Source organism: Streptomyces sp. NPDC031210 (assembly GCF_055570395.1).
Window position 1 is genome coordinate 1 of the sequence record NZ_JBVIHH010000027.1, and the last position, 57,671, is coordinate 57,671.

At 68.9% G+C, this 57,671-nt stretch carries 48 protein-coding genes, 2 tRNA genes and 1 pseudogene (1 of these 51 running past the window's edge); 32 read left to right on the forward strand and 19 right to left on the reverse strand.

Going from position 1 to position 57,671, the window contains the following annotated elements:
* Window positions 1–188 precede the first annotated feature (188 nt).
* Window positions 189–620: a hypothetical protein gene (locus ACZ45Z_RS31830; RefSeq protein WP_468369909.1), complete on the forward strand. Its 432-nt coding sequence runs from the start codon at window positions 189–191 to the stop codon at window positions 618–620.
* An 80-nt stretch (window positions 621–700) separates the two neighbouring features.
* Here the strand turns inward: ACZ45Z_RS31830 and dnaB are convergent, their stop codons facing one another.
* Window positions 701–2,179 (reverse strand): replicative DNA helicase, encoded by a 1,479-nt coding sequence (dnaB, locus tag ACZ45Z_RS31835; protein ID WP_468369912.1) that lies wholly within the window; start codon window positions 2,177–2,179, stop codon window positions 701–703.
* A gap of 458 nt (window positions 2,180–2,637) precedes the next feature.
* Between dnaB and ACZ45Z_RS31840 the strand changes: the two genes are divergently transcribed.
* Both ACZ45Z_RS31840 and ACZ45Z_RS31845 read left to right on the forward strand, forming a co-directional pair.
* Entirely contained in the window at window positions 2,638–3,975 is a 1,338-nt protein-coding gene (locus ACZ45Z_RS31840; RefSeq protein WP_468369914.1) for an MATE family efflux transporter, read from the forward strand.
* 39 nt (window positions 3,976–4,014) lie between these two features.
* The gene (locus ACZ45Z_RS31845) at window positions 4,015–4,887 is read left to right on the forward strand and encodes a trypsin-like serine peptidase (protein ID WP_468369917.1); all 873 of its coding nucleotides are present in this window, start codon (window positions 4,015–4,017) and stop codon (window positions 4,885–4,887) included.
* 85 nt (window positions 4,888–4,972) lie between these two features.
* On the opposite strand, the gene rplI is transcribed toward ACZ45Z_RS31845, so the two are convergent.
* From rplI to rpsF, 4 genes are all read right to left on the reverse strand, one after another.
* Window positions 4,973–5,419 (reverse strand): 50S ribosomal protein L9, encoded by a 447-nt coding sequence (gene rplI / locus ACZ45Z_RS31850; protein ID WP_468369919.1) that lies wholly within the window; start codon window positions 5,417–5,419, stop codon window positions 4,973–4,975.
* A gap of 18 nt (window positions 5,420–5,437) precedes the next feature.
* Window positions 5,438–5,674, reverse strand: coding sequence for a 30S ribosomal protein S18 (gene rpsR, locus ACZ45Z_RS31855; protein WP_003978893.1), 237 nt, complete (start codon window positions 5,672–5,674; stop codon window positions 5,438–5,440).
* Between the two features lie 111 nt (window positions 5,675–5,785).
* Window positions 5,786–6,382: a single-stranded DNA-binding protein gene (locus ACZ45Z_RS31860; RefSeq protein WP_468369923.1), complete on the reverse strand. Its 597-nt coding sequence runs from the start codon at window positions 6,380–6,382 to the stop codon at window positions 5,786–5,788.
* 82 nt (window positions 6,383–6,464) lie between these two features.
* A complete protein-coding gene (rpsF, locus tag ACZ45Z_RS31865; RefSeq protein ID WP_003978891.1) occupies window positions 6,465–6,755 on the reverse strand; it encodes a 30S ribosomal protein S6 in 291 nt (96 codons plus the stop codon).
* Window positions 6,756–6,985: 230 nt separating this feature from the next.
* Between rpsF and ACZ45Z_RS31870 the strand changes: the two genes are divergently transcribed.
* From ACZ45Z_RS31870 to ACZ45Z_RS31880, 3 genes are all read left to right on the forward strand, one after another.
* Window positions 6,986–7,303 (forward strand): hypothetical protein, encoded by a 318-nt coding sequence (locus ACZ45Z_RS31870; RefSeq protein ID WP_468369926.1) that lies wholly within the window; start codon window positions 6,986–6,988, stop codon window positions 7,301–7,303.
* A gap of 128 nt (window positions 7,304–7,431) precedes the next feature.
* On the forward strand, window positions 7,432–8,550 hold the full coding sequence (locus ACZ45Z_RS31875; protein ID WP_468369929.1) for a lipid II:glycine glycyltransferase FemX: 1,119 nt from the start codon (window positions 7,432–7,434) through the stop codon (window positions 8,548–8,550).
* Window positions 8,551–8,636: 86 nt separating this feature from the next.
* Window positions 8,637–9,668: an alanine racemase gene (locus tag ACZ45Z_RS31880; protein ID WP_468369931.1), complete on the forward strand. Its 1,032-nt coding sequence runs from the start codon at window positions 8,637–8,639 to the stop codon at window positions 9,666–9,668.
* 93 nt (window positions 9,669–9,761) lie between these two features.
* Here the strand turns inward: ACZ45Z_RS31880 and ACZ45Z_RS31885 are convergent, their stop codons facing one another.
* Entirely contained in the window at window positions 9,762–11,243 is a 1,482-nt protein-coding gene (locus tag ACZ45Z_RS31885) for a glycosyltransferase family 87 protein (protein WP_468369934.1), read from the reverse strand.
* 130 nt (window positions 11,244–11,373) lie between these two features.
* Window positions 11,374–14,031: a transglycosylase domain-containing protein gene (locus tag ACZ45Z_RS31890; RefSeq protein ID WP_468369936.1), complete on the reverse strand. Its 2,658-nt coding sequence runs from the start codon at window positions 14,029–14,031 to the stop codon at window positions 11,374–11,376.
* Between the two features lie 361 nt (window positions 14,032–14,392).
* Here ACZ45Z_RS31890 and ACZ45Z_RS31895 point away from each other — a divergent pair, with 361 nt between their 5' ends.
* The 4 genes from ACZ45Z_RS31895 to ACZ45Z_RS31910 all read left to right on the forward strand — a co-directional run bounded on the left by ACZ45Z_RS31895 (window position 14,393) and on the right by ACZ45Z_RS31910 (window position 18,217).
* Window positions 14,393–15,073, forward strand: a complete 681-nt coding sequence (locus tag ACZ45Z_RS31895; RefSeq protein ID WP_468369938.1) for a PadR family transcriptional regulator — start codon at window positions 14,393–14,395, stop codon at window positions 15,071–15,073.
* Between the two features lie 46 nt (window positions 15,074–15,119).
* Window positions 15,120–16,202, forward strand: coding sequence for an inositol-3-phosphate synthase (locus tag ACZ45Z_RS31900; RefSeq protein WP_468369941.1), 1,083 nt, complete (start codon window positions 15,120–15,122; stop codon window positions 16,200–16,202).
* 79 nt (window positions 16,203–16,281) lie between these two features.
* Window positions 16,282–17,556, forward strand: a complete 1,275-nt coding sequence (locus tag ACZ45Z_RS31905) for an MFS transporter (RefSeq protein WP_468369944.1) — start codon at window positions 16,282–16,284, stop codon at window positions 17,554–17,556.
* Between the two features lie 313 nt (window positions 17,557–17,869).
* Window positions 17,870–18,217, forward strand: coding sequence for an LppU/SCO3897 family protein (locus ACZ45Z_RS31910; RefSeq protein WP_468369946.1), 348 nt, complete (start codon window positions 17,870–17,872; stop codon window positions 18,215–18,217).
* Between the two features lie 110 nt (window positions 18,218–18,327).
* Here the strand turns inward: ACZ45Z_RS31910 and ACZ45Z_RS31915 are convergent, their stop codons facing one another.
* Window positions 18,328–19,803, reverse strand: coding sequence for a CCA tRNA nucleotidyltransferase (locus tag ACZ45Z_RS31915; protein WP_468369949.1), 1,476 nt, complete (start codon window positions 19,801–19,803; stop codon window positions 18,328–18,330).
* A 180-nt stretch (window positions 19,804–19,983) separates the two neighbouring features.
* On the opposite strand from ACZ45Z_RS31915, the gene ACZ45Z_RS31920 reads away from it, so the two are divergent.
* The 7 genes from ACZ45Z_RS31920 (at window position 19,984) to trxA (ending at window position 29,709) form a co-directional block, all read left to right on the forward strand.
* The gene (locus ACZ45Z_RS31920) at window positions 19,984–22,308 is read left to right on the forward strand and encodes a DUF6049 family protein (protein ID WP_468369952.1); all 2,325 of its coding nucleotides are present in this window, start codon (window positions 19,984–19,986) and stop codon (window positions 22,306–22,308) included.
* 46 nt (window positions 22,309–22,354) lie between these two features.
* The gene (gene murJ, locus ACZ45Z_RS31925; RefSeq protein ID WP_468369955.1) at window positions 22,355–24,562 is read left to right on the forward strand and encodes a murein biosynthesis integral membrane protein MurJ; all 2,208 of its coding nucleotides are present in this window, start codon (window positions 22,355–22,357) and stop codon (window positions 24,560–24,562) included.
* A 107-nt stretch (window positions 24,563–24,669) separates the two neighbouring features.
* Window positions 24,670–26,382: a protein kinase family protein gene (locus ACZ45Z_RS31930; protein WP_468369958.1), complete on the forward strand. Its 1,713-nt coding sequence runs from the start codon at window positions 24,670–24,672 to the stop codon at window positions 26,380–26,382.
* 233 nt (window positions 26,383–26,615) lie between these two features.
* Window positions 26,616–27,314 carry an RNA polymerase sigma factor SigM gene (gene sigM, locus ACZ45Z_RS31935; protein WP_468369960.1) on the forward strand — a complete coding sequence of 233 codons (699 nt, stop codon included), beginning with the start codon at window positions 26,616–26,618 and terminating at the stop codon, window positions 27,312–27,314.
* Window positions 27,311–28,246: an anti-sigma factor family protein gene (locus ACZ45Z_RS31940; protein ID WP_468369963.1), complete on the forward strand. Its 936-nt coding sequence runs from the start codon at window positions 27,311–27,313 to the stop codon at window positions 28,244–28,246. The genes sigM and ACZ45Z_RS31940 overlap by 4 nt, the downstream gene beginning before the upstream one ends.
* A gap of 116 nt (window positions 28,247–28,362) precedes the next feature.
* A complete protein-coding gene (gene trxB, locus ACZ45Z_RS31945; protein WP_468369966.1) occupies window positions 28,363–29,334 on the forward strand; it encodes a thioredoxin-disulfide reductase in 972 nt (323 codons plus the stop codon).
* Between the two features lie 48 nt (window positions 29,335–29,382).
* Window positions 29,383–29,709, forward strand: a complete 327-nt coding sequence (gene trxA, locus ACZ45Z_RS31950; protein WP_468369968.1) for a thioredoxin — start codon at window positions 29,383–29,385, stop codon at window positions 29,707–29,709.
* A gap of 77 nt (window positions 29,710–29,786) precedes the next feature.
* Here the strand turns inward: trxA and ACZ45Z_RS31955 are convergent, their stop codons facing one another.
* The 9 genes and pseudogenes from ACZ45Z_RS31955 to rpmH all read right to left on the reverse strand — a co-directional run bounded on the left by ACZ45Z_RS31955 (window position 29,787) and on the right by rpmH (window position 36,628).
* On the reverse strand, window positions 29,787–30,404 hold the full coding sequence (locus ACZ45Z_RS31955) for a GNAT family N-acetyltransferase (protein ID WP_468369970.1): 618 nt from the start codon (window positions 30,402–30,404) through the stop codon (window positions 29,787–29,789).
* Window positions 30,405–30,711: 307 nt separating this feature from the next.
* Window positions 30,712–31,812, reverse strand: coding sequence for a ParB/RepB/Spo0J family partition protein (locus ACZ45Z_RS31960; protein ID WP_468369973.1), 1,101 nt, complete (start codon window positions 31,810–31,812; stop codon window positions 30,712–30,714).
* Window positions 31,809–32,879 (reverse strand): ParA family protein, encoded by a 1,071-nt coding sequence (locus tag ACZ45Z_RS31965; protein ID WP_468369975.1) that lies wholly within the window; start codon window positions 32,877–32,879, stop codon window positions 31,809–31,811. The genes ACZ45Z_RS31960 and ACZ45Z_RS31965 overlap by 4 nt, the downstream gene beginning before the upstream one ends.
* Window positions 32,880–33,184: 305 nt before the next feature.
* Window positions 33,185–33,910, reverse strand: coding sequence for a 16S rRNA (guanine(527)-N(7))-methyltransferase RsmG (rsmG, locus tag ACZ45Z_RS31970; RefSeq protein ID WP_468369977.1), 726 nt, complete (start codon window positions 33,908–33,910; stop codon window positions 33,185–33,187).
* Window positions 33,911–34,044: 134 nt separating this feature from the next.
* Window positions 34,045–34,551, reverse strand: coding sequence for a Jag family protein (locus ACZ45Z_RS31975; protein ID WP_468369979.1), 507 nt, complete (start codon window positions 34,549–34,551; stop codon window positions 34,045–34,047).
* A gap of 13 nt (window positions 34,552–34,564) precedes the next feature.
* On the reverse strand, window positions 34,565–35,716 hold the full coding sequence (gene yidC / locus ACZ45Z_RS31980) for a membrane protein insertase YidC (protein ID WP_468369981.1): 1,152 nt from the start codon (window positions 35,714–35,716) through the stop codon (window positions 34,565–34,567).
* 3 nt (window positions 35,717–35,719) lie between these two features.
* Entirely contained in the window at window positions 35,720–36,037 is a 318-nt protein-coding gene (gene yidD, locus ACZ45Z_RS31985) for a membrane protein insertion efficiency factor YidD (RefSeq protein WP_468369984.1), read from the reverse strand.
* A 62-nt stretch (window positions 36,038–36,099) separates the two neighbouring features.
* Window positions 36,100–36,468: pseudogene (gene rnpA / locus ACZ45Z_RS31990) on the reverse strand (ribonuclease P protein component); the annotation flags it as partial.
* A gap of 22 nt (window positions 36,469–36,490) precedes the next feature.
* Entirely contained in the window at window positions 36,491–36,628 is a 138-nt protein-coding gene (gene rpmH, locus ACZ45Z_RS31995; RefSeq protein ID WP_030354375.1) for a 50S ribosomal protein L34, read from the reverse strand.
* Between the two features lie 376 nt (window positions 36,629–37,004).
* On the opposite strand from rpmH, the gene dnaA reads away from it, so the two are divergent.
* The 12 genes from dnaA to ACZ45Z_RS32055 all read left to right on the forward strand — a co-directional run bounded on the left by dnaA (window position 37,005) and on the right by ACZ45Z_RS32055 (window position 53,590).
* Window positions 37,005–38,933 carry a chromosomal replication initiator protein DnaA gene (gene dnaA / locus ACZ45Z_RS32000; RefSeq protein ID WP_468369987.1) on the forward strand — a complete coding sequence of 643 codons (1,929 nt, stop codon included), beginning with the start codon at window positions 37,005–37,007 and terminating at the stop codon, window positions 38,931–38,933.
* A gap of 896 nt (window positions 38,934–39,829) precedes the next feature.
* The gene (gene dnaN, locus ACZ45Z_RS32005; RefSeq protein WP_468369989.1) at window positions 39,830–40,960 is read left to right on the forward strand and encodes a DNA polymerase III subunit beta; all 1,131 of its coding nucleotides are present in this window, start codon (window positions 39,830–39,832) and stop codon (window positions 40,958–40,960) included.
* Between the two features lie 181 nt (window positions 40,961–41,141).
* Window positions 41,142–42,020 carry a phosphogluconate dehydrogenase (NAD(+)-dependent, decarboxylating) gene (gene gnd, locus ACZ45Z_RS32010; protein WP_468369992.1) on the forward strand — a complete coding sequence of 293 codons (879 nt, stop codon included), beginning with the start codon at window positions 41,142–41,144 and terminating at the stop codon, window positions 42,018–42,020.
* 92 nt (window positions 42,021–42,112) lie between these two features.
* Window positions 42,113–43,267 (forward strand): DNA replication/repair protein RecF, encoded by a 1,155-nt coding sequence (gene recF / locus ACZ45Z_RS32015; protein WP_468369995.1) that lies wholly within the window; start codon window positions 42,113–42,115, stop codon window positions 43,265–43,267.
* A 41-nt stretch (window positions 43,268–43,308) separates the two neighbouring features.
* Window positions 43,309–43,830: a DciA family protein gene (locus ACZ45Z_RS32020; RefSeq protein WP_468370043.1), complete on the forward strand. Its 522-nt coding sequence runs from the start codon at window positions 43,309–43,311 to the stop codon at window positions 43,828–43,830.
* 308 nt (window positions 43,831–44,138) lie between these two features.
* A complete protein-coding gene (gene gyrB, locus ACZ45Z_RS32025) occupies window positions 44,139–46,193 on the forward strand; it encodes a DNA topoisomerase (ATP-hydrolyzing) subunit B (RefSeq protein ID WP_468369998.1) in 2,055 nt (684 codons plus the stop codon).
* 50 nt (window positions 46,194–46,243) lie between these two features.
* On the forward strand, window positions 46,244–48,865 hold the full coding sequence (gyrA, locus tag ACZ45Z_RS32030; protein ID WP_468370001.1) for a DNA gyrase subunit A: 2,622 nt from the start codon (window positions 46,244–46,246) through the stop codon (window positions 48,863–48,865).
* A 15-nt stretch (window positions 48,866–48,880) separates the two neighbouring features.
* Window positions 48,881–49,540 carry a DUF3566 domain-containing protein gene (locus tag ACZ45Z_RS32035; protein WP_468370003.1) on the forward strand — a complete coding sequence of 220 codons (660 nt, stop codon included), beginning with the start codon at window positions 48,881–48,883 and terminating at the stop codon, window positions 49,538–49,540.
* Window positions 49,541–49,628: 88 nt separating this feature from the next.
* Window positions 49,629–49,702 (forward strand) — tRNA-Ile (locus tag ACZ45Z_RS32040).
* A 189-nt stretch (window positions 49,703–49,891) separates the two neighbouring features.
* Window positions 49,892–50,026, forward strand: a complete 135-nt coding sequence (locus tag ACZ45Z_RS32045; RefSeq protein ID WP_003958712.1) for a DLW-39 family protein — start codon at window positions 49,892–49,894, stop codon at window positions 50,024–50,026.
* Between the two features lie 247 nt (window positions 50,027–50,273).
* Window positions 50,274–52,190 (forward strand): vWA domain-containing protein, encoded by a 1,917-nt coding sequence (locus tag ACZ45Z_RS32050; protein WP_468370006.1) that lies wholly within the window; start codon window positions 50,274–50,276, stop codon window positions 52,188–52,190.
* Complete coding sequence (locus ACZ45Z_RS32055; protein WP_468370009.1) at window positions 52,184–53,590, forward strand: hypothetical protein; 1,407 nt, start codon at window positions 52,184–52,186, stop codon at window positions 53,588–53,590. The genes ACZ45Z_RS32050 and ACZ45Z_RS32055 overlap by 7 nt, the downstream gene beginning before the upstream one ends.
* 176 nt (window positions 53,591–53,766) lie before the next feature.
* On the opposite strand, the gene ACZ45Z_RS32060 is transcribed toward ACZ45Z_RS32055, so the two are convergent.
* Both ACZ45Z_RS32060 and ACZ45Z_RS32065 read right to left on the reverse strand, forming a co-directional pair.
* Window positions 53,767–55,200, reverse strand: coding sequence for a serine/threonine-protein kinase (locus tag ACZ45Z_RS32060; RefSeq protein ID WP_468370012.1), 1,434 nt, complete (start codon window positions 55,198–55,200; stop codon window positions 53,767–53,769).
* A 41-nt stretch (window positions 55,201–55,241) separates the two neighbouring features.
* Window positions 55,242–55,790: a helix-turn-helix domain-containing protein gene (locus tag ACZ45Z_RS32065; RefSeq protein ID WP_468370013.1), complete on the reverse strand. Its 549-nt coding sequence runs from the start codon at window positions 55,788–55,790 to the stop codon at window positions 55,242–55,244.
* A 128-nt stretch (window positions 55,791–55,918) separates the two neighbouring features.
* On the opposite strand from ACZ45Z_RS32065, the gene ACZ45Z_RS32070 reads away from it, so the two are divergent.
* The 3 genes from ACZ45Z_RS32070 to ACZ45Z_RS32080 form a co-directional block, all read left to right on the forward strand.
* Window positions 55,919–55,991: transfer RNA gene (locus ACZ45Z_RS32070), tRNA-Ala, on the forward strand.
* Between the two features lie 447 nt (window positions 55,992–56,438).
* Window positions 56,439–56,636, forward strand: a complete 198-nt coding sequence (locus ACZ45Z_RS32075) for a tautomerase family protein (RefSeq protein ID WP_468370016.1) — start codon at window positions 56,439–56,441, stop codon at window positions 56,634–56,636.
* Between the two features lie 127 nt (window positions 56,637–56,763).
* Window positions 56,764–57,671: the 5' portion of an FAD-dependent oxidoreductase gene (locus tag ACZ45Z_RS32080; protein WP_468370019.1), read on the forward strand. It continues 529 nt past the right edge of the window; 908 of the gene's 1,437 nt are visible here — the first part of the coding sequence; the start codon lies at window positions 56,764–56,766; the stop codon falls past the right edge of the window.

A 57,671-nucleotide genomic window follows, 5' to 3' on the forward strand; every position in this document is an offset into this window, starting at 1 on the left:
GCCCCCCCCCCCCCCCCCCCCCCCCCCCCCCCCCCCCCCGCTCCCCCCCCCCCCCCCCCCCCCCCCCCCCCCCCCCCCCCCCCCCCCCCCCCCCCCCGGGACCCATTGTTCGACCCTCATCAGGGCGTGAGCGCGGGCCGGTTCGCCGCGCAGGGCGCCCGAGCATCGATCACAAAGGAACGCAGCACATGTTCAGTCGGAAGAAGACCGCAGTCGTCTCGGCGCTCCTGGGCGGCCTCGCCATGACCTGCGCCGGTGCCACGCAGGCGTACGCCGGAGACACCTCGAGCCACTGCACCCGCAGCGCCCAGGGCACCGTCACCTGTGTCCACAAGAGCCAGACCGTCTACACCAGTAAGGACGGCAAACACGTCGTCAAGCAGACACAGGACTGCTCGTCGACCTCCCAGCACATCGTGGTGTTGCCCAGAATCAGCCTGCTGAACAATGCCGCCCCTCAGACCACGAGAATCGGGCCTGAGATGGACTGCTCAAACAAGGTGGCGCCCACCAAAGCCGCAGCCGTCAAGGAGCGCAGCCGCAACATCGAGGTGCACCTGCCCGCCGCCCGCATCAACGCCGAAGGGGGCTTGCTCCAACTGTTGGCCCCGCGGTCATGATCCGCACATCTCTCCCACGGCCGGGCCCGGTTACGGGTGACCGGCGCGTCCGGACGCCTTAGGACGACCGGTCGTTCCGCTCACGTCTGCGCCATATCCACAAACCGCGAGTAATGACCCTGGAATGCCACGGTGATCGTCGCGGTCGGGCCATTACGGTGCTTCGCCACGATCAGGTCCGCTTCGCCGGCGCGCGGGGATTCCTTTTCGTAGGCGTCCTCGCGGTGCAACAGGATCACCATGTCGGCGTCCTGCTCGATCGAACCGGATTCACGGAGGTCGGAGACCATCGGCTTCTTGTCCGTGCGCTGCTCGGGGCCACGGTTGAGCTGGGAGAGCGCGATGACCGGCAATTCCAGTTCCTTCGCCAGCAGCTTGAGGTTTCGGGACATGTCCGAGACCTCCTGCTGGCGGCTTTCGGCGCGCTTGGAGCCGCCGGACTGCATGAGCTGGAGATAGTCGATGACCACCAGCTTCAGTTCGTTGCGCTGCTTGAGCCGGCGGCACTTCGCGCGGATTTCCATCATCGACAGGTTCGGCGAATCGTCGATGTACAGCGGCGCGGCCGATACGTCGGGCATCCGGCGCGCCAGCCGCGTCCAGTCCTCGTCCGTCATGCTGCCGGAGCGCATGTGGTGCAGCGCCACCCGGGCCTCGGCGGACAGCAGTCGCATCGCGATCTCGTTGCGGCCCATTTCGAGCGAGAAGATGACGCTCGGCAGATTGCTCTTGATCGAGCAGGCGCGTGCGAAGTCCAGCGCGAGCGTCGACTTACCCATGGCGGGACGGGCGGCGATCACGATCATCTGGCCCGGATGCAGGCCGTTCGTCAGGGAGTCGAGGTCCGTGAAGCCGGTGGGCACACCGGTCATCTGCCCCTGGCGGGAGCCGATCGCCTCGATCTCGTCGAGGGCGCCCTCCATGATGTCGCCGAGCGGCAGGTAGTCCTCACTGGTCCGCTGCTCGGTGACGGCATAGATCTCCGCCTGGGCGCTGTTGACGATCTCGTCGACATCGCCGTCCGCCGCGTATCCCATCTGCGTGATGCGCGTGCCGGCCTCCACGAGCCGGCGCAGCACGGCCCGCTCGTGGACGATCTCGGCGTAGTACTCGGCGTTCGCGGCCGTCGGCACGGTCTGGACGAGGGTGTGCAGATACGAGGCGCCGCCCACCCGCGCGATCTCGCCGCGTTTGGTCAGCTCCGCCGCGACGGTGATCGGGTCGGCCGGCTCGCCCTTGGCGTAGAGGTCGAGGATCGCCTGGAAGACGAGCTCGTGGGCGGGGCGGTAGAAGTCGTCGCCCTTGAGGACCTCGACGACGTCGGCGATGGCGTCCTTGGACAGCAGCATGCCGCCGAGCACGGACTGCTCGGCGTCCAGGTCCTGCGGGGGGACGCGCTCGAAGCTGCCGGCCCAGGAGCCCCCGTCGTCGTCGCCGCGGTCCTGGCGGTCGCCGCGGCCGCGTCCCTTGCCGTCGCCGCGTCGGGAGCGGGCGGCCGGCAGCCGGTCGCTCGGACCGGAGTCCGCCCAGGGGTCTTCCACGGGCTCGGGAATGCTCACCCCGGCACCTCCTCCCGTCCGCGACGCGGACCTTGCTGTGCTTCTCTTTCTTACGGCACAGCTCTGACAATCGAGACGCCCGACTCCGGCTACGACGCATTGAGTTCGGACGATTTCTCGGGCCGGAACAGGCGGCGGGTGCCGGACCACGGTAGGCCCGCGAGCACCGTCCGCCAATCTGGTTATCCACAGGCTGTGTGGATGACGGGCCTCTAGCTGTGGAGAAGTCGCCGGATCCTGTGCACGGCCCGGGGGAAACTTCTGTGGACAAGCCCACACTCGGACCATCACCGCCCGCCTGACCTGCACCTTTCTCGTCCATAGGCTGTGGGGGAGAAAAACTTTCGGAACCTGCCCAAGATCCCGACAAACGGCGCGGAGAAGGCGCCTCCGCGCAGCGGAAAGTAAGGACCACAGACCGCTTGCATCTATTACCTGTGGAAGATTAGATTGAGTTCATGACACAGGCTCCCGCGACGCCACGGCGCACCGACCGCCGCCACGACCGCGAGATCATCGCCCTCGCCCTGCCCGCCTTCGGCTCACTGGTCGCGGAGCCCCTCTTCGTCATGGTCGACAGCGCCGTCATCGGCCACCTCGGCACCCCGCAGCTCGCCGGCCTCGGCGTCGCCGCCGCCCTGCTGACCACCGCGGTCTCCGTCTTCGTCTTCCTCGCCTACGCCACCACCGCCGCGGTCGCCCGCCGCGTCGGTGCCGGCGATCTCCCCGCCGCCATCCGCCAGGGCATGGACGGCATCTGGCTCGCCCTCCTCCTAGGCGCCGCCGTCATCGCGGGCGTCCTGCCCACCGCCCCCTGGCTGGTCGAAGCCTTCGGCGCCTCCCCGACGGCCGCGCCCTACGCCACCACCTACCTGCGCATCAGCGCCCTCGGCATCCCCGCGATGCTCGTGGTCCTGGCCGCCACCGGCGTGCTCCGCGGCCTCCAGAACACCAAGACCCCCCTCTACGTCGCCATCGGAGGATTCTCCGCCAACGCCGCCCTCAACGCCGGCCTGGTCTACGGCGCCGGCCTCGGCATCGCGGGATCCGCGTGGGGCACGGTCATAGCCCAGTGGGGCATGGCCGCCGTCTACCTCGTCGTGGTGGTTCGCGGCGCCCGCCGGCACGGCGCCTCCCTGCGTCCCGACGCGGCGGGCATCCGCGCCTCCGCCCAGGCCGGCGTCCCGCTGCTGGTCCGGACCCTCTCCCTGCGCGCCGTCCTGATGATCGCCACCGCCGTCGCCGCGCGCCTCGGCGACGCCGAGATCGCCGCCCACCAGATCGTCCTCACCCTCTGGTACCTGCTGGCCTTCGCCCTCGACGCCATCGCCATCGCCGGGCAGGCCATCATCGGACGCTACCTCGGTGCGGGGGACCGGGAAGGGGCCAAGGCCGCCTGCCGCCGCATGGTCCAGTGGGGCATCGCCTCCGGACTCGTACTCGGCGTACTGGTCGCGCTCGCCCGGCCGCTGTTCATCCCCCTGTTCACCTCCGACCCGGCCGTCACGCGTCCCTTGCTGACGACGCTGCTGGTCGTGGCGGTCGCCCAGCCGATCTCCGGAATCGTCTACATCCTCGACGGCGTCCTGATGGGCGCCGGCGACGGCCCGTATCTCGCCGGCGCGATGGTGGTCACGCTGGCGCTGTTCGCGCCGGTCGCCCTGGCCGTTCCCGCACTCGGCGGCGGCCTGGTCGCCCTCTGGTGGGCGATGGGACTGATGATGACCGTCCGCATGCTGACGCTGTGGCTGCGCACCCGCTCGGGCCGGTGGATTGTGACCGGGGCCTCCCGCTGAACCTCCCCGTAACCCATGACCCGTGCTGATAATGACCCTGTGCGCCCGCTTGCCAGGAAGTCCGTCCTGCCCCTGACGCTGATCGTGCTCGGGGCAGCCGTCGTGGCGGGCTACGCCACGGAGGAGCCGGGCCGTACCACCCGCGCCGGCGCCGGCGTGCACAGCGGTTTCGGAAAATCCGGCGAGGGCGACGACGGTCCCGAGGACCAGGATGCCGAGGCGACGGCACCGGCCGACGACGGCAACGCGTACACCCCGCGTCGCACCGAGCAGAACTCCCGGGTAGGCGCCGTCTTCGAGAAGGACGACACCGGTGAGCACTTCTGCACCGCCAGCGTGGTCCAGAGTCCCGGTCGCAACATGCTCATCACGGCGGCGCACTGCGCGTTCGACAGCGAGACCGGGGAGCCCGTGGACGATCTCGTCTTCGCCCCCGACTATCGCGACGGTGAGGAGCCCACCGGCCTGTGGAAGGTCAAGAAGGTGGTCGTCGACGACCGCTGGGCCAAGTCCGATGACGAGGACCTCGACGTGGCCTTCCTTCTGCTCGACGAGAAGAAGGGCGAGCAGATCCAGGATGTGCTGGGCGGCAACACCCTCGGCATAGATCGCGGCTTCGACAACGAGGTCAAGATCACCGGCTATCCCACCAGCCGCGATACGCCGATCTCCTGCCAGAACCACACGACGAAGTACAGCAACACCCAGTTGCGGGTCCGGTGCACCGACTTCGAAGGTGGCACGAGCGGCAGTCCCTGGCTGGCCGACTACGACCCCAAGAGCCATACCGGCACCGTCATCGGCGTCCTGGGCGGCCATGAGGGTGGCGGCACCGACGACGACATCTCCTACGCCGCGTACTTCGACGACGACATCGCCGAGCTCTACAAGCGTGCCCAGGACGAGGACTGAGCCCGCACGTCAAAGGTCGGCCACGGCGAAGGGCCGCTCCCCGGTGAGGGGGAGCGGCCCTTCGGCGTGTACAGCGATGCTGCGATCAGGCGGCGATGACCTCGACGCCGACCTTCGCAACGACCTCGGCGTGCAGACGCACGGAGACCTGGTGCGCGCCCAGCGTCTTGATCGGCGAACCGAGCTCGACACGACGCTTGTCGACGTCCGGACCACCGGCGGCCTTGATCGCCGAGGCGACGTCGGCCGGGGTGACGGAGCCGAACAGGCGGCCCGCGTCGCCGGCGCGAACGGCCAGCTTCACGTTGACGCCCTCAAGCTTGCCCTTGACCTCGTTGGCCTGCTCGATCGTGGCGATCTCGCGGATCTTGCGACCGCGACGGATCTGCTCGACGTCCTTCTCGCCACCCTTGGTCCAGCGGATCGCGAAACCACGCGGGACCAGGTAGTTGCGTGCGTAACCGTCCTTGACGTCAACGACGTCGCCAGCGGTACCGAGGCCGGAGACCTCGTGGGTGAGGATGATCTTCATTTGTCGGTCACCCTTCCCTTATCGCGCGGTGGACGTGTAGGGCAGCAGCGCCATCTCACGGCTGTTCTTCACGGCCGTCGCGACGTCACGCTGGTGCTGAGTGCAGTTACCGGTCACCCGGCGGGCACGGATCTTGCCGCGGTCGGAAATGAACTTCCGCAGCAGGTTCGTGTCCTTGTAGTCGACGTAGGAGATCTTCTCCTTGCAAAACACGCAAACCTTCTTCTTAGGCTTGCGAGCAGGCGGCTTCGCCATTGTCTCTCTCCAGTGAGTTCAAGAAGTTTCTGCTGACGCCCTCAAGGCCCCTGGCCGTTTCACAGCGCCGTTTCACGTGAAACGGCGCGGAGACGCACCAGCTCTACGGGCCTAGAAGGGCGGCTCGTCCGAGTAACCGCCGCCGGAGCCACCGCCCCAGCCACCGCCGCCGCCACCCTGCTGGCCGCCGCCGGCAGGAGCATTGGTCGCCCACGGGTCGTCGGCGGGAGCCCCGCCGCCGCCCTGCTGGCCGCCACCGGGGCCGCCGCCCCAGCCGCCGCCACCCTGGCCGCCACCGCCCTGCTGACCGCCACCGAAACCGCCGCCGCCCTGGCCACCGCGACCGGTGGTCTTGGTGATCTTGGCCGTGGCGTTCTTGAGGCTCGCGCCCACTTCCTCGACGTCGAGCTCGTAGACCGTGCGCTTCACGCCCTCGCGGTCCTCGTACGACCGCTGCTTAAGGCGGCCCTGCACGACCACGCGGGTACCCCGCGTGAGGGACTCGGCGACGTTCTCCGCCGCCTGACGCCATACCGAGCAGGTCAGGAACAGGCTTTCGCCGTCCTTCCACTCATTGGTCTGACGGTCGAAGGTGCGGGGAGTCGACGCGACGCGGAACTTCGCGACCGCCGCACCGGACGGGGTGAAGCGCAGCTCGGGGTCATCGACAAGATTGCCGACGACCGTGATGACGGTCTCGCCTGCCATTAGGGGAACCTCTCGGCGGGTGTGCTGCTGGCTGCTGGTGTTGCTGCTACTCGGACCCGGTTACCGCTGGGCGCTTACGCGCTCAGTGGGTCTCGGGACGGAGGACCTTGGTCCGGAGGACCGACTCATTCAGGTTCATCTGACGGTCGAGCTCCTTGACGACCGCAGGCTCGGCCTGCAGGTCGATGACCGAGTAGATGCCCTCGGGCTTCTTGTTGATCTCGTACGAGAGACGACGACGGCCCCAGGTGTCGACCTTCTCGACCTTTCCGTTGCCCTCACGGACGACGGAGAGGAAGTTCTCGATCAGCGGGGAGACAGCGCGCTCCTCGAGATCGGGGTCGAGGATGACCATCACCTCGTAGTGACGCATGTAGAACCCACCTCCTTTGGACTCAGCGGCCACGGTCGTTCCGTGGCAGGAGGGTCTTGATGCGTTCCGCGCCGAGCCCGGCCAGATCATCCGGACAGACATGGGCGCAGACCGTACAGAGTACCTGGCTCAGGGCTTGCGGTTGAAATCCGACGACCACACCCCCCAATCTGGAACGGCACGGGTGTGAGCGGCGTTACAGTGCGCCGCCCTGTCATCGGAGGTGCCGCATGGCACAGGCAGTACGGCCTCAGCGCAATCTGCTCTCGCTGCTCAACAGCGACGGCAAGCCCCATCCCGTCGAAAACACCATCACCGCGGTGACGCTGCTGCTCGGCGCGATCGCCATCTTCACGACGTTCTCCCCCAGTCTGCACCTGGTCAGTTCCTGGGCCGGCCTCGTCGGAATCGGCACCGGGGCCTGGGGCCAGTTCATCTCGTCGACGACGGGTGAGCGCATCCTGCTGATCATCGGACTGGGGGCAGCGGCCGTGGGCTTCTTCCTCGGTATGGCACACGGCGGACTGTTCGGCGGCGTCCTCGGCTGACGCGGAAAAGACGCCGTACGGGGCCCTGTCCGCACGGCCCAGACGGGGCGCTCCCCCGGCCACAGTAGGCTTCGGCGCGAGAGCCGGAGCCCCGACCATGGGGACACACCTGCCGAGGAGCGCCCCGCATGAGCCTGACCCTGAGGACCATCAGCCGAGAGCAGCATCTGGCTTACATCCAGAGCCTGCCCGCGGCGAGCCACATGCAGGTCCCGGCCTGGGCAGATGTCAAGGCCGAGTGGCGGGCGGAGAGCCTGGGCTGGTTCGACGCGAGCGACGAACTCGTCGGCGCCGGACTGGTCCTTTACCGCCAGTTGCCCAAGATCAAGCGCTACCTCGCGTATCTGCCCGAGGGCCCGGTCATCAACTGGTTCGCGCCGAACCTGGAGGACTGGCTGCAGCCGATGCTGCGGCATCTCAAGCAGCAGGGCGCCTTCTCCGTGAAGATGGGCCCGCCGGTCGTCATCCGGCGCTGGGACTCCACGGCGATCAAGTCCGGCATCCAGAGCCCGGACATCAAGCGCCTGCGCGATGTCGAGGCCACGCACATCGAGCCGCGCGCCTTCGAGGTGGCCGACCGGCTGCGCCGCATGGGCTGGCAGCAGGGCGAGGACGGCGGCGCCGGATTCGGCGACGTGCAGCCCCGCTACGTCTTCCAGGTGCCGCTGGCCAACCGCTCCCTGGAGGACGTCCACAAGGGCTTCAACCAGTTGTGGCGCCGCAACATCAAGAAGGCCGAGAAGGCCGGCGTCGAGGTCGTCCAGGGCAGCTACGAAGAGCTCGCCGAATGGCAGCGGCTCTACGAGATCACCGCGGAGCGCGACCACTTCCGGCCGCGTCCGCTCGGCTACTTCCAGCGCATGTGGACCGCCCTCAACTCCGAGGACCCCAACCGCATGCGGCTCTACTTCGCCCGCCACGAGGGCGAGAACGTCGCGGCCGCCACGATGCTGATCGTCGGGGGCCACGTCTGGTACTCCTACGGGGCCTCCGCCAACCACAAGCGCGAGGTCCGCCCGTCCAACGCCATGCAGTGGCGGATGCTGCGCGACGCCTACGCGCTCGGCGCGACCGTCTACGACCTTCGCGGCATCAGCGACTCTCTGGACGAGAACGACCACCTCTTCGGCCTGATCCAGTTCAAGGTCGGCACGGGTGGGCAGGCAGCGGAGTACCTCGGTGAGTGGGACTTCCCGCTCAACAAGCTTCTGCACAAGGCTCTCGACATCTACATGTCGCGCCGCTGACCGCTGCACCACCCCGTTAGCCCCTTTCACCGCACCGTTCGCACCTCTGACACACCCCAGCCACGAGAAAGGTTCCGGGCCCGGCCATGGCGCTCACCCTCTACGTCGACACCGCGCGCTGGCGGGCGCATCAGCAGAGCGTTCTCCAGCAGTTCCCCGGGCTGGTCCCGGTCTGCAAAGGCAACGGCTACGGCTTCGGCCATGAACGCCTCGCCGATGAGGCCACGCTCCTCGGTGCCGACATCCTCGCGGTCGGTACGACCTACGAAGCGGCCCGCATCAAGGACTTCTTCAGCGGTGACCTGCTCGTGCTGACCCCGTTCCGCCACGGTGAGGAGCCGGTGCCGCTGCCCGACCGGGCGATCCGTTCGGTCTCCTCTGTCGAGGGCGTGGGCGGCCTGGTCGGCGCCCGGGTCGTCATCGAGGTCATGAGCAGCATGAAGCGCCACGGTGTGCTGCCGGAGGACCTGCCGAAGCTGGCCGCGGCCATCGAGGACGTCCGGCTCGAAGGCTTCGCGATCCACCTGCCGCTCGACCGCACCGATGGTTCCGACGCGGTCGAGGAAGTCATCGGCTGGATGGACCGGCTGCGCGCCGCCCGGCTCCCGCTGCACACGATGTTCGTCAGCCACCTCAAGGCCAACGAGCTCGCCCGGCTCCAGCAGCAGTTCCCGCAGACCCGTTTCCGCGCCCGCATCGGCACGCGGCTCTGGCTCGGTGACCACGACGCCACCGAGTACCGCGGCTCGGTGCTCGACGTCACTCGCGTCGCGAAGGGGGACCGTTTCGGCTACCGCCAGCAAAAGGCCGCCTCCGACGGTTACCTGGTCGTGGTGGCCGGCGGCACCTCGCACGGCGTCGGCTTGGAGTCGCCCAAGGCGCTGCACGGCGTGATGCCCCGCGCCAAGGGCGTGGCCCGGGCCGGCCTGGCCACCGTCAACCGCAACCTCGCGCCCTATGTGTGGGCGGGCAAGCAGCGTTGGTTCGCCGAGCCCCCGCACATGCAGGTGTCGATTCTCTTCGTGCCGGCGGACGCTCCCGAGCCGCAGGTCGGCGAGGAGCTGGTGGCCCATCTGCGCCACACCACCACGCAGTTCGATCGCCTCGTGGACCGCTGAGCCCTTCCCGGCCGGCGAGCGCACACGCCAGGGGCCCGGCGCCGCGGAGAGTGTCCGTGGCACCGGGCCCCTGGCGTGTATGCCACCGCCGTCTCACTCCCGGACGGGGCCCCAGCGCACCCGTGCCGTTCCCTCGAAGTGCACGGCGTGCCGAGGCGCGTGATACGCCCGCCCGAGCACGAACACATCGGGGGTCCGGTCCAGAACCCCGCCGGACGGGTCGTCGCCACCGTCTCTGCGGACCACATCCCGTTCCGGCATCAGGACGTCCCGGACGACCACGGCGGACAGGTAGAGCGTGCCCAACAGGTGGATCATGATGGCGAGTTGGTAGCCCTCCAGGGGCAGCCCCTGGTGTTTGTCGCCGTTGCCGGTGTAGGCGAGGTACATCCAGATGGCCAGGTAGTACATGACCTCGCAGGCCTGCCAGATCAGGAAGTCCCGCCAGCGCGGGCGGGCCAGGGCGGCGAGCGGGATGAGCCACAGGACGTACTGCGGTGAGTAGACCTTGTTGGTCAGGATGAAGAGAGCGATCACGAGGAAAGCGAGCTGGGCGAAGCGGGGCCGGCGCGGCGCGTAGAGAGCAAGCAGCCCGATGGCACCGCAGCCCACCAGCATCAGGAGCGTGGCGTAGAGGTTGGCGTCCTCCAGCGGCTTTCCGGTGCGCTGGGAGATCAGCAGCCAGATCGAGCCGAAGTCGACAGGACGTTCCTGGCTGAAGGTGTAGAACTTCGCCCACCCCTCCCGGATGTGGTAGCCGGACGCGTCGTGGGTGATCATCACCGGCACGTTCACCACGAGCCAGGAAACCGTCGCGCCCGCGAGGGCCTTCCCGAACGCCCGCCACTTCCCCGCACGCCAGCACAACACCAGCAGCGGCCCCAGCAGGAGGACCGGGTAGAGCTTCGCGGCGGTCGCCAGCCCGATCAGCACGCCGGCCACCAGAGGGCGGCTACGCGACCACATCAGCATTCCCACGGCCGTCAGGGCGATCGCCAGGAGGTCCCAGTTGATGGTGGCGGTGAGTGCGAAGGCGGGCGCCAGGGCTACGAGGAGACCGTCCCAGGGGCGCCTGCGGTGGGTGCGGGTCACGCAGACCGCGATGACGGCGGTGCACACCATCAGCATCCCGGCGTTCACCAGCCAGTAGATCTGTTCGCGGTGCTGGATCGTCCCCCCGTGCGGCGTCATCCATGAGGCGACTTCCATGAAGACACCGGTCAGCACGGGGTACTCCAGGTACTCCATGTCGCCGGGCAGCCGGTCGAAGTACGGGATCAGCCCGTCGGCGAAGCCGCGGCCCGCATAGAGGTGGGGAATGTCGGAGTAGCAGGCGTGGGTGTACTGGCTCGTGGCACCGAAGAACCACCCGCCGTTGTAGCAGGGCAGCTTCTGCACCATGCCGAGGGCGAACATGCCAAGGGCGACGAGGGCGATGATCCGCACCGGAGTCAGCCAACTGGTCCCCAGTAGCGCGTGTCGGCCGAGCGGCCCGCCGATCAGCTCGCTTCCGGCCGCTGCCACCTCATCCCGCGTCGTCGGCCGTACGGGCTCGTCCTGTCCCACGCTCTTCATGGCCCCATCCTGCCGTACGGCTTCGCGCCAAACGCCGCGAAGCCCCCGCCCGGCCAAGCCGGAGCGGGGGCTTCGTGACTCCCTGTTTCACGTGAAACCGTGGCGGTTTCACGTGAAACCGCTGACTGCGCTAACTGCCGGTGGGGCCGCCGAACAAGCCTCCGCCGCCATTTCCATTGCCGTGGCCAGGATCCTCCGGCGTCGGACTTGTCTCACCACCCGTGCTGCCACCCGGTCCCCCACCGGTCTGCCCGCCACTGGTGGTTCCGCCGCTGTTCTGGCAGTTCAGGTCCCAGTCGGCGCAGGTGTTCGTCGGAGTAGGACTGGGCGAGTCCGAGGGCGAAGCGGATTCGCTGGGCTCCTCGGACGGATCCTCGGAGGGCTCCTCGGAAGGCGTCGGGGTCGGTGTGGGGCTTGGCATACCCGCCTGGTCCACCCGCTCCCCAACCGGCCGAGCCGGCGGGAAAGGCACCGCTTCGGCGTTCTTCATCGCCTGGATCATGTACTCGGTCCACACCTCGGTCGGCAGCGCACCACCGTGGATGGAGTCGAAGCCACCGACACCGTTCATGGATAGCTGACGCGGGTTCTTGGGGTCTTCACGGAACATCGTGACCGCCGTGGAAAGCCGCGGGGTGTAGCCGACGAACCACGCCGACTTGTTCTCGTCGGTGGTACCGGTCTTGCCCGCCGCCGGCATGCCCAGCCGCCTCGCGTCCTTCGCGGTGCCGTTCTTGATGACGTTCTCCAGCACTTCGGTGACCTTGTTGGCGATGTCGGCATCCATCGCCGCCTCCCGCTTGGGCTTTTCGAAGCCCTCCAGGATCTCACCCTCGTGCGTCACCTTGGTGACCGAATACGGCTCCACCTTCGTGCCCGAGTTGGCGAAGGTCGCGTAGGCATCGGCCATCCGAATCGCGCTCGGCGTGGACGTACCCAGGGCGAAGGACGGGTTGAGGTTCTTGTCGAAGCTCTCCTTCGCGATCCCCGCGGCGTGCGCCACGTCCCGGACCTTGTCCATTCCGACGTCCATGCCGAGCTGGACGAAGGGCGTGTTGACGGACTGCTCCATCGCCTTGGTGAGCGGGATGTAACCCCAAGGATGGTCGCTTTCGTTCTCCTGGTAGAAGGGCGTGTTGTCCCTCTTCAGAACATAGCTTCCATCCGACTTCTTCACCTTGAGGTGGTCGTCACCGTTGTACCGGCTCTCCGGGGAGATCGGCCGGTACTCGCTCGCGCTCGTCCCGTACCTCATCGCCGCCGCGAGAACGAACGGCTTCCACGTCGATCCGACCGGCACACCGAAGGTGTCGGCGTTGTTGCTGAAGTGACCCTTGTCGTAGCCCTCGCCGCCGTACAAGGCGACGATCTTGCCGTCTCCCGGTACCACGGAAGCGGCACCGAACTGGACGTATCTGTCCTTCGCGCGTTCATCCGGATCGATGTACCGCTTGTGGACCTTCTTCACCGCCGCCTGGAGATGTTCCGTTTTCTTCTGGTCGAAGGTCGTCCGGATCGTGTACCCGCCCTTGTCGAACAGCGGTTCACTGAGGCCGGAGTGCTTCAGCACGTACTTCTTGGCGGTGTCCATCAGATAGCCGATCTGGCCGGTCTTGCTGGCCACCGGCCTCGGTTGGATGGGCGTGGGGAACTTCTGGTACTTGGCCCGCTCGGCCTTGTCCATGAAGTTCGTCTCAACCTCACGGTCGAGGATCCACTTCCATCGCGCCTTGGCGCGCTGGGTGTTCTCCGCCCTGGACGAGTGCGGGCCCGAACCGCCGGCCGGGTCGTAGAGGTCTGCCCCCTTGAGGACCGTCGCCAGCATGGCGCTCTGGGCAGGGTCCAGCTTGGCCGCGTCGATGCCGTAGTAAGCCTGAGCCGCCGCCTGGATCCCGTAGGCACCGCGACCGTAGTAGCTGGTGTTCAGGTACCCCTGCAGAATCTCGTCCTTGGACTTCTTCGAATCAACCTTTATCGAGATGAACAGCTCTTTAACCTTGCGGTCGAGCGTCTGCTCCTGACTCAGCATGGCGTTCTTCACGTACTGCTGGGTGATGGTCGAGCCGCCCTGGGTCTCGCCTCCCCTGGCCATGTTGAACAGGGCGCGCGCGATACCCATCGGGTCCACGCCCGAGTCCGTCTCGAACGACGCGTTCTCCGCGGCCATGGCCGCTTCCTGCATCGTGCGCGGGATATCGGCGATGTTGACGTTCTGCCGGTTGGTCTCACCGTCGCGGGCCATGACCTTGCCATTGGCCCAGAGGTAGACGTTGTTCTGCTGCTTGGCGGCTTCGAGCTCGTCGGGGACGGACACCATCGCCAGCGCCACTCCGGCCGCTCCGACGATCAAGCCCATGAAGGTGACGGCGATGCCGGTCACCTGCTTCCAGGACGGCACGAAGCGGCGCCACCCGACGCGGTTGGCACGGGGATAGTCGATAAAGCGCTTCTTGGCGGGTCTGCCACCGTCGCGCCCACGCCCTCGGCCCCCTTCGGGGCCGCTGCCGCCGCCACCACCGGATCGGCGTCCGCCGCCCCGTCCGCCGGAGCCGCCGGAAGCCGCCGGCTCATTGTCGGGCACCCGCCGGCGACGGCCGCGCTGCGCGGCACGGCGCGCCTCGGCACGACCGCCCGACGGCGACACCTGCCCGTAGCTATCGGGATCGGGACCGGCAGCCGGACCGCGCGAGGGCGCGGCACGGCGCCCTGTTGGCTGCTGCGCGGCGCGTCGGGCCGCGGCACGTCCGCCACCTTGCGGCTGTGGCGGTTTGCGACGGTGCTCGCTCATGGAACGAATACTCCTCGGGCAGGCGCGCTTTCTCGTCGCCTGAAGGCGGCAGTTGTCTTCAGGTCCCCCCGATGCACGACCCGCTCCTGACGCGCGAGCCGCACTACACCGAGAACTGGGACGTCACATTCAGGCCCACGGTTCCCGGCAATTTGCATGCCGCACAGACTACGCACGGCCAAAACCTGCCCAGTGTTGAAATTCACTCCAAATCAGTCAGGTTGAGTAGGGCGAATCAGTGATGTGACGCCGTTCACCGCCCCCCTACTTGTCCCGCCCCGGTCGCCGCTCTATCGTCTGGATGTATCGAGTCGATACATCAGCACGGTATAAAGAACGCACGAGGCCAGGAGGGCGGAGGATGAGCAGACGTTCCGGCATCCTCGAGTTCGCCGTTCTCGGCCTGCTCCGCGAGTCCCCGATGCACGGTTACGAGCTGCGAAAACGGCTCAACACCTCGCTCGGTGTCTTCCGTGCGTTCAGCTACGGCACCCTCTACCCGTGCCTCAAGGCACTGGTCACGAGCGGCTGGCTCGCCGAGGAGACGGACGACGCTCCGGAGGGCACCCCCGCCACGCCACTGACAGGGCGCCGAGCGAAGATCGTCTACCGATTGACCCCGGCGGGCAAAGAACACTTCGAAGAGCTGCTCGCTCACTCCGGGCCGGACGCCTGGGAGGACGAGCACTTCGGTGTCCGCTTCGCCTTCTTCGGTCAGACGTCACGGGACGTACGGATGCGCGTGCTGGAAGGCCGCCGCAGCCGGCTGGAGGAGCGCTTGGAGAAGATGCGCACCTCTTTGGCCAGGTCCCGCGAGCGGCTGGACGACTACACCCTCGAACTGCAGCGGCACGGTATGGAATCCGTGGAGCGCGAAGTGCGTTGGTTGAACGAGCTCATCGAGAGCGAGCGGGCCGGACGCGACCAACGCGCACCGGATCCCGCAGAGCAGGACAAGAAGGACCAGTCAGGAGATGCGGACGGCCTGCCCCGGCACCGGGGTGGTACCCGGCCGGATCCGTCCGATGACACCACCACATGAGGCCCTGCTGCGCAGGTCCTCATCGAGAACACAGGGAGCAACCGGAATGGGTTCGGTTCGCGTAGCCATCGTCGGCGTGGGCAACTGCGCCGCCTCGCTGGTACAGGGCGTCGAGTTCTACAAGGACGCCGACCCGAACAGCCGCGTGCCCGGTCTCATGCACGTGCAGTTCGGCGACTATCACGTGCGTGACGTCGAGTTCGTGGCTGCCTTCGATGTCGACGCCAAGAAGGTCGGCCTCGACCTCTCGGACGCCATCGGCGCCAGCGAGAACAACACCATCAAGATCTGCGACGTGCCTCACGCGGGCGTGACGGTCCAGCGGGGCCACACCCTCGACGGTCTGGGCAAGTACTACCGCATGACGATCGAGGAGTCCGAGGAGACCCCGGTCGACATCGTCCAGGTCCTCAAGGACAAGCAGGTCGACGTCCTCGTCTGCTACCTCCCTGTCGGCTCCGAAGACGCCGCGAAGTACTACGCGCAGTGCGCCATCGACGCCAAGGTCGCGTTCGTCAACGCCCTTCCGGTCTTCATCGCCGGCACCAAGGAGTGGGCGGACAAGTTCACCGAGGCCGGCGTCCCGATCGTCGGTGACGACATCAAGTCGCAGGTCGGCGCCACGATCACGCACCGTGTGATGGCCAAGCTCTTCGAGGACCGGGGCGTCATCCTGGACCGCACGATGCAGTTGAACGTCGGCGGCAACATGGACTTCAAGAACATGCTCGAGCGTGAGCGCCTGGAGTCCAAGAAGATCTCCAAGACGCAGGCCGTCACCTCCCAGATCCGGGACCGTGACATGGGTGCGGACAACGTCCACATCGGCCCGTCGGACTTCGTGGCCTGGCTGGACGACCGCAAGTGGGCCTACGTCCGCCTCGAAGGCCGCGCCTTCGGTGACGTCCCGCTGAACCTTGAGTACAAGCTCGAGGTCTGGGACTCCCCGAACTCCGCGGGCGTCATCATCGACGCGCTGCGCGCCGCGAAGATCGCCAAGGACCGGGGCATCGGCGGCCCGATCCTCTCCGCGTCCTCGTACTTCATGAAGTCGCCGCCGGTGCAGTACTTCGACGACGAGGCGCACGAGAACGTCGAGAAGTTCATCCGAGGTGAGGTCGAGCGCTGAGCCGCCGGCACACCTCCGCTTCGCAGGCCCCCGGGATATTCCGTTCCGGGGGCCTGCGGGCTGTGTGAGGCTGTGTGTCATGCATGCTGTGCGCGACCTGCGCGTGTTACTCCGGCTACGCGATTTCCGCTCTCTCCTGGCCGCACGGCTTCTCTCCCAGGCCGCCGACGGTGTCTTCCAGGTCGCGCTCGCCACGTTCGTCGTCTTCTCACCGGAGAAGCAGGCCACCCCGGCGGCCATCGCCTCAGCCATGGCGATCCTGCTCCTCCCCTATTCGCTCCTGGGGCCGTTCACCGGCGTGCTGCTCGACCGCTGGCGCCGCCGTCAGGTCCTGCTGTTCGGCAACCTGCTGCGCACCGCGCTGGCCACCGCGACCGCGGGACTGATCGTGGTGGGTGTTCCCGACTGGCTCTTCTACGCCTCGGCCCTGGCCGTGACCGCCGTGAACCGCTTCGTTCTGGCCGGGCTGTCCGCGGCGCTGCCCCGGGTCGTCTGCGGTGACGAGCAACTCGTGATGGCCAACTCGCTCGCCCCGACGGCCGGAACCCTCGCCGCGACGGCCGGTGGCGGGCTCGCGTTCGCCGTCCGGCTCCTCGGCCCGGCCGCGGACGCGCTCCTCGTGCTCCTCGCCGCCGTCCTGTACTTCTGTTCCGCCGCCACCGCCCTGCGGATGACACCGGAACTTCTCGGACCCGACCCCGCCCGGCTTCAACCACGCCTCGGTCAGGCTCTGTTGAGCACGATACGGGGCTTGGTAGAGGGGCTGCGGCACCTCGCGGAGCGGCGCACGGCTGCTTATGCCCTGACCGCGATGACCGTGGTCCGCTTCTGCTACGGCGCGTTGACGGTCATGGTGCTGATGCTGTGCCGCTACGCCTGGGCCAGGGGCGAATCGGACGGTCTGACCATGCTGGCGATCACCGTCGGGGTGTCAGGGGCCGGCTTCTTCGCGGCCGCGCTCGTCACACCCTGGGCGGTCGGCAGGTTCACGGCGTTCGGATGGATAGCCTGCTGCGCCGCCCTGGGTGCGGTGCTGGTGCCGGCCCTCGGCCTGTTCTTCACTCCGGGACCGATGCTGGCGGCCGCGTTCGTGCTCGGCCTGAGCACTCAAGGAACCAAGATCTCCACGGACACGGTCGTCCAGTCATCCGTCGACGACGCGTTCCGCGGCCGGATCTTCGCCCTCTACGACGTCCTGTTCAACGTCGCCTTCGTCGGCGCCGCCGCCGTCGCGGCTCTCATGCTCCCCCCGGACGGACGGTCAGTCGTGCTGCTTTTCACCGTGGCCGGCCTCTACGCCGCGGTCACCGCGGCAATGATCCCCTTTGGCCCCCGTTGGTCACCAGCCCCGTGAAACTGACGAGGGCCCAGGTTCTGTGAGAGAGCGGCACGCCCGGTACCTTACGGGCGTCATACACGTGGCTAGATACTTCAAAATCGGGGGGACTCCCATGACCACGCCGCCTCAGGGGCAGAATCCATATGGCCAGGCGCCGTACGGCCAGCAGCCATACGGACAGCAGCCCCCGCACCCGCAGGCACCCCAAGCGCCTTACGGCCAGCCGCAGGGCGGGTACGCCTACCCCCAGCAGCAAGCGCCGTACGGCCAGCAGGCTCAGCCGGGGTACCCCCAGGCACCTCAGCAGCCCTACATGGGTGGAGCTCCGGTGCCGCCGCCGCGCCCGTCCGGCGGGCGGTCCCCCAAGAAGATCCTCAAGGGCATCGGCGTGGTCCTGGCCCTCATAGTCATCGGCATCGGCTGGGTGAGCAGTTTGAACGACGCCGACACCGCCGCGGTGGGTGACTGCATGAAGAACAACGGCACGCAGATCAACCCCGACCTCGAGGTGGTCGACTGCGGCACCGCCGACGCCAAGTACAAGGTGTCGGAAGTCCACTCGGACACCACCGACATGACGGTCTGCCCCAAGACGACGACGGCCTACGCGGAGAGCCAGCACCGCCGCAGGGGCTCGGACACGAAGTTCGTGCTCTGCCTGTCAGACGCCAAGTAGCGAGAACCGCACCTCGGCTGGTTCTTCCCGTGGGGCCGTTTCACGTGAAACGGCCCCACGGTTGTTTCACGTGAAACGGTGCGGATCCCCGACCGGTTTCACGTGAAACATCAGCTCTGCGCGGCCCACCACTCCTTGAGAGCGGCCTCCGCCGCCTCCCGCTCCATCGGACCGTGCTCCAGGCGCAGTTCCAGCAGTTGCTGGTATGCCTTGCCCACCTCCGGCCCGGGACCGATGCCCAGGATCTGCATGATGGCGTTGCCATCCAGGTCCGGCCGGATCGCGTCCAGCTCTTCCTGTTCCTTCAGCCGTGCGATGCGCTCTTCCAGCCCGTCATAGGCACGCGAGAGGGCGCTGGCCTTGCGCTTGTTGCGCGTGGTGCAGTCCGAGCGCGTCAGCTTGTGGAGCCGCTCCAACTGAGGGCCGGCATCCCGCACGTACCGACGGACCGCCGCGTCCGTCCACTCGCCCGTGCCGTAGCCGTGGAAGCGCAGGTGAAGCTCCACCAGACGCGAAACGTCCTTGACCATGTCGTTCGAGTACTTCAGCGCGGTCATCCGCTTCTTGGTCATCTTCGCCCCCACCACCTCGTGATGATGGAAGGAGACCCGACCGTCCTGCTCGAAGCGACGCGTCTTGGGCTTGCCGATGTCGTGGAGGAGCGCCGCCAGCCGCAGCACCAGATCAGGTCCGTCCTCTTCGAGGTCGATCGCCTGCTCCAGGACCGTCAGCGAGTGCTCGTAGACGTCCTTGTGACGGTGATGCTCGTCACTTTCCAGGCGCAGTGCCGGAAGCTCCGGGATCACCCGGTCGGCCAGTCCCGAGTCGACGAGCAGCCGAAGGCCCTTGCGCGGGTTGGGTGCCAAGATCAGCTTGTTGAACTCGTCCCGGACCCGCTCCGCGGAAACGATCTCGATGCGTTCCGACATCGCCTCCATCGCGGCGACCACCTCGGGAGCCACCTCGAAGTCGAGCTGGGCCGCGAACCGAGCCGCGCGCATCATCCGCAGCGGGTCGTCGGAGAACGATTCCTCCGGCGTCCCCGGCGTCCGCAGGACCCGGTCCGACAGATCCTCCAGACCGTTGTGCGGGTCGACGAACTCCTTCTGCGGCAGGAGTACCGCCATGGCGTTCACCGTGAAGTCCCGACGGATGAGGTCCTGCTCGATGGAGTCGCCGTACGACACCTCGGGCTTGCGCGAGGTGCGGTCGTAGGCCTCTGACCGGTAGGTCGTGACCTCGATGTCGAACGAGCTCTTCTTGCAACCGACCGTGCCGAAGGCGATACCGACCTCCCACACCGCGTCGGCCCAGGGCCGGACGATCTTCAGTACGTCTTCGGGACGCGCGTCGGTGGTGAAGTCGAGATCGTTGCCGAGCCGGCCGAGCAACGCGTCCCGGACCGAGCCCCCGACCAGGGCAAGGGTGAACCCGGCCTCCTGGAAGCGGCGGGCGAGGTCGTCCGCTACGGGGGACACCCGCAGCAGCTCGCTCACTGCACGGCGCTGTACATGGTTCAGCGCATTCGTCGACTGCGGAGTCCGCTCGGGCTGGGGGGCGGGGATGTCACTGTTGGCGTTCGGCACAACAAAACAGGGTACGTGGCCGCGCCGTACCAAGCGTCACGTTAAAAAGGGGACAGCCGTCCGGTCCGCTCCCCGCGATCATGTGGAGCACTCCCCGGCACCACGCCGCAGCGGGCCTCGTTACCATTCGTGGACGCACATTCCGACGACCACTGACGACGACGAGGGACGGGCGAGCGCGTGGCCGAGGCGGCAGGGTTCCAGGGGACTGAACGGCCGCGCGGTCGATGGCTGCGACGGACCGTGGCGCTGGTCACCGGGGGACCCCTGCTCATGGGGCTGCTGCAGATCCCGCAGGCCCCCTCCGCGCAGGCGGCACCGACGGGCTCCCGCACGGTCGACGTCACCATCGACTCGATGTCCCCGTCGGCTCCCACCAAGGCCGACAAGGTCACCGTCTCCGGCACGCTGACCAACGACGGCAGCTCCACGATCACCGGCGCGCATGTCGGAATGAAGCGCGGGCCCTCCCTCAACGGCCGCAGCTCCATCGACGTGGCGGCCAAGCGCACCGGCTACCTGCCAGGTGGGGACGGCGAGGAGGTCGACGGGCACACCGCGAAGGTCGGCACCCTCAATCCCGGCGTCAGCCGTTCCTTCAGCCTCAGCGTCCCGGTCAAGGCCCTCGACCTAGGCGACGACGGGGTGTACCAGCTAGGCGTCTCACTGTCCGGACGGACCCAGGCCGCCCCGTACGAGCAGGTCCTCGGCTTCGAGCGGACCTTCCTGCCCTGGCAGGCGGGGGACGCGGACAAGAAGACCCAGTTGACCTACCTGTGGCCGCTGATCTCCTCCACCCACCTCACCGCCGAGACCGACGCGGACGCGCAGCAGACCCCGGTCTTCCGCGATGACGAGCTCGCCGCCGAGATCGCGCCCGGCGGACGCCTGCAGCAGATGGTCGCGCTCGGCAAGAAGCTCCCGGTGACCTTTGTCATCGACCCCGACCTGCTCGCCACGGTCGATGCGATGACCAAGACCTACAAGGTCCACGGCCCGGACGGCCCTGCGGGCCAGAACCAGGCGGTCGCCAAGCAGTGGCTGCACGACCTCGAAGGGGCCGTGAAGACGCACGAGGTCGTCGCCTTGCCGTTCGCCGACCCCGACCTGGCCTCGCTCGCCCACCACGGCAAGGGCGTCCCCAGCGCTCTGAGTCACCTCGGCCCGGCCACCGAACTGTCCGCGAAGACCGTGGACACGATCCTCGGGGTCAAGGCGCGCACGGACTTCGCCTGGCCCGTCAACGGCGCTCTGGACTCCTCGATCGTCGATGTGGCCACGTCGGCCGGCGCGCACAACGTCATCACCCGCAGCGACAGCCTGCGGGAGTCCAGCGGCTTGCCCTACACCCCCACCGCGGCCCGGCCGATCGGCGGCGGCAACACCGCCATCGTCGCGGACTCGCGCCTGTCGCGTGCCTTCGAAGGGGATATGTCGAAGGCGGGGAACGCCACCCGAGCGGTCCAGGAGTTCCTCGCCCAGACCCAGATGATCGGCCTCCAGGACTCCGAGCGGCAGCGCAGCGTCGTCGTCGCGCCGCAGCGCACGCCGTCGGCAAGCCAGGCACAGGCCATGGCCGCGGCGCTGCGGACGCTGGAGGCGGGGCGGTGGACGCAGCCGCTGAACCTCAGCGGTGCCGCCAAGGCCGTGCCCGATCCCTCGGCCACCCGCCAGGTGCCGAGCCGCGCCGCTTACCCGTCCGCGCTGCGCCGGCAGGAACTCCCGACGGCCGCGTTCCGGCAGATCCAGTCCACGCAGTCCGTGCTGGACGACTTCCGGGTGATCCTGGCCCAGCCCGAGCGCGTGGTGACCCCGTTCGGCAACGCGATAATGCGCGAGATGTCGACGCAGTGGCGCGGGGACGGCAAGGGCGCCAAGCAGTACCGGCAGTCCGTGCGGAGCTACCTCGACGGTCTGACCAAGAAGGTCCACCTGATCCAGAAGTCGGAGGCGACCCTCTCCGGTCGCAGCGCGACGATTCCGGTGACGGTCCAGAACAACCTCGTCCAGGGCGTCGAGGACATGACGCTGGAGCTGACCTCCTCCCAGCCCAACCGTCTGGACGCGGGCAAGCCTCAGCGGATCAAGGTGGACGGCGGGCACAGCCAGTCGTTCAAGTTCGACACCACGGCGAACGCCAACGGCCGGGCGTGGGTGACGGCCCAGCTCTTCACGGCGGACGGCAAGCCCTACGGTGACGCCATGACGTTCCAGGTGAACGTCACGGAGATCACCGCGACGGTCATGCTCGTCATCGCGGGCGGTGTCCTGCTGCTCGTCCTCGCCGGCATCCGGATCTATCTTCAGCGCAAGCGGGCGGCCGCCCGGCCCGCCGAAGACGGGCCCGAGGAGGGCGACGGCGACGGTTCCGACGGTGGCGAAGGAACGGACGACGACAACGGCGGCTCGGACGACGATGAGCCCGAGCAGCCGAGTGACCCCACACCGGACACCGGTTCGGAAAACACGGACCCCTCCGGCTCAGGTGAGAAAGTGGACCGTTGATAGATGGCGGGGCCGGATGGCCGGCGACGGATGAGGTGGGGCAGCGATGAATGCGCCGTATGAGGGTGACCACGGCCGGGGCGCCAGTGGCGACCCCACGGGGCCGGTCCCCGCGACGCCCCAAGTGCCCGCGGCCCAGGACCCCTATGTCCAGGACGCCTACCGGCACGACCCGCACCGCGCCCAGGATCCGACGGCCCAGGACCCGGTGGCCGACGCGCTCTACGACCGCGCCGCGCACCCCCCGCCGCCTCAGGGCCAAGCCCCGCATCCGCTCTACCAGCAGCCGCCGGTCACGCCGCACGCTCCCGGCCCGCAGCTCTGGGATGCGCCCGCGGCGCCCGAGCCGCAGGGCCCGGCCGGCTTTCCGTACGGCGAGGACACCGCGACGACACAGTTCGCGGCGGTCGAGGGAATGGCCGCCCGCGCCGACGGCGAACGTCCGGAGCGCGATGCCTTCGCGCATCTCTTCCGTGACCAGCAGCAGCCCTACGAGCCCCAGCGCCCCGCGCCGCCCCAGGCAGGCCCCCCGGTAGCCGGGGGAGCGCCGGGGCCGGAGGGCGTTCCGCAGCAGTCCGCGCCGGAGCCCGCGCCCGCGGCGGCCGCCGGCAAGCCGTCCGGGGGCCGTGCCTCCAGTCTGCTCAAGTCCAGCGCGCTGATGGCCGCGGGAACGATGGTCTCGCGTCTGACCGGCTTCATCCGCTCGGCACTGATCGTCGCGGCGCTCGGCGGCGCGGTTCTCGGCGACTCCTGGCAGGTCGCCTACCAGCTCCCCACGATGATCTTCATCTTGACCATCGGCGGCGGTCTGAACTCCGTGTTCGTCCCGCAGTTGGTGCGCGCGATGAAGGAGGACGAAGACGGCGGCGAGGCCTACGCGAACCGGCTCCTCACGCTCGTCGTGGTGATCCTCGGGGCGCTCACGGTGGTGGCGGTGTTCGCGGCGCCCCTGCTGGTGAAGATGGTGTCCTTCGACATCTCCCGCGATCCGGCGGCCAACGAGGTCGCCGTCGCGTTCACCCGCTACTGCGTACCCACCATCTTCTTCATGGGCCTGCACGTCGTGATGGGCCAGATCCTCAACGCCCGCGGCCGCTTCGGCGCGATGATGTGGACCCCGGTCCTCAACAACATCGTCATGATCGCCACGTTCGCCCTGTTCATCGGGGTCTACGGCACGGCGGAGACCTCCCGTATCGGTGTCACCACGATCCCCGACGACGGCATCCGGCTGTTGGGAATCGGCACGCTCCTCGGTCTCGTCGTCCAGGCGCTGGCGATGATCCCCTACCTGCGCGAAGCCGACTTCAAGCTCCGGCTCCGCTTCGACTGGCGCGGACACGGGCTGGGCAAGGCCGCCAAGCTCGCCAAGTGGACGGTGCTGTTCGTCCTCGCCAACCAGGCGGGCGTCCTGGTCGTCACCCAGCTCTCCACCTGGGCCGGCAACACCGCGAACCGCCAGGGCCACCCGGGCACCGGCTTCATCTCCTACGCCAGCGCGCAGCTCATCTGGAACATGCCGCAGGCGATCATCACGGTGTCGGTGATGGCGGCGCTCCTGCCGCGCCTGTCCCGGTCCGCCCACGACGGTGACACCGGAGCGGTCCGGGACGACATGTCGCAGGGACTGCGTACCTCCGCCGTCGCCATCGTCCCGATCTCCTTCGGCTTCCTCTCCCTCGGCATCCCGCTGTGCACCCTCGTGTACGGCTCGTCCGGCGCCGGCGTGCCGATGGGCTACATGCTGATGGCCTTCGGCGTCGGCCTGATCCCGTTCTCGGTGCAGTACGTCGTCCTGCGGGCCTTCTACGCGTACGAGGACACCCGCACGCCCTTCTACAACACGGTGATCGTCGCGGCCGTCAACGCCGCCGCGTCCGCCCTGTGCTTCCTGGTCCTGCCCGCCCGCTGGGCCGTGATCGGTATGGCGGCCTCCTACGGCCTTGCGTACATCATCGGTGTCGGCGTGGCCTGGCGCAGGCTGAGCAAGCGGATGGGCGGCGATCTGGACACCGCGCACGTCGTCCGCACCTACGCCCGCCTGGCCGGCGCCAGCGTCCCGGCGACGATCATCTCCGGGGCCGCTGTTTACGGCATCATGCAGGCGCTGGGCAGCGGACTCGCGGGCTCGATCAGCGCGCTGGTCGGGGGTGGGGTCGCGCTTCTGGGCGTGTTCTACGTAGCCGCTCGCAAGATGCGGATCGAAGAGCTCAACGCCCTGGTGGGCATGGTTCGCGCCAAGCTGGGGCGCTGATCGAGCACAACCATCGGCCTCCACCATGTGTCGTGCATAGTGGCGGACTGTGGGCACAATTGTCTTGGCTCATTGAGCCTGCAACGGATGGGGAGGCAGGAACGACGGTGGCGGAACGGAGCACGGCTGCCGTCGACGTGGCCGACACGAGCGGTGAGGAACCGCTGACCGCCCAGGCGGGTAAGGCCACGGACGACGGTGCGGAGGCCGAGAAGGTATCCGGCAGGGAAGAGGACGCCGCGGGCACCGGTGAGAAGCCGGCCGTGGCGGCCGAAGCCCAGCCACCGGAACTGCACAGTGGCCACAAGCTCGCCAGACGCTACCGCCTCGAGGAGTGCGTCACCCGTCTGGACGGATTCAGCAGTTGGCGCGCGGTCGACGAGAAGCTGCGCCGGGCGGTGGGGGTGCACATCCTGCCCGCCGACCATCCACGGGCACGCCCCGTGCTGTCGGCCGCCCGGTCCTCGGCGCTCCTGGGGGACCCCCGGTTCGTGCAGGTCCTGGACGCCGTCGAGGAGAACGATCTCGTCTACGTCGTCCACGAATGGCTGCCGGACGCCACCGAACTCTCCACGGTGCTCGCGAACGGCCCGCTCGAACCCCACGACGCCTACCAGCTCGTCAGCCAGGTCTCGCAGGCCATGGCCGCCGCGCACCGCGAGGGCCTGGCCCACCTGCGGATCACCCCCGGCTCGGTGCTGCGTACGGAGTCCGGCCAGTACCGCATCCGCGGGCTCGCCGTCATGGCCGCACTGCGCGGCATCTCCTGTGAGCACCCTCAGCGCACGGATACGGAGGCGATCGGCGCGCTGCTCTACGCCGCGCTGACCCAGCGCTGGCCGTATGAGAACGACGCCTACGGCCTCGCCGGGCTGCCCAAGGGCGTCGGGCTGATCGCGCCCGACCAGGTGCGCGCGGGGGTCCACCGCGGGCTGTCCGAGCTCGCCATGCGCGCGCTGGTCAACGACGGTGCCACGGCCTCGCGCCAGGAGCAGCCGTGCACCACTCCGGAGGAGCTGGCCAAGGCCGTCGCGGCCATGCCGCGCATCCGGCCCCCCGAGCCGGCCTTCACCACGCCGCCGCCCTACCAGCGGACCGGCTTCCAGCAGGGCAGCTTCGGCCAGCCGGCGGGCCGCAACGGCCAGTCCGGCCGGGCGGCGCAACCCGTCCCCGTACCTCCGCCACCGTTGCAGAGCCGCACCGGCAAGGCCCTGAAGTGGTCGGTCTCCGCGCTGCTCATCGCGGCACTGGGGCTGGGTAGCTGGCAACTGGCGGACACCCTGCTCAAGGGCGAGAAGCAGAGCGAGACGCCGGGCAACACCCGGCCGGGCGGGTCCGGTCAGAAGCAGGCCGCCAAGCCGCTCACCATCGAGAGCGCCACGGAGTTCTCGCCGCTGTCCTCGCCGTTCGCGGGCGGCCAAGCGCCGAACGCGGTCGACGGTGACGCCGGAACCGCCTGGGTGACCGGACGCTTCAAGGGAATGCCGAACTTCGGCAATCTGCCGAGCCGGGCGGAGGGCAGCGGCATCATCGTCGACCTCGGCAGCGTCAAGAAGGTCTCCGGCGTGCAGGTCACGATGTACCGGCCGGGTCAGACCGCCCAGATCCTCGCCGCCGATCCGTCCGCGGCCGATCCGGCCTCACTCGACGCGTTCTCCCGGCACCTCACCAAAGCCCAAAAGGTCGATGGCCAACTGACCGCCAAACTGGACAAGCCGGTAAGTACCCGGTACCTGCTCGTCCATATCAGCGAGCTGCCGAGCGACGGCGCACCGGACTGGTTCCGTGGCGGCATTTCGGATATCAAGGTCACCGGCTGATAAATACCGCGCTGGGCCCCCTTCAGAACATCTGGCGGGGGCCCAGTCGCTTTTCTGCCGCCGCCTTCCCTTCTGGACGAGTCCTCGCCGCTCGACGGAATAGCACTGCGGAAATCATTCGCGCGCTAAGTAGCGAATTGACGGCTTTAGCTGATTTTAGTCCGGCTCATTTACTTTCCCGGCCTCACCAGCTTCAATGGCATGCGCGGTTGAGTACCTGTAGCGGGGGGCTTGTGTCCACAGAAAGCAACGAGGCGTCGACGCCTCCCAGCGACAGCGACCTCCTCGCTCGCCATGTCGCGGGTGACCCCGACGCCTTCGGGGAGATTGTCCGGCGGCACCGCGACCGGCTCTGGGCGGTGGCGCTGCGCACCCTGGGGGACCGCGAAGAGGCCGCAGACGCCGTGCAGGACGCCCTGGTCTCCGCCTACCGCGCGGCCCACACCTTTCGAGGGCAGTCCGCGGTGACGACCTGGCTGCACCGCATCACCGTGAACGCCTGCCTGGACCGGGCCCGCAAGGTCGCCTCCCGGCGCACCTCGCCCATCGCCGAGACGGAGCGCCTGGAACAGCTCATCGAGCCGCACGAATCCGCCGCCGTTCCCGCCGAACGCCAGGATCTTCAGCGAGAGCTCCTGAGCGCACTGCGCACCCTCCCGGAGGAACAACGGGCCGCCCTCGTCCTCGTCGACATGCAGGGCTACCCGGTTGCCGAGGCCGCCGCGATCCTCAATATCCCCACCGGCACGGTGAAAAGCCGCTGCGCACGAGGCCGCGCCCGGCTCCTTCCCTTGGTCACCCATCTGCGCGTCGACGGCGGGGGTAACCGGCCCGCGAGCGGGGGAAGGAACCGGGCGCAGGGGACATCCGTCCCACCGACGGCAGGACCGAATGACTCAGGTGCCGTGAAGGGCGGAGGTGGGCAGGCGTGACGTCGACGACCGGCACAGGTGAGCACCCGGAGGTCTCCGAAATCTCCGATCTCACGGACGGGCTGCTTACCCCGGCCCGCAGCGTGGATCTGCGCGACCATCTCACCGGCTGCGCGCTGTGCGCGGATGTCTACGCGTCGCTGGAGGAGATCCGGGGGCTGCTCGGCACGCTCCCCGGCCCGACACGGATGCCGGCCGACATCGCGGGGCGGATTGACGCGGCCCTCGCTGCCGAGGCCCTTCTCGATGCCACCGCGCCCGCCACGGGAACGTTGGTTTCACGTGAAACGGCCGCCGCCCCCTCTCCCGTTTCACGTGAAACAGGAGAGGACTCACCCCTGCGCGCCTCGGCTCCGGTCCGACCGGCCGGCCGCCCTCGCGGCGCCTCCGGGCCGGGCCGTCCGACCTCGACCGACCGCCACTCCCGCCGTCACCGGCGCTGGCCACGGGTCCTGCTCGGCACGGTGGCAGCCGCGGTGGCGTTCGGGTTCGCCGGCCTCATCGTTCAGAACGCCACCACCGGCGGAAGCCAGGGGACGCCCCCGGACCGGCACACCACGGCCACGCAGAAGGGCGAAAGCGGCACTAGCGCCCTGACCTCGGCGACTCTCGGATCACATGTGCACGAGCTGCTGGCCGCGAACGGCTCGCACAAGTCTCCGGAGATCGGTACCCGAAGCTCGCCCGAGACCCCGCTGCGCGGCGATGCCGACACCATCCCGTCCTGTGTACGTCAGGGCATCGGCCGTCCGGAGAACCCGCTCGCGTCCCGTCACAGCAGGTATGAGGGCAAGGACGCCTTCCTCGTCGTCCTGCCGCATCCCTCCGACCCTTCACGTGTCTCCGCCTATGTCATCGCTTCCTCGTGCGTCTCCGCGACACCGCCTGCTCCCGGCAAGGTTCTCCTGCACCACTCGTACCAGCGAGAGTGAGCGACGAGCAGTCCGCTGTGGGACTCCGGGAATGCTCGACCCGTAGGATCCGTTGGGTGGGGTGAGAGTTCTGAGATAGCCCCAGCAAGCAGTCGGCAGAGACAAGGAAGACACCCGTGAGCGACGTCCGCAACGTGATCATCATCGGCTCCGGGCCCGCGGGCTATACCGCAGCGCTCTACACCGCCCGTGCGTCCCTTAAGCCTCTGGTCTTCGAAGGTGCCGTGACCGCAGGCGGCGCGCTGATGAACACGACCGATGTGGAGAACTTCCCCGGTTTCCGCGACGGCATCATGGGCCCGGACCTGATGGACAACATGCGCGCCCAGGCCGAGCGCTTCGGCGCCGAGCTGGTGCCGGACGACATCGTCTCCGTCGACCTCTCCGAGGAGATCAAGACCGTCACGGACACCGCGGGCACGGTGCACCGCGCCAAGGCCGTCATCGTCACCACGGGCTCCCAGCACCGCAAGCTTGGCCTGCCCCGTGAGGACGAGCTGTCCGGCCGGGGTGTCTCCTGGTGCGCCACCTGCGACGGGTTCTTCTTCAAGGACCAGGACATCGCCGTCATCGGCGGCGGCGACACGGCGATGGAGGAGGCCACCTTCCTCTCCCGCTTCGCCAAGTCCGTCACGGTCGTCCACCGCCGTGACACCCTGCGCGCCAGCAAGGCCATGCAGGAGCGCGCGTTCGCCGACCCGAAGATCAAGTTCGTCTGGGACAGCGAGGTCGCCGAGATCCACGGCGAGAACAAGCTCTCCGGTCTGACGCTGCGCAACCTCAAGACGGGGGCCACCTCGGAGCTTCCGGTGACCGGCCTGTTCATCGCGATCGGCCACGACCCTCGGACGGAGCTGTTCAAGGGCCAGCTCAACCTGGACGACGAGGGCTACCTCAAGGTCTCCGCGCCCAGCACCCGCACGAACCTGGAGGGCGTCTTCGCCGCGGGTGACGTCGTGGACCACACCTACCGTCAGGCGATCACCGCGGCCGGCACCGGCTGCTCCGCGGCCCTCGACGCCGAGCGGTTCCTCGCGGCGCTGTCGGACAGCGAGTCTCCCGAGCCCGAGAAGACCCCTGCCGTCTGAACCCCGAACCGCCCAGCTTTTCACCACCCACCCAGTAAGGAGATTGCCATGGCCGGCGCCACGGTGACCGTGACGGACGACAACTTCGAAGAGGTCGTCCTCAAGAGCGACAAGCCCGTTCTCGTCGACTTCTGGGCCACCTGGTGCGGCCCGTGCCGTCAGGTCGCCCCGTCCTTGGAGGCAATTGCCGCCGAGCACGACGAGATCGTCATCGCCAAGCTGAACACCGACGAGAACCCGGCGACCACCGCCAAGTACGGCGTCATGTCGATCCCGACCATGAACGTCTACCAGGGCGGCGAGGTCGTGAAGACCATCGTCGGCGCCAAGGCGAAGGCCGCGATCGAGCGCGACCTGGCGGACTTCCTCGCCTGAGTCGGCTGATGTTTCACGGGAAACGGGCCCGTCCCCTCACCAGGGGGCGGGCCCGTTTCCCGTTGGTACCGGCGGGGCTACAGCGGTCGCAGGGCGGGTTCCTTCTGTACGGCTCCCAGCAAGCGATCGAGGGCCATCTCCACGTCTTCCTTCCAGGAAATCGTGGCCCTCAGCTCCAGCCGCAGTCGGGGGAAGCGCGGATGGGGCCGCACGGTCTTGAAGCCCACCGCGAGAAGGTGATCGGCGGGCAGTACGCAGGCCGGTTCGGTCCAGTGGGCGTCACCGAACGCCTCAATGGCCTTGAAGCCGCGTTGGATGAGGTCCTTGGCGACGGTCTGCACCATCACCCGTCCCAGCCCCTGCCCTTGGTAACCGGGGATCAGCCGGGCCGTGAGGAGTTGCACGGCGTCGGGCGACACCGGGCTGGTGGGGAAGGCCGTGGACCGCGGTACATAGGCCGGCGGCGCGTACATCACGAACCCGACCGGCGCGTCATCGACGTAGACGACGCGCCCGCACGACCCCCACTCCAAAAGCACCGCCGAGATCCAGGCTTCCTTTTCCAGCTCCGGCCGGCCCGCTTTTACTGCGGCTTCGCCGCTGACGGGGTCGAGCTCCCAGAAGACGCAGGACCGGCAGCGCTGGGGGAGATCCGGAAGGTTGTCCAGCGTGAGCGGTACGAGCCGACGGCCCATGAAGCCAGATCCTCACTTCCCTCGCCCGTCGCGTCACGACGGGCCGTCAGCGCGGTCTGCTCCCGGAGCAGACCGCCAACGAACCCTCCGACCGCCGCGAGACCGAATCCCGCGGCCAACAGTCCGGTGCGGCTCACCGATCGCATGGACTTCTCCCCGATTTGAGGTTTCTCCACATGGATGCGTGCCATACCCGATCGCATCGTATCCACCCTTTATGGGCATCGGTACTGCCGGAGAGCAAAGGGCGGACCGTGTTCCGGTAAGGACTCCGGAACACGGCCCGCCCTCTGGCCGAGCGGTCAGCTCAGGCTTCGTCGCCGGACTCTTCGGCCAGCGACTTCCCCAGCACCCGTCCCTCACCCGGGGCGAGCGTGCCGAGGATGCGCTCCAGATCGTCCATCGAGGCGAACTCAACGACGATCTTTCCCTTCTTCTGGCCCAGGTCGACCTTCACCCGGGTCTCGAAGCGATCGGACAGCCGGGACGCGAGTCCGGTCAGCGCGGGGGACACCCGGGTGCCGGCCCGGGGGCCCTTGGCCTTGGCCGCGGTCTTGGTGTCCGACCCCATCAGCGTCACGATCTCCTCGACCGACCGCACCGACAGCCCCTCCGCCACGATGCGGCGGGCGAGACGGTCCTGCTCCTCGGCGTCTTCCACGGAGAGCAAAGCACGGGCGTGGCCAGCGGAGAGCACCCCCGCCGCGAGTCGCGACTGCACGGAGGGCGAGAGCTTCAACAGACGCAGCGTGTTGGAGACCTGCGGCCGCGACCGGCCGATCCGGTCGGCCAGTTCGTCATGCGTGCACTTGAAGTCCTTGAGCAACTGGTCGTAGGCGGCCGCCTCCTCCAGCGGATTGAGCTGGGCCCGGTGCAGGTTCTCCAGCAGCGCGTCAAGGAGCAGCTTCTCGTCGTCCGTGGCACGGACGATCGCGGGAATCTTCTCCAGGCCGGCTTCACGGCACGCCCGCCAGCGACGCTCGCCCATGATCAGCTCGAACAGCCCCGGAGCGGTCTGACGGACCACCACCGGCTGAAGCAGGCCCACCTCCTGGATGGAGGTGACCAACTCGGCCAGAGCATCTTCGTCGAAGACCTCGCGCGGCTGCCTCGGGTTGGGCTTGATCGCGTCGATGGGCACCTCGGCGAAGTGCGCACCCGCGATCTCCGACACCCCCGCCACCGTCGTCTCCGGCTCGACCGGCGTCTCCGTTTCACGGGAAACACCGGCGACCGGCAAGGAGGTGACCTTGGCCGCAGCCACACCGCGCTCCGGAGCCAGTACCGGTACGGCCGACGGTGACGTCGCTCCGCGGCCCACCGCGGGCCCGGCCTGGTCCGTGCTCTGCGGTGCCGCGGGGATCAGCGCACCGAGCCCACGGCCGAGCCCTCTACGTCGTTCGCTCACTGAGTCCCCTCCGACATGTTGTGCTGTGCTTCGTAAGTGATGCTGAGGCCCTGTGCCCCGGTCCGGGGCGCCCCGCGCATCGCGATCTCCCGGGCCGCTTCGAGGTACGAGAGCGACCCACTGGATCCTGGGTCATAGGTGAGCACCGTCTGCCCGTAGCTCGGCGCCTCGGAGATGCGCACCGAGCGGGGGATGCTCGTACGGAGCACTTCGTTGCCGAAGTGGCTACGCACCTCGTCGGCGACCTGGGAGGCCAGCCGGGTGCGCCCGTCGTACATGGTGAGCAGGATGGTCGAGACGTGAAGCTTGGGGTTGAGATGCCCCCGCACCAGGTCGACGTTCCTCAGAAGCTGACCGAGACCTTCCAGCGCGTAGTACTCGCACTGGATGGGGATCAGCACCTCGGCCCCGGCGACCAGAGCGTTGACGGTCAGCAGACCGAGCGAGGGCGGGCAGTCGATGAGGATGTAGTCCAGCGGCTGCTCATACGCCTTGATAGCCCGGTCCAGCCGGCTTTCCCGTGCCACGAGCGAGACCAGCTCGATCTCCGCTCCGGCAAGGTCGATCGTGGCGGGGGCGCAGAACAGGCCCTCCACGTCCGCGACCGGCTGCACCACGTCGGAGAGTGGCCGGCTGTCCACCAGCACGTCGTAGATCGACGGCACCTCCGCATGGTGATCGATCCCCAGCGCCGTCGAGGCATTGCCCTGGGGATCGAGGTCGATGACCAGGACCCGCGCCCCGTGCAGGGCCAGTGAGGCAGCCACGTTCACCGTGGTCGTGGTCTTGCCGACCCCGCCCTTCTGGTTGGCCACCACCATGACCCGGGTCTGTTCGGGTCGGGGCAGCCCTTCTCCCGCGCGGCCCAGTGCCTCTACCGCCATCTGTGCTGCACGACCGATCGGGGTGTCGTCCATCGGGGGCGGCGTTTCACGTGAAACGTCGTCCCCGTACGACTCGCTACGGGGACCGGGGACCGGATCGGTCATCGGTCCCGCGATGTTGGCGTCGGACCGCACGGATTCACTCTCCTCGACATCAGGCTCGCAATGTGCAGAGCCTGCCATGCTTTCGGCGTCGTGAACCAGTGAGGTCCGTTCTCCTGTGGATGAATCGCCTCCTGGGGATACATCCCTGACCCGTGCGGGCCTACGGTCACGCGGCTCGGCAGCCGCACGACCACGGCCGATAATCCCTTGCAGCAGAGAACGTCGTTTCACGTGAAACACGATGCCAGCGTCGCGCCCGATTAAGCCGCGACACTCCGTCTTATGACGATTTGATGCTGTTTGGGAAAACCCGCTCCTTCCCATGCGGCAGACGACACACCCACCGCACACACGCCGGCCTGCGCCTCTCCGGCATCGGGGCATCAGCGCCGGCGCGGCCTCGAAGTCCGACCGACTCGCGCCGCCTTCGCCCGCTTGGCGGCAAAGCGCACACCGCCCGGACTCTCGCCCACCACGACGCGCACCACCGTCGAGGGCGGATCCACAATGCCCTCGCCGACATGCACCACCGAGGTCTCCACCACGCCGAGCTTGCTCAGCGCCGCCCGGGCGCCCTTGAGCTCCTCCTCCGCGGCGTCGCCCTTGAGCGCCAGCATCTCGCCGTACGGGCGCAGCAGGGGAACGCCCCAGCCGGCCAGCCGGTCGAGCGGGGCAACGGCGCGCGCGGTCACCACATGCACCTGCGGGAGCTTGCCCATGACCTCTTCGGCCCGCCCTCGAACGACCGTCACATGGTCCAGTCCGAGCAGCTCGACGACCTCCTGAAGGAAGTTCGTACGCCGCAGCAGCGGTTCCAGGAGCGTGATCTTCAAGTCCGGCCGGACGAGCGCCAGCGGGATGCCGGGCAGCCCGGCCCCCGAGCCCACGTCGCAGACCGTTACCCCTTCTGGCACGACCTCGGAGAGCACTGCGCAGTTCAGCAGGTGCCGCTCCCACAACCGCGGCACCTCGCGCGGGCCGATGAGCCCCCGCTTCACCCCCGCGTCGGCGAGCAGCTCGCCGTATCGCACGGCCTCCGCAAAGCGCTCACCGAATACCTCCTGCGCCGCCTTCGGCGCGGGAGGGAGCTCCGCCGCTTCGTCCGTCACGGGAACCGCCCTTCCTTTGGACTGCTTTGCCTGCCGGGAACCCGGGAGTACGCCCCGGGATAACACAGATCGCTGACAAGATTTGGCCCCGCCTGCGAGCAGACGGGGCCAAAGACAACTGGAGCGCTGAGAGATCAGGCCGGGAGGACGACCACTCGACGCTCCGGCTCCTCGCCCTCGGACTCGCTGCGCAGTCCGGCCGCGGCCACCGCGTCGTGGACGACCTTGCGCTCGAACGGCGTCATCGGGTCGAGCTTGACCGGCTCGCCGGTGCTCTTGGCCTCCTCGGCCGCCTTCGCGCCGATCTCCGTCAGCTCCTCGCGCTTGCGGGCGCGGAATCCGGCGATGTCCAGCATCAGACGGCTGCGGTCACCGGTCTCGCGGTGCACGGCCAGCCGGGTCAGCTCCTGGAGCGCCTCCAGCACCTCGCCGTCGCGGCCCACCAGCTTCTGCAGGTCACGGCTGGTCGAGTCGCTGATGATCGACACCGCGGCGCGGTCGGCCTCGACATCCATGTCGATGTCGCCGTCGAGGTCGGCGATGTCGAGCAGACCCTCGAGGTAGTCGGCCGCGATCTCGCCTTCCTGCTCAAGGCGGGTCAGGGTGTCGGTGCCCTTGGCGGCAGGGGTCGTGTCCGTCACGAAAGGACTCCTCTTACTTCTTGGACGGGTGCTTGGGGCGCTGCTGGCCCTTGCGCTGTCCGGACTTGGTGGTGCGGGACCCGGATGCGGAGCCGCCCTTGGCCTTGCTGTCCTCCGCCGTGCTGTCCTGCGGGGCCTTCTTCTCCAGCGACTGCTTCTTCGCGGCACCCGAGCCGGCGGCCGTTCCGGCACGCGTACGACCCTGCGTACCGCCGGCCGTCGTACCGGCACCCGCGGTGTGCTGCCGCTTGGACTTCGGCTGACGCTTGGGCTGCTGGCGGTTCTGACGCGCTTCCTCGACGGCCCGCTTGGCCTCGACCTCGGCCGGGTCCTCGACGAGCTTGCCCTTGGCGCGCAGACGCTCCTGGCGCTCGGTGAAGGCCTTGCTGCCCGGGGTCGGGTTACGGCGGATGACGAACATCTGCTGGCCCATGGTCCACACGTTGGTGGTCAGCCAGTAGACGAGGACACCGACGGGGAAGTTGATACCGAACACAGCGAACATGATCGGGAAGACGTACATCAGCATCTTCTGCTGCTGCATGAACGGCGTCTTCACCGTCAGGTCGACGTTCTTGGTCATCAACTGGCGCTGCGTGTAGAACTGCGACGCCGACATCAGGACGATCATGATGACGGTGACGACGCGGACGTCGACCAGCGAAGCGCCCAGGCTCTGGAGCTTCTCCGTGCTGTCCAGGAACTTCGCCGCCAGCGGCGCACCGAAGATGTGCGCGTTCTGCGCGCTCTCCAGCAGCGGCTTGTCGATGACGCCGACCGTCTTGTTCTCGGCGATGTGGTTCAGGACCTGGTACAGGGAGATGAAGAACGGCGACTGGGCCAGGATCGGAAGACAGCTCGAGAGCGGGTTGGTGCCCGTCTCCTTGTAGAGCTTCATCATCTCTTCGGACTGGCGCTGCTTGTCGCTCTTGTAGCGCTCCTGGATCGCCTTCATCTTCGGCTGGAGCGCCTGCATGTTCCGCGTCGCCTTGATCTGCTTCACGAAGAGCGGGATCAGGCAGATACGGATCAGCACCACCAGCGAGACGATGGACAGACCCCACGCCGCGCCGCTGTTCCTGTCAAAGATCAGGCTGTAGAACGAGTGGAACTGGACGATGATCCAGGAAACAGCGATATAGAGAGGATTCAGGATCGTGTCCACGAATCAGGCTCCTTGGGCGTTGGGCTGAGTCTCGGGCTGGGCGACGGGCTCAGGGACGGTGGGCCCGCCCAGGCGGCTCCTCAGCCGCTGATGCCAAACCGGACGCTTCCGGGGAGGGACGTGGTCGACGCCACCGGGCGACCACGGGTTGCATCGCAGGATGCGCCAGGCCGTCAGCGCTGTCCCTTTCACCGCGCCGTGCCGGTCGATGGCGGTGTAGCCATAGTGCGAGCACGACGGGTAGTACCTGCAGACCGGGCCGAGCAGAGGGCTGATGGTCCACTGGTACAGCTTGATCAAAAGCAGCAGTGGGTACTTCACTACGCGCTCCCTCCCGGGTCCCGTCCGGGTGTCCGGGGGGCGTTCCCTGGGGAATCGGAGCCTCTCGGCGCCCCTCCCAGCAGCCGCTCGAAGGCGGCGTCCAGGTCGCGGGCGAGCTGATCGTGGTCCGCCGCACCCGCGCCGGGCAGGGCCCGTACGACAACCAGGCTACCGGCGGGAAGCCGGTCCAGCCGGTCGCGCATGAGATGGCGAAGCCGACGCTTGACCTTGTTGCGGACGACGGCGACGCCAACGGCCTTGCTCACGACGAAACCCGCACGCGTCGGGGAAACACGTTCCCCCGCTGCGTGCGGGTCCGTTGCACCGCTACGAAAATGAACGACAAGGAGCGGGCGCCCGGCCCTGCGTCCCCGGCGTACCGCGGTCGCAAAGTCCTCGCGCCGCCTCAGCCGATGCTCGGTAGGCAGCACGTCATGGACCTAGGTCGGGTGCTCAGGCCGACAGGCGGGCGCGACCCTTGCCACGGCGGGTCGCCAGAATCGCGCGACCGGCGCGGGTCCGCATGCGCAGACGGAAGCCGTGGGTCTTCGCGCGGCGGCGGTTGTTCGGCTGGAAGGTGCGCTTGCTCACTCGGGGGCTCCAGGAATGCTTGTTGTCTCGGGAGAGACAGATGTGGGGCGTCGACTGGCTGTCACCGTGCGCCCACGAGTAGCTCGCAACGCCTAAGTGCACCGCTACACGATCACTAGAGCGCGATCTTTGCCCATCGGAGGCAGGCGGCAGCAGCCATCGACAACTCGACCTGTGCACGGTACGCGCGGCTACGCCATCCGGTCAAACCGGCTCCTCGCCACCCCACACAGGTCCTTGTCAGGACACACTATGCACAGCCTGTGGACAACAACTTGAATCCCCAGGCCCGGCCTGACTACCGTGGCTGAACTCCGATTCCTTCCCGCCCGTCCTGAGAATCACACATTCGTGGGACTGTGAGAGAGCGTGCCCTGTGGCTGATGTACCTGCCGATCTTGCCGCAGTGTGGCCGCGCGTACTCGACCATCTCCTGCGTGCCGAGGCCGACGGCCTCAAGCCCAAGGACCAGGACTGGCTCAAGCGGACCCAGCCGCTGGCGCTGGTCGCCGACACCGCGCTGCTCGCCGTCCCCAACGAATTCGCCAAGGGCGTGCTCGAAGGCCGGCTGGCGCCGCTGATCGGAGAAGCGCTGAGCCACGAGTGCGGGCGGCCGATCAGGATCGCGATCACCGTCGACGACTCCGCGGAGGAGCCGCCGGCGCAGTCCGCGCCCGGTGGCGGACAGCAGCAGTCTCAGCACCAGCAGGGACAGCACCAGCCGCAGCAGCACGGACAGCAGCACCCGCAACACCAGCAGCCTCACCAGTCGCAGCAGCCACAGCAGCGCGACGCGTACGACGGTTACGACGGCCGGCACGACAACCGGCAGGGATACGGGCGGCAGAACGACGACCTGCCCAGCGTCCGGCCCGCCTACCCCGACTACCAGCAGCACCAGCAGTCCCGGCACGAGCCCGGATCCTGGCCGCAGCACTCCTCCGCCATGGGCGCCGGCCCCCGGGAGGACTACGGCTGGCAGCAGCAGCGCCTGGGCGGCTTCCCCGAGCGCGACCCGTACGCCTCCCCTCCCCCCTCGCACATACAGCAGCAGAACGACTACCGCTCGCAGGGCCCCGACCGTTCCGGGCCGCCGCGGCACTCCGACGGTGCGCGCTCCCCCTACGACTCCCCGCGCCGTGACCTCTCCGAGCACCAGCCCTCCGGCCACAACGGGCGCTCGGGCGGTCCGGGCTCCGGACTTCCGGCACCCAGCGGCGCGCCCGGCCCGCTCGCCGCGCAGCCCGCGCCCGCCACCGGCCCGGGGGAGCCGACCGCGCGACTGAATCCGAAGTACCTCTTCGACACGTTCGTCATCGGCGCCTCGAACCGCTTCGCGCACGCCGCCGCCGTCGCGGTCGCCGAGGCGCCGGCGAAGGCGTACAACCCGCTGTTCATCTACGGCGAGTCCGGTCTGGGCAAGACCCACCTGCTGCACGCGATCGGCCACTACGCGCGGAGCCTGTATCCGGGGACCCGGGTGCGGTATGTGAGCTCGGAGGAGTTCACCAACGAGTTCATCAACTCCATCCGCGACGGCAAGGCGGACGCGTTCCGCAAGCGCTACCGCGACATGGACATCCTGCTCGTCGACGACATCCAGTTCCTGGCGAGCAAGGAGTCGACGCAGGAGGAGTTCTTCCACACCTTCAACACGCTGCACAACGCCAACAAGCAGATCGTGCTCTCCAGTGACCGGCCGCCCAAGCAACTGGTCACCCTGGAGGACCGGCTGCGCAACCGCTTCGAGTGGGGTCTGATCACGGACGTCCAGCCGCCCGAGCTGGAGACCCGGATCGCGATCTTGCGCAAGAAGGCGGTGCAGGAGCAGCTCAACGCGCCGCCCGAGGTGCTGGAGTTCATCGCCTCGCGGATCTCGCGCAATATCCGCGAGCTGGAGGGCGCGCTGATCCGGGTGACGGCGTTCGCCTCGCTCAACCGGCAGCCGGTGGATCTCGGGCTGACCGAGATCGTGCTCAAGGACCTGATTCCCGGTGGTGAGGACGCCGCGCCGGAGATCACCGCGACCGCGATCATGGCCGCGACCGCCGACTACTTCGGGCTGACCATCGACGACCTGTGCGGGTCGTCGCGCAGCCGGGTCCTGGTGACCGCCCGCCAGATCGCGATGTATCTGTGCCGTGAGCTGACCGATCTCTCGCTGCCGAAGATCGGCGCGCAGTTCGGCGGCCGGGACCACACGACGGTGATGCACGCCGATCGCAAGATCCGCGCGCTGATGGCCGAGCGGCGCTCGATCTACAACCAGGTGACCGAGCTGACCAACCGCATCAAGAACGGCTGACGCCGGCGCGCCACGACCGCTCGTACGGCCGCCACCGCCGACCGCCTCAGGCGCATCCAGGGCGCTCCGGGACCCGCTCCCGGGGCGCCCTTCGCCATGCGGCCACGTCGTCCGACGGCTGCGCGGGGCCGCGCGACGCCCGCCGCTGTTCGATTCCGCGCCGGGACACGGCCTCTCTCCACAGATTGGGGGAGAATCTTCCGTCCACACCCTGGGGACTGGAAAGTTATCCCTGTGGGGTCCACAGGCCGGTGTCCTGACGGGGCATCGGGCGAGGTCAGCCCCCTGGGGATTTGTGGTCAACCGTCGTCCACAGGGTGTGGACAGAAGATTCGTCCACAGGAGGGAAGCGGGGTTGTCCACCGGCCGCCCACAGGTCAGGGGACGTTGTCCCCAGTGATCCCCAGCTTCTCCACACCCCTGTCCACTGTTCGGCAACACAACACCGGCTCTCACCACGCCGAGTGAAAGCGGTCACACCAAGGTGGTGGGTTGGCCTGTGGGGAAGGTGGGTAAACCTGGGGACGGCACTGGGGAGAAGTACCCCTCTCCTGTGTATCGGGTGTGCAGAACTTTCGGCGGTCCACAGAACCACGGGTTTATCCACGGCCGCCGCCCACAGGGTCGGTGGATAAAAAATCGGTGCTGACCTGCGCAAAGGCAGTTGTCCACGGTTTCCACAGGCCCTACTACTACGACCACGGATATCTACCGGGGAACTCGCTTCGAAACGGGTCCTGTGCACAACTCGGCCCCGGACCGCCCCACCCCTCTCGAGCCGACTTGACCCCGAGCCGCACCGGCTGTCGGTGGCGTGCGTCAGACTGGACTCCGGCAACTCAGCCGACGACGAAGCCAGCAGGGCGAGAGCCAGCAACAGCAGGAGGCGGTTTCCGGTGAAGATCCGGGTGGAGCGCGATGTACTCGCGGAGGCAGTGGCCTGGGCGGCCAAGAGCCTCCCGGCCCGTCCGCCGGTGCCCGTCCTCGCGGGCCTGCTGCTGAAGGCCGAGGACGGCACCCTGAGCCTGTCGGGCTTCGACTACGAGGTCTCGGCGCGGGTCTCGGTCGACGCCGAGGTGGAGGAGGACGGCACCGTCCTCGTCTCCGGCCGGCTGCTCGCCGACATCTGCCGTGCGCTCCCCAACCGCCCGGTGGAGATTTCCACCGACGGTGTACGAGTGACCGTCGTCTGCGGCTCCTCCCGCTTCACCCTCCACACCCTGCCTGTGGAGGAGTACCCGTCCCTGCCGACGATGCCCACCGCCACCGGCACCGTCCCCGGTGAGGTCTTCGCCGCCGCCGCCGCCCAGGTGGCCATCGCCGCCGGCCGCGACGACACCCTCCCGGTGCTCACCGGTGTGCGGATCGAGATCGAGGGCGACACCGTCACCCTGGCCTCCACCGACCGCTACCGCTTCGCCGTGCGCGAGTTCCTGTGGAAGCCCGAGAGCCCGGACGCCTCGGCCGTCGCGCTGGTCCCCGCCAAGACGCTGCTGGACACCGCCAAGTCGCTCAGCAGCGGCGACAACGTCACCCTGGCGCTGTCCGGCTCCGGTGCGGGCGAGGGCCTGATCGGTTTCGAGGGTGCCGGGCGGCGTACGACGACGCGGCTGCTGGAAGGCGACCTGCCGAAGTACCGCACGCTCTTCCCGACCGAGTTCAACTCCATCGCCGTCATCGAGACCGCCCCGTTCGTCGAGGCCGTCAAGCGCGTGGCCCTGGTGGCCGAGCGCAACACCCCGGTGCGCCTCAGCTTCGAGCAGGGCGTGCTGATCCTGGAGGCCGGCTCCAGCGACGACGCACAGGCTGTGGAGCGCGTCGACGCAGAGCTGGACGGCGACGACATCTCGATCGCCTTCAACCCGGGCTTCCTGCTGGAGGGGCTGTCGGCGATCGACTCTCCCGTCGCCCAGTTGTCCTTCACGACGTCCACCAAGCCCGCGCTGCTCAGCGGCCGGCCCGCCAAGGACGCCGAGGCGGACGACGCCTACAAGTACCTGATCATGCCGGTGCGGCTGTCCGGCTGAGCCGGTCGCCACCCGCTCTCCCCACCCGCCGGGCAGCTCTCCGGGAGCCTCTCCGGAGCCCTCGCGGCGGCCGGCTGACCGGCCCTGATGAGCGGCGGAGCCCACAGGTGTGCACGCACCCTCGGGCGTAGGCTCGGACTCGGCTACGAACAGCAACGACTACGTGCAAAGAGGGTCTTTGATGGAGCTCGGTCTCGTCGGTCTCGGCAAGATGGGCGGCAACATGCGCGAGCGCATCCGCCGCGCCGGCCACACCGTCATCGGATACGACCGCAACCCGGACCTGGCCGATGTGGACAGCCTCCAGGCGCTTGTGGACAAGCTCAAGGGTCCGCGGGTCGTCTGGGTCATGGTGCCGGCCGGTGCCGCCACCCAGTCGACCATCGACGAGCTGGCCGAGCTGCTCTCGCCCGGCGACATCGTCGTGGACGGCGGCAACTCCCGCTGGACCGACGACGAGAAGCACGCCGAGGAGCTCAAGGCCAAGGGCATCGGCTTCGTCGACTGCGGCGTCTCCGGCGGTGTCTGGGGCCTGGAGAACGGCTACGCGCTGATGTACGGCGGCGACAAGGACGATGTCGCCAAGGTGCAGCCGATCTTCGACGCCCTCAAGCCCGAGGGCGAGTTCGGCTCGGTGCACGCCGGCAAGGTCGGCGCCGGCCACTTCGCGAAGATGGTCCACAACGGCATCGAGTACGCGATGATGCAGGCCTACGCCGAGGGCTGGGAGCTGCTGGAGAAGGTCGACTCCGTCACGGACGTGCGCGAGGTCTTCCGCTCCTGGCAGGAGGGCACGGTCATCCGTTCCTGGCTGCTGGACCTGGCCGTCAACGCCCTCGACGACGACGAGCACCTGGAGAAGCTGCGTGGTTTCGCCGCCGACTCCGGTGAGGGCCGCTGGACGGTCGAGGCGGCGATCGACAACGCCGTGCCGCTGCCCGCGATCACGGCCTCGCTCTTCGCCCGCTTCGCGTCGCGGCAGGACGACTCCCCGCAGATGAAGATGATCGCCGCGCTGCGCAACCAGTTCGGTGGCCACGCGGTCGAGAACAAGAAGTAGCCGCTCGTCCACCCGGCGCGCGCCGGGCGGACACGGCAGAGAAGTACGCGGGTCACCGCGGTCGAGCAGAGCTGGGAGGGTCGGCGAGAGCCATGCACGTAGCGCATCTGTCGCTGGCCGACTTCCGCTCGTACGCCCGGGTCGAGGTCCCGCTCGATCCGGGCGTCACCGCTTTCGTCGGCCCCAACGGCCAGGGCAAGACCAATCTCGTGGAGGCCGTCGGCTATCTCGCGACGCTCGGCAGCCACCGCGTCTCCTCCGATGCCCCGCTGGTGCGGATGGGCGCGGAGCGGGCGATCATCCGGGCGGCCGTCGTCCAGGGCGAGCGGCAGCAGCTCGTGGAGCTGGAGCTGAACCCGGGCAAGGCCAACCGGGCCAGGATCAACCGGTCCTCGCAGGTCAGACCGCGCGATGTCCTGGGGATCGTCCGGACGGTGCTGTTCGCGCCGGAGGACCTGGCACTGGTCAAGGGCGATCCCGGGGAGCGCCGGCGGTTCCTGGACGAGCTGATCACGGCCCGCTCGCCGCGCATGGCGGGCGTGCGTTCCGATTACGAGCGCGTCCTCAAGCAGCGCAACACCCTGTTGAAGACCGCGGCGCTGGCGCGCAGGCACGGCGGGCGTCAGATGGATTTGTCGACGCTGGACGTGTGGGACCAGCATCTGGCGCGCGCGGGCGCGGAGCTGCTGGCACAGCGGCTGGACCTGATCGCCGCGCTCCAGCCGCTGGCGGACAAGGCGTACGACCAGCTCGCGCCCGGCGGCGGGCCGCTGGCCCTGGAGTACCGCGGCTCCGCGGGCGAGGCCATGGCGGCGGTGGCGCACGGCCCGCTGGCATCGGTGCGCGAGGAGCTGTACGGCGTGCTGCTGGCGGCGCTCGGCGAGGCGCGGAAGAGCGAGATCGAGCGCGGGGTGACGCTGGTCGGCCCGCACCGCGACGATCTGGTGCTGAAGCTGGGGCAACTGCCCGCGAAGGGGTACGCCAGCCACGGCGAGTCCTGGTCGTACGCGCTGGCCCTGCGGCTGGCCTCGTACGACCTGCTGCGCGCCGAGGGCAACGAGCCGGTGCTGGTCCTCGACGACGTCTTCGCGGAGCTGGACGCGCGGCGCCGGGAGCGGCTGGCGGAGCTGGTGGCGCCGGGCGAGCAGGTGCTGGTGACGGCGGCGGTGGACGACGACGTGCCGGCGGTGCTGGCCGGTGCGCGGTTCGCGGTCGCGGACGGCGCGGCGACGCGGGTGGCGTCGTGAGCGGCGAGCCGGCGCCGGAGCTTCCCGAGCAGGGCGGGCCGCTGCCCGCGCAGCCCAGGCCGCCGGAGCTGTCCGGGGTGGACCTGGCCCGTCAGGCGCTGGTGGCGGCCAAGGAGCAGGCGCGCGCGCGGGGCGCGGCGGCGCAGCAGAAGAAGCAGGCCAGACGGGGTGGGCTGCGGTCGGGCGCGCGGGCGGACGGGCGTGACCCGCTGCCGCTGGGCGCGGCGATCAACCGGCTGATCACGGAGCGCGGCTGGGAGACCCCGGCGGCGGTCGGCGGGGTGATGGGCCGCTGGCCGCAGATGGTGGGCCCCGAGGTCGCGCAGCACTGCGAGCCGCAGAAGTACGACGAGGACGCCCGGGTGCTGACCGTGCAGTGCGATTCGACGGCGTGGGCGACGCAGCTCCGGCTGCTGGCGCCGCAGCTCGTGGCCCGGCTGAACGACGACCTGGGCCACGGCACCGTGAAGCTGATCAAGGTGCTGGGTCCCGGCGGCCCGGCCAGGCGCTACGGCCCCTTGCGGGCACCGGGCAGCAAGGGCCCCGGCGACACCTACGGGTGAGCGGTGCCGCCCCTGGGCGGGCGTGGCCACGGGTGTGACGCATGAGACTCCGCTCACCGTAGCCGGAGGTTGACAGCCCGAAGCGCTGAGTGCCGGTGTGAGCGTCCTGGGGCCCCGTCTCGGATATGGGGAGTCGGCGGATGGCGGTTCAGGGCGGCACATGACGACTCAGGTGCCTGCAAACCCCCATGAGTGTCAGCGCTACCGGTAGACTGGTAGCAATCCCGCCCACTCGCGGAACATGTCGAACGACGTAGCCGCTCCCGCCTGTCTTCCCAGGGGTGTCCCCCACAGGTGTGGAAGGGCTCGTGCTGTGCCAGAAAGGGCGCTTCGTGGCCGACTCCGGCGACCTCAACGAGAACATCACGGCTTCTACTGAAGAGGGGGTTCCTGCCGGCGTCATGGGCGACTCCTCGGTGGAGAAGTCGTACGACGCCAGCGCGATCACTGTCCTCGAAGGCCTGGACGCGGTCCGCAAGCGCCCCGGCATGTACATCGGCTCCACTGGCGAGCGCGGTCTGCACCACCTGGTGTACGAGGTCGTCGACAACTCCGTCGACGAGGCGCTGGCCGGGCATGCCGACACCATCGACGTGACGATCCTCGCCGACGGCGGCGTGCGCGTCGTCGACAACGGCCGCGGTATCCCGGTCGGCATCGTGCCCTCGGAGGGCAAGCCGGCCGTCGAGGTCGTGATGACGGTGCTGCACGCGGGTGGCAAGTTCGGCGGCGGCGGTTACGCGGTCTCCGGTGGTCTGCACGGCGTGGGTGTGTCCGTCGTGAACGCCCTGTCGCAGCGGGTGGCGGTCGAGGTCCGCACGGACGGCCACCGCTGGACGCAGGAGTACAAGCTCGGTGTGCCGACCGCGCCGCTGGCCAAGCACGAGGCGACCGACGAGTCCGGCACCTCGGTGACGTTCTGGGCCGACGGCGACATCTTCGAGACGACCGCCTACAGCTTCGAGACGCTCTCCCGGCGCTTCCAGGAGATGGCGTTCCTCAACAAGGGTCTGACGATCGCGCTGACGGACGAGCGCGCCGACCACGTGGACGAAGAGGGCAAGCCGCTCTCGGTGCGCTACCGCTACGACGGCGGCATCGTCGACTTCGTCAACCACCTCAACTCGCGCAAGGGCGAGCTGGTGCACCCCACCGTCATCGGTGTGGAGGCCGAGGACAAGGAGCGGATGCTCTCGGTCGAGATCGCGATGCAGTGGAACACCCAGTACAGCGAGGGTGTCTACAGCTTCGCCAACACCATCCACACCCATGAGGGCGGTACGCACGAAGAGGGCTTCCGGGCGGCGCTGACGGGTCTGATCAACCGCTACGCGCGCGAGAAGAAGCTGCTGCGGGAGAAGGACGACAACCTCACGGGCGAGGACGTGCGCGAGGGCCTGACGGCGATCATCTCCGTCAAGCTCGGCGAGCCGCAGTTCGAGGGCCAGACCAAGACAAAGCTGGGCAACACCGAGGCGAAGACGTTCGTCCAGAAGGTCGTCCACGAGCACCTCACGGACTGGCTGGACCGCAACCCCAACGAGGCCGCGGACATCATCCGCAAGGGCATCCAGGCGGCGACGGCGCGGGTCGCGGCCCGTAAGGCGCGGGACCTGACCCGCCGCAAGGGGCTGCTGGAGACGGCGTCGCTGCCGGGCAAGCTGAGCGACTGCCAGTCCAACGACCCCGAGAAGTGCGAGATCTTCATCGTCGAGGGTGACTCCGCCGGTGGTTCGGCCAAGTCCGGCCGCAACCCGGAGTACCAGGCGATCCTTCCGATCCGCGGCAAGATCCTCAACGTCGAGAAGGCGCGGGTCGACAAGATCCTGCAGAACAACGAGGTCCAGGCGCTGATCTCGGCGTTCGGCACGGGTGTGCACGAGGACTTCGACATCGCCAAGCTCCGCTATCACAAGATCATCTTGATGGCGGACGCCGACGTCGACGGTCAGCACATCAACACCCTGCTGCTCACCTTCCTCTTCCGCTTCATGCGGCCGCTGGTCGAGGCCGGGCACGTCTACCTCTCCCGCCCCCCGCTCTACAAGATCAAGTGGGGCCGGGACGACTTCGAATACGCCTACTCCGACCCGGAGCGGGACTCGCTGATCGAGCTCGGCAAGCAGAACGGCAAGCGGATCAAGGACGACTCGGTCCAGCGGTTCAAGGGTCTCGGCGAGATGAACGCCGAGGAGCTGCGCATCACCACCATGGACACCGACCACCGGGTTCTCGGCCAGGTCTCGCTGGACGACGCGGCCCGCGCGGACGACCTGTTCTCGGTGCTGATGGGCGAGGACGTCGAGGCGCGTCGCTCGTTCATCCAGCGCAACGCCAAGGACGTCCGCTTCCTCGACATCTGAGCCCTGTCGGCCCCTACAACAGCCGCAGCTCGAAAGGACTTTGAACAGCAATGGCCGACGAGAACCCCCCTGTGACCCCGGACGGCGTGACGCCCGAGGGCGCGCCCGCGACCATCGAAGGCGTCGGGATGCGCGTCGAGCCCGTCGGGCTCGAAACGGAGATGCAGCGCTCCTACCTCGACTACGCGATGTCCGTCATCGTCTCGCGTGCGCTGCCCGACGTGCGGGACGGCCTCAAGCCCGTGCACCGGCGCGTGCTGTACGCGATGTACGACGGCGGCTACCGCCCCGAGAAGGGCTTCTACAAGTGCGCCCGCGTCGTCGGCGACGTCATGGGTACGTACCACCCGCACGGCGACTCCTCGATCTACGACGCCCTGGTGCGCCTGGCCCAGCCGTGGTCGATGCGGATGCCGCTGGTGGACTCCAACGGCAACTTCGGCTCTCCCGGCAACGACCCGGCCGCGGCCATGCGGTACACCGAGTGCAAGATGAAGCAGCTCTCGATGGAGATGCTGCGGGACATCGACGAGGAGACCGTCGACTTCCAGGACAACTACGACGGCCGTAACCAGGAGCCGACGGTCCTGCCGGCGCGCTTCCCCAACCTGCTGATCAACGGCTCCGCCGGTATCGCGGTCGGCATGGCCACGAACATCCCGCCGCACAACCTGCGCGAGGTCGCGGCCGGTGCCCAGTGGGCGCTGGAGCACCCCGAGGCCACCCACGAGGAACTGCTCGACGCCCTGATGGAGCGCATCAAGGGACCGGACTTCCCCACCGGTGCGCTGGTGGTGGGCCGCAAGGGCATCGAGGAGGCGTACCGCACCGGCCGCGGCTCGATCACGATGCGCGCCGTGGTGGCCGTGGAGGAGATCCAGAACCGCCAGTGCCTGGTGGTGACGGAGCTTCCGTACCAGACCAACCCGGACAACCTCGCGCAGAAGATCGCCGACCTGGTGAAGGACGGCAAGATCGGCGGCATCGCGGACGTCCGCGACGAGACGTCCTCGCGGACGGGCCAGCGCCTGGTCATCGTGCTCAAGCGGGACGCGGTCGCCAAGGTCGTCCTGAACAACCTCTACAAGCACACCGACCTCCAGACGAACTTCGGCGCGAACATGCTCGCGCTGGTGGACGGCGTGCCGCGCACCCTGTCGCTGGACGCGTTCATCCGCAACTGGGTCAGCCACCAGGTCGAGGTCATCGTCCGCCGGACGAAGTTCCGGCTGCGCAGGGCCGAGGAGCGCGCGCACATCCTGCGCGGTCTGCTCAAGGCGCTGGACGCCATCGACGAGGTCATCGCGCTGATCCGGCGCAGCGACACCGTCGAGGTGGCGCGCGAGGGCCTGATGGGCCTGCTGACGATCGATGAGATCCAGGCCAACGCCATCCTGGAGATGCAGCTTCGCCGGCTGGCCGCCCTGGAGCGCCAGAAGATCACCGCCGAGCACGACGAACTCCAGCGGAAGATCGGCGAGTACAACGCCATCCTGGCCTCCCCCGAGCGCCAGCGGCAGATCATCAGCGAGGAACTGGCCGCGATCGTCGAGAAGTTCGGCGACGACCGGCGCAGCAAGCTGGTGCCCTTCGAGGGCGACATGTCCATCGAGGACCTGATCGCCGAAGAGGACATCGTCGTCACGATCTCGCGCGGCGGTTACGTCAAGCGCACCAAGACCGACGACTACCGCTCGCAGAAGCGCGGCGGCAAGGGCGTGCGGGGCACGAAGCTGAAGGAAGACGACATCGTCGACCACTTCTTCGTCTCCACCACCCACCACTGGCTGCTGTTCTTCACGAACAAGGGCCGCGTCTACCGCGTGAAGGCGTACGAGCTGCCCGACGCGGGCCGCGACGCGCGGGGCCAGCATGTCGCCAACCTCCTCGCGTTCCAGCCGGACGAGCAGATCGCGCAGATCCTGGCGATCCGCGACTACGAAGCCATGCCGTATCTGGTGCTCGCCACCAAGGGCGGCCTGGTGAAGAAGACTCCGCTGAAGGACTACGACTCGCCCCGTTCCGGCGGTGTGATCGCGATCAACCTGCGCGAGCAGGAGGACGGCACGGACGACGAGCTGATCGGCGCCGAGCTGGTGTCGGAGACCGACGACCTGCTGCTGATCAGCAAGAAGGCCCAGTCGATCCGCTTCACGGCCACGGACGAGGCGCTGCGCCCGATGGGCCGGGCGACGTCCGGTGTGAAGGGCATGAGCTTCCGCGAGGGCGATGAGCTGCTGTCGATGAACGTGGTGCGGGCCGGCACGTACGTCTTCACCGCCACCGACGGCGGGTACGCCAAGCGCACTCCGGTCGACGAGTACCGCGTCCAGGGCCGTGGCGGTCTGGGCATCAAGGCCGCCAAGATCGTGGAGGACCGGGGTTCGCTGGTCGGCGCGCTGGTGGTCGAGGAGACCGACGAGATCCTCGCGATCACGCTGAGCGGTGGCGTGATTCGTACGCGGGTCAACGAGGTCCGCGAAACCGGCCGTGACACCATGGGCGTCCAGTTGATCAACCTGGGCAAGCGTGATGCCGTCGTCGGCATCGCACGGAACGCCGAGGCCGGTCGCGAGGCGGAAGAGGTCGACGGGGCCGAGGGGCTCGACGAGACCGAAGCGGCCGAGGCGGCCGAACCCACGGCCGAGGGCGAGCAGCCCGCGGCGGAGTAGCACGAGGAGCAGGTCGTGAGTGGAGCCACGGGCGCTGCGGCGGGTGGACGGGGAGAGAGCTCCCCGTCCGTACCCGCGACCGTGAACAAGGACAGCGCCCGTGGCTCCGCCGCGTCGGCAGACAAGCGCGACAAGGGCTCCTATCAAGGGGAAACCGTGACCGATACGCGTCAGCCGCAGCCGCCGGCCCAGGGTGGCGGCCAGGAGCAGCCGTACCAGCCGCCTCAGGCGTACAGCACGGGCGGTGGCCAGGACGGCGCCCGGTCGGTGCGCCGGCCGCGCACAGACGCCCGTACGACGCCGCGTACGCGCAAGGCGCGGCTGCGGGTCGCGCGGGCCGATCCGTGGTCGGTGATGAAGGTCAGTTTCCTGCTGTCCATCGCGCTGGGCATCTGCACGGTCGTGGCCGCCTCCGTGCTGTGGATGGTGATGGACGCGATGGGCGTCTTCTCCACCGTCGGCGGGACGGTCAGCGAGGCGACCGGCTCCGGTGAGGGCGGCGGCTTCGACCTCCAGTCGTTCCTGTCGCTGCCGCGGGTCGTGCTGTTCACGTCGATCATCTCGGTGATCGACGTGGTGCTGGCGACGGCGCTGGCGACGCTCGGTGCCTTCATCTACAACCTGTCGGCGGGCTTCGTCGGCGGGGTGGAGCTGACCCTCGCCGAGGATGAGTGACGCGCTGGTGGGAGGGCGTTCGGGGCGTCCGCGGAACCGATTTTGGGAACGCCTTGGAAGTGCGCTAATCTTTCGGTGCAGCGAACGCGCGGCTATAGCTCAGACGGTTAGAGCGCTTCCCTGATAAGGAAGAGGCCCCAGGTTCAAGTCCTGGTAGCCGCACCGCGCGATCGGCCCGGCCGGAGAATTCTCCGGCCGGGCCGATTCTTTGTGTGCGACGGGAAGTTGGGCGGCGGCCCGGGCCCCGGAGGGGTTGTCGCCGAGTGCGGCCTAGATAACCGATCGGTATCGGCCGGTGTGTATCATCGGCCCCCATAGGTCTCCTACGTCAACGAAAGACGAGGTCGCGCGGTGAAGAAGCTTCTCCTGGTCGCACTGGCCGCCATCGGCGGGCTCCTCGTGTACCGCCAGATCCAGGCGGATCGCGCCGAGCAGGATCTGTGGACGGAGGCGACCGACTCCGTGCCCGCAGGTTCGGGTGTGTGAGATCCCACGCACAGCACTTTTTTCGTACGGACCCCGGTTGCCCCTAGGTGGCCGGGGTTTCGTGCGTTCGGGCACGGGCGTGCGGTGGCGCCGTACGGGCGGGCCGCGGCGGCGGGTTGTCGTTGCGGGACCGTGACGCCCCTTGCCTTGTATTTGCTAAAGCACAGTATTAAGTTGCACTAGCAAAGATGATGTCTGAGTTGATGTGTGTGATGTGACATGTGGGACGCAAGGGGGACGAGGGGACATGGCACGACGACCACGCAAGGGGGCGGTGGCGTTGCTCGGCGGGCTGCTGCTCGCCCTCGCCGCCGCGCCGCTCCAAGCGGCGGTGGCCACCGCGGCCCCGGCACCGGCCGCGGGCGGGTCCGGAATGGTGATGGTGCTGGACTCCTCCGGCTCGATGGCCGAGGACGACGGCTCCGGCGGCACCCGGATCGCCGCCGCCCGTAAGGCCATCGGCACGGTCGTCGACGCGCTGCCCGACAACTACCCCACCGGCCTTCGGGTTTACGGCGCGGACAAGCCCAAGGGCTGCGATGACACCCGGCTCGTGCAGCCCGTCACCGCGCTGGACCGGGCGGGCATCAAGCGGGCCGTCGCGGGCGTGACGCCCAAGGGGGACACCCCCATCGGACTGTCCCTGCGCAAGGCCGCCGCCGACCTGCCCAAGGCCGCCGGCGGAGCGCTGGGCAAGCGCACGATCCTGCTGATCTCCGATGGCGAGGACACCTGCCGGACGCCACCGCCCTGCCGCGTCGCCGCCCAACTGGCCGCGTCCGGCGTGGATCTGCACATCGACGCCATCGGCTTCCAGGTGGCGGGCACGGCACGCAAGCAACTGGAGTGCATCGCCAAGGCCGGCAACGGCCGGTACTACGACGCTCCCGATGCCCGGGCGCTCGCCCGCCAGTTGCAGCGGGCCGGCCAACTCTCCGTGGACGGCTACCGGTTCAAGGGGGACAAGGTCCGGGGCACGGCCAGCCGGCAGAGCGCGCCCGTCATCCGTCCCGGCCAGTACCTCGACACCATCGGGCCCAACGAGGAGCGCTACTACGCCGCCGACCTGGACGCGATCTCGACGGCCGAGTTCTCGGCGACCGTGGTCCCGCAGCCCGGCGCGGCCGTCGACTCCCTCGACGCCCTGCGCACAAAGATCGCGTACGGCACCGACAGCGCCTGTGGGTCCACCATCGAGCTGTTCGGACAGAAGGAGGGGGCCACGCCGCTGACCTCGGGTGTCAGCCGCATCCCCTCGCAGAGCGGCACCAACGGTTGCGACAAGGCGGGCCGGTATTGGCTGGTGGTCGAGCGCAAGGCCGCCCGGGGGTCGGACGCCGCGCGCTGGCCGGTGGAGCTGACGTTTCACGTGGAACATCCGCTGAAGAAGGGTGTCACGCCCGCACAGTCGGAGCCGGAGTACGGCGCGGGCGGCAAGGACGCCACGATGCCCACCACCGCGCCCAAGGACGTCACCGGCGGCACCGGCTTCAACGACGCCCGCGCGCTGCGTCCGGGGGTCTGGCGGGACAAGGTCCTGCCGTCACAGACGCTCTGGTACAAGGTGCCGGTGGGCTGGGGCCAGCAACTGCGCTACGACGTGGAGTTCGCCAACGAGCCGACGGTGAAGAAGTACAGCGCGACCACGTCGTACGGGGGCACCCAGGTCTATACGCCCGCCCGCACCCCGGTGGGCAGCGGCACCACCGAATTCACCCCGCACGTCCCGTACAACGGCAGGCTGGCCTCCGTGCACATGGGCACGGTCCCGGTTTCCTGGACCAACCGCTACGAGTCCCACCCCAACGTGCTGCCGGTGCACCACAAGGGCGACTTCTACCTCGCCGTCACGCTGGGCGCCCGGGCCGCCGAGATCGCCGAGAACCCGCGGATCGGTGTGGTGCTGCGGGTCGCGGTCCTGGGCAAGGAGAAGGCCGGCCCGCAGGCCGGTGCGCCCGAGGCCGCCGGCGGCGGTGCGGGGCCCTCGGCGGATCGTGGCCAGGACGGCGGCGGAGGATGGTCCACGGGACGCGTGGTGGCCGTGGCCATCGGCGGAGTGGGCGTCCTGCTGCTGGCCGGTCTCGCGGTGGCCTACGTACGCGCCCGCGGTAAGCAGAGCAGCAGTGGCGGGAATTCGGATCCGATGAGGGGTGGCTCGTGGTGACGGGGCGCACGACGAACAGAGGAGTTGCCGTACTCGCGGCGCTCGCCGCGATGGCGATCCTGCCGGGAGCGGTGGGCGTGGCCTCGGCCGATGACGTGCCCGCCTATCGGACGGCGGACGGCGCCACGGTGACCAAGGGCACCTCCAGCTCCGGTGACGCACCGCCGCTGAAGCCCGGCCTGCACACCGACTCGATCAAGCGCGGCGAGCAGAAGTACTACGCCGTCACCCTCGACGCGAAGACCAACGCCTACTTCTCGGCGGTCGCCGCGCCCAAGCCCGGCACCAAGGTCGAGGACTACGGCGACAAGCTCAGCGTCACCGTCCAGGACAGCGAGGGCGCCACCTGCGGCACCGAGGCCACCCCGTCCTTCCACGGTGGCGGCATGGCGTACCCGATCGCCGACTACGCCGCCCGCCGGATCGGCAGCGACCGGACGGAATGCCAGAAGGCCGGTCCGTACTACCTGGTGATCACCCGCGAGGGATCGGCGACTTCCGGGCCCGACACCTGGCCCATCGAGATCGGCTACCTCAACGAGCCCGGACTCAAGGGCAGCACCCCGGCCCAGCCGGGCGAGGGCACGTGGAGCACCGCGACGCCAGCGCCGCCCACGGACACCACCAAGCGCGGCGCCAAGGGCGGCACCGGCTTCAACGACGCCGGTTCGGTCGGCGACGGCGTCTGGAAGGACCGGATCACCGCCGGCGAGACCCGCTTCTACCGCGTACCGGTGGACTGGGGGCAGCGGCTCAACCTGAGTGCCGAGCTGCCCAACTCACCGACATCCTCGACGGCCTATCTCTCCGACGCGCTCGGACTGAGTGTCTACAACCCGGCGCGCGGAGCCGTCAGCGACGACAACTTCGTGTCCTACAAGGGGGAGCCGGCCGCCGCCAAGGAGTTCACCGCGCCGGTCGCTTACGGGAACCGCTTCAACCCCACGGAGTCCGTCGGCGCGATGCGGTTCGCCGGCTGGTACTACCTCGAAGTGAGCCTGCACCCGGATGCCGCGCAGTTCTTCCCCAAGGGCGCGGACCTCACGCTGCGGGTGGACGTGCTCGGCGCCGCCAAGGCCGGCCCCGGCTACGCGGGGCCGACCCGGGAATTCACCGTCACGCCCGAGGACCAGGAGATGGCCGACAAGGGGCAGACCGCGCAGGAGGCCGCCAAGAGCGGCACTTTGATGACGGTCGCCTACGCCGGGATCGGCGCGGGCGTGGTGTTGCTGGCGGGACTGGGGGCCTGGACGCTGGTGGCCCGCCGCCGGGCCGGCGCACCGGCCGCGCCTGTAGCCGGGCCGCTGGGGCCGGGTGAGGCGAGCGGGCCGGGCCTGCTGCCGTCCCAGGACCAGGAGACCCAGCAGAGCCCGCGGTTCGGGCCGCCGCAACGCTGGTAGGTGGTGGGCGGGGGGCCCGACGGCGACGGCCCGGCGTGGCGGTGACCCGCACGGCGGCCGGTGGGCCGGTGGCCCGCACGGCGGCCGGTCGGCCGGTGAGCCGCACGGCGACAGGCCGGTGGCCGCACGGGCCCGTGGGAGGCCCGTCCGCGTCGCCCGGGCCCCTTCCCGTGGGGCTAGGCGGAGACCAGGGCCCAGACGCCCACCGCGATGCACAGCAGCGCCACGATCAGCACCGGGACCGCCACCTTCGGGGGCGGTCCCGGCCGCTTGGCCGGCGCGATCACCGTTTGCGGGCCGTGCGCGGCGGCCGGGGGCCCTGCGGGAGCCGGGACCGGATAGGGGCCCGCGGTGTACGGGCGGGTCGCGGACGGCTCCGGCCGGATGGCGGCCGTCGGCACGTACGCGGCCATCGGGGCGCCGGACGGCGGGGGCGGGACCGAGGGCGGGGTGGCCGGTGCGCCGTGCGCCTGCGGCGGGAAGCCCGGGGCCGGCGTAGCACCGGGGATCGGCGTGCCACCGGGCGTCGGCGTACCGCCCGCCACCGGCGTACCGCCCGGCGCCGGTGTCGGTGTCGGTGTGGGCGGCGTGCTCGGCGGCTGCGGCGCCGGGACGCCCGTCGAGGGCGGCGCGAGCGGGAAGCTGCCGCTGTCCGACAGCGGTGTCTGCCCGGTCTCCGCGGTGATGCCCGTGCCCGTGGCCTCAAGTCCGGTGCCGGCGGCCGCGGAGCGCAGCGGACCGTCCGGACCGAACCCGGCCGGCAGCGGCCCTATGTGATCGAAGACCTCGACGATCTCTTCCTCGATCGTCGCGTCCGGCAGCAGGTCGGCGGCCGACAGGATCGCCTTGCGCGCCCCCGTGGCGGTCTTGAACCGCGCCTCCGGGTCCGGGTGCAGCAGACCGGCCAGCACCTGCCACAGCGGCTCGGGTACGCCTTCGGGCGCGTGCGGGACGCCGTGCCGGGCGAAGTGCTGGATGAGGGCCTCGGAGTCCGGCTTGCTGCCGGTGATCAGATACAGCGCGACCAGGCCGACCGCGAACAGGTCCGCGGGGAAGTCCGGCTCGGCGCCCAGCATCTGCTCGGGGGCGAAGTAACCGGGCGTGCCCACCACATAGTTGGCCTCGGTGAGCCGGGGCTCGCCCTTGCGCATCGAGATGCCGAAGTCGGACAGCCGCAGATGCGGACGCCCCGTGCCGGTGGCCTCCAGCAGGATGTTCGCCGGCTTGATGTCCCGGTGCACCACGCCCTCGGCGTGCACCGCGGTCAGCCCCGACAGCAACTGGTCCAGGAGCGTGCACACGAACCGCGGCGGCAACGGGCCGTAGTCACCTGTCAGATGCGCCAGCGAGCCGCCGTTCACCAGGTCCATGGTGAACAGCACCTTGTCGTCGTCCGCGGCCCAGCTCGCCGGAGCCAGGACGTGCGGATGATCGATCCGCAGCGCCTGCTCGCGCACGAACCGCAGCAGCGTGTGCGCGTCGCTCTGTTGCAGCACCTTGGCCGCGACATAGCGGCGGCGCCGGTGGTCCCAGGCACGCCAGACCGCGCCCACACCGCCCCGTCCGATGGGGTCGATGAGCTGATACCGACCGGCGAAGATCTCACCCATTGCGCCCCGTCCGCCTTCTGAACTCTGCGAGCTCCGCTGTTCTATCCCTGGTGCGCCTCGTAGTGGGCGACCGCGTCCGCGGTGCGACCGGCACCGTAGACCCGGAGGAACTCTGCCAGTTCCGGGTGAGTGGCGGCGAGGGTGTTCGCCGCATCGATGATGTCCCCGGCGTCCGAGACCGACCGCAGCAGCGACTGGATCTCGCGCACCACGCGCCGCACGGTGGTCGCGCCCGTCGACGACGTCTGCTGCGTGGTGTTGTTCAGCACCGAACCACCGGCCGTCTTCTTGATCTCGTCCATCCGGTCGGTGGCCTCGGCCGCGCTGACGCTGCCGTCGGCGACCTGTCCGGCCAGTTCCTGCAGCGCCTGGACGCGCTGCACCACGGCCGGGTTGCCTATCTTGGCCCGCTGCCCGCTCATCAACTGCGACAGCATCGGCGCGGACAGCCCCAGCACGGAAGCCAGTCGTGCCTGGTTCAGACCGAGATCGTCTATGAGACGACGGAACAACGCGCCCAGCGGCTCGCCGTACCAACTGCGCTGCAGCTCCCGGGCCCGCGCGGTGGCTTCCTGCTGTGCTGCGTCCATACCGTCTCCCCATCTGGCCGATCGCGCTTCGCTGCCGCGAATCTCGCGAGGCATCCTACGGAGAGCGACCGGGCACGGCGATACCCGGTCGGGAAACCACCCGCGCACCGGGTACCCTGGTCCGCGACGGGGCCTTAGCTCAGTTGGTAGAGCGCTGTCTTTGCATGGCAGATGTCAGGGGTTCGACTCCCCTAGGCTCCACACCTCGATAAGCCCCCTGATCTGCGTAAACGCGGGTCAGGGGGCTTTTTCGTCCGCCCGGCGCGGCGCTTGTTCACCGGGCGTCCGGGTACCGCTCGGCAGCTCGTCACCGGATCTTGTGTCCGGCCTGGGTGACGCCCGCGGCGGCTCGGATATCCGCACAGGGACCCCGCGGCGGCCGGCGCCCCGATTGTGGTCCTCGCACCCGGCTGCCCGTACGCCTCCGCCAGTGCCCCCGATCGACGGCGGGCCGCGCACGTGAGGACGGGCGTATGCATCACGGTTCGTGATGGTTCTCAGAGCGGATTGCGTCTTGGACCGCACGCGCCCGGCTGTTGGACTGGTGTCACGACGGCGGCCGGTTCGGCGCCGGCGACCCTCACCCGCTCACGACGTCCGTGACGCGACCCTCACGACCTCCTCACGAGAGAGATCCCGGAGACACCCATGCCCCTCATCCACGTGCAGCAGACCCCCGGCAAGACCGCCGAGCAGAAGAGCGAGCTGGTCCGCGAGCTGACCGAGGCCTACGTGAAGGCCACCGGCAGCAAGCCGGAGAGCGTCTGGGTGACGGTGCAGGAGATCCCCACGGACAGCTGGTCGATCGCCGGCGAGACGCTCGCCGCACGCGCCGCCAAGCGCTGACCGCCCGGCCCCACAGCCGCCGTTCCCGGGCCGGCCACCCCCGTACCGGCCTGGGAACGGCTTCCCCCTTTCCCGCCTTGCCCCAGCTTCCTGTCGCCCCCACCAGACCAGGAGTAGTCGATCCGCTGTGAGCACCGCGCCCGACACCGCAGCCGAAACGCCCGCCGCCTCCGACGCCGACGCACCAGTGGACCTGCTGGTCGTCGGCTGCGGTGCGGGCGGGCTGGCGACCGCCGTCAGCTTCGCCGAGAACGCGCCCGGCAGCCGGGTCCTCGTCCTCGAACGCTCCAGCCGCTACAACCGCGGCGGCAACACCACCTGGACCGGCTCCTTCTTCCGCCTCAACGCGGACGGAACGCCCGCCGCGGACTTCGAGAGCCGGATGCACGAGCTGAGTGAGGGCCAGTCGGACCCCGATTACATCGCGGCCCTGTGCGCGGGTGCGGAGCCCACCGTGCGCTGGCTCGCCGACCGGCACGGCGTGGAGTTCGAGAGCCGGCCGACGTACTTCGTCACCGCCAAGGGGCCCCGTCTGATGCCCGCGGGCGGCGGCGTCACGCTCGTCAACCGGCTGGCCAAGTCCCTGGAAAGGCTCGGCGGCACCATCGTCTACGGGGCGAAGGCCACCGGGCTGTCCACCGACATCTTCGGTGCCGTCGACGGCGTGCACGTCCAGGAGGGTGGCCGGACCCGGCACATCGCGGCCCGGCGGGTCGTTCTCGCCTGCGGTGGGTTCGAGGGGAGCCCGGAGCTGCTGGAGCGCCATGTGGGGCCCACCGGAGGCGAGTTGCGGCCCATCGCGCCCGGTGGCAGGAACAACAGGGGTGAGGGCATCGAGATGGCGGTGGGCGTGGGCGCCGCCCGCAGCGGGCAGTACGACCGCTTCCACGGCGAGCCCGTCGACCCGCGCAGCCATCAGGCCGAGGCGCTGGTCATGGCGTATCCGTACGGCATCCTCGTCAACGCCGACGGGCGCCGGTTCCTGGACGAGGGCTCCGATACCCCGGACAACACCTTCGAAGAGGTCGCCTACCG

Bases quoted from the DNA above. Each gene is read 5' to 3' on its own strand.
- ACZ45Z_RS31830 (WP_468369909.1), top strand. From the start codon at position 189: ATGTTCAGTCGGAAGAAGACCGCAGTCGTCTCGGCGCTCCTGGGCGGC.
- ACZ45Z_RS31840 (WP_468369914.1), top strand. From the start codon at position 2,638: ATGACACAGGCTCCCGCGACGCCACGGCGCACCGACCGCCGCCACGAC.
- rplI (WP_468369919.1), bottom strand. From the start codon at position 5,419: ATGAAGATCATCCTCACCCACGAGGTCTCCGGCCTCGGTACCGCTGGC.
- rpsR (WP_003978893.1), bottom strand. From the start codon at position 5,674: ATGGCGAAGCCGCCTGCTCGCAAGCCTAAGAAGAAGGTTTGCGTGTTT.
- ACZ45Z_RS31860 (WP_468369923.1), bottom strand. From the start codon at position 6,382: ATGGCAGGCGAGACCGTCATCACGGTCGTCGGCAATCTTGTCGATGAC.
- rpsF (WP_003978891.1), bottom strand. From the start codon at position 6,755: ATGCGTCACTACGAGGTGATGGTCATCCTCGACCCCGATCTCGAGGAG.
- ACZ45Z_RS31870 (WP_468369926.1), top strand. From the start codon at position 6,986: ATGGCACAGGCAGTACGGCCTCAGCGCAATCTGCTCTCGCTGCTCAAC.
- ACZ45Z_RS31875 (WP_468369929.1), top strand. From the start codon at position 7,432: ATGAGCCTGACCCTGAGGACCATCAGCCGAGAGCAGCATCTGGCTTAC.
- ACZ45Z_RS31880 (WP_468369931.1), top strand. From the start codon at position 8,637: ATGGCGCTCACCCTCTACGTCGACACCGCGCGCTGGCGGGCGCATCAG.
- ACZ45Z_RS31885 (WP_468369934.1), bottom strand. From the start codon at position 11,243: ATGAAGAGCGTGGGACAGGACGAGCCCGTACGGCCGACGACGCGGGAT.
- ACZ45Z_RS31890 (WP_468369936.1), bottom strand. From the start codon at position 14,031: ATGAGCGAGCACCGTCGCAAACCGCCACAGCCGCAAGGTGGCGGACGT.
- ACZ45Z_RS31895 (WP_468369938.1), top strand. From the start codon at position 14,393: ATGAGCAGACGTTCCGGCATCCTCGAGTTCGCCGTTCTCGGCCTGCTC.
- ACZ45Z_RS31900 (WP_468369941.1), top strand. From the start codon at position 15,120: ATGGGTTCGGTTCGCGTAGCCATCGTCGGCGTGGGCAACTGCGCCGCC.
- ACZ45Z_RS31905 (WP_468369944.1), top strand. From the start codon at position 16,282: ATGCATGCTGTGCGCGACCTGCGCGTGTTACTCCGGCTACGCGATTTC.
- murJ (WP_468369955.1), top strand. From the start codon at position 22,355: ATGAATGCGCCGTATGAGGGTGACCACGGCCGGGGCGCCAGTGGCGAC.
- trxA (WP_468369968.1), top strand. From the start codon at position 29,383: ATGGCCGGCGCCACGGTGACCGTGACGGACGACAACTTCGAAGAGGTC.
- ACZ45Z_RS31955 (WP_468369970.1), bottom strand. From the start codon at position 30,404: ATGGGCCGTCGGCTCGTACCGCTCACGCTGGACAACCTTCCGGATCTC.
- ACZ45Z_RS31965 (WP_468369975.1), bottom strand. From the start codon at position 32,879: ATGGCAGGCTCTGCACATTGCGAGCCTGATGTCGAGGAGAGTGAATCC.
- gnd (WP_468369992.1), top strand. From the start codon at position 41,142: ATGGAGCTCGGTCTCGTCGGTCTCGGCAAGATGGGCGGCAACATGCGC.
- recF (WP_468369995.1), top strand. From the start codon at position 42,113: ATGCACGTAGCGCATCTGTCGCTGGCCGACTTCCGCTCGTACGCCCGG.
- gyrA (WP_468370001.1), top strand. From the start codon at position 46,244: ATGGCCGACGAGAACCCCCCTGTGACCCCGGACGGCGTGACGCCCGAG.
- ACZ45Z_RS32050 (WP_468370006.1), top strand. From the start codon at position 50,274: ATGGCACGACGACCACGCAAGGGGGCGGTGGCGTTGCTCGGCGGGCTG.
- ACZ45Z_RS32060 (WP_468370012.1), bottom strand. From the start codon at position 55,200: ATGGGTGAGATCTTCGCCGGTCGGTATCAGCTCATCGACCCCATCGGA.
- ACZ45Z_RS32065 (WP_468370013.1), bottom strand. From the start codon at position 55,790: ATGGACGCAGCACAGCAGGAAGCCACCGCGCGGGCCCGGGAGCTGCAG.
- ACZ45Z_RS32075 (WP_468370016.1), top strand. From the start codon at position 56,439: ATGCCCCTCATCCACGTGCAGCAGACCCCCGGCAAGACCGCCGAGCAG.